This window comes from Alphaproteobacteria bacterium LSUCC0719 (genome assembly GCA_040839025.1).
In the GTDB taxonomy this organism is placed as follows: Bacteria; Pseudomonadota; Alphaproteobacteria; order Puniceispirillales; family Puniceispirillaceae; genus UBA8309.
Genome location: JBFPJN010000003.1, coordinates 56,719 through 113,272, shown reverse-complemented (window position 1 = coordinate 113,272; position 56,554 = coordinate 56,719). Strand labels below are relative to the sequence as shown.

Sequence of the window (56,554 nt, the reverse complement as noted above, 5' to 3'; positions counted from 1 at the left end):
GGCCGCCGCTGATCGATCTTGCCTGGCTCAATCTGGCGCATTGGCAGTCGGCAAGCGACCAGCGGCATATCCTGCATGTGGCGCGGGTGCCGGTATTGTTTGGCCGGGCGCTGCAGGTTGCCGATGGCGAGATCGAGATTGGACCAAACCGTCTGATCCTTGCCGATGATCCGGCTGCCGACCTGCGTTTTGTCGAGCATTCCGGCGCGGCCATCGCGGCTGGTCGTCAGGACCTGATCGACCTCGAGGACAGAATGGCGGTGCTGGGGCTGGACATGCTGCGGCATCGCCCCGGCGAGACAACCGCCACCGGCCGCGCCATCGATGCGGCGCAGACCCACGCCGCGCTGAATGGAATCGTACAGACTCTTGAGGACGGCCTTGGCCGCGCATTTCGGCTGGCGGCAAGGCTGCTGGGATATGACGCCGGCGCGGCTGGCCGGATCGTGATCAGCCGACAATTTCCCGTCCGCGACGACCAGGCTGCCGAGGCCGACCTGCTGCTGCGGGCGCGGCTGGCCGGTGAAATTTCAAGCCAGGCCTTCCTCGCCGAGATTGCCAGACGCGGCATTCTTGGCGGGGCCGGCACGCCCACAGCACAGACATCACCACCATCAGCCCAGCAGGAGGGAACTACATGACCACATCCGACATCACCGCCGATGCACCGGCGCCGGACCAGAATCCGGACAAGCAGCCTGCTGTCATCGGGCAGGACGATCACCCGCCAGAATCAGGGCCAAAATCAGAGCCTGCATCAGGGCCGGCATCAGATCCGGCACCGGATCCGGCCGGCGGCAGCATCGGCGCGTCGGGCACCGGGGCCGGCCAGTCCGATGCCCCGCGCATCGTCATCGGTGCCCAGGAATCAAGCGCCATCAACGCCAATCTTGCCGGTCTTGCTGCCGGCACGGTGCGGCTTGCGACATGACGCTGAACATGGCGCTGAACGGAAAGCTGTCGGGCGGCGTCACCCGTCCCCAGCACCCCCATCCCCAACACCCCCATCCCCACCATATTGTCTGAAAGGACCGACATGACATCTTCAAACACCATTACCGACCTGATGCCACGGATCGTTGCACGGGGCCTGCTGCGGTTCCGCGAGCAGGCGATTCTGCCGCGACTTGTCTCCAGCAGCCTGTCGGCAGAGGCGGCGCGACGCGGCGAGTCGATCCGCGTGCCGATCAGCCAGCCTGTGGCGGCGCGTGACGTGACCCCCGGCGTTGCTGCCAGCCAGGCCCCGGCAAGCGCCATGCAGTCGGTCAATGTCCCGCTGGACAACTGGAAAAGCGCCGGTTTCTTTCTGACCGATGCCGAAATGATGCAGATCGAGGCGGAGTCGAGCTTTATTCCGCTGCAGATGGCCGAGGCGATCACCGCGCTGGCCAATGCGGTGAACGAGTCCATTCTGGTCGAGGTTGAAAAGACCGGAACGGTGATCGGCACCGCCGGCGAGGTGCCATTCCAGACTGTCGAAAGCCCGTCGGAAATCTGGCATGGCGCGAATGCGGCAATTGCCGCCCGCAAGCTGTTGAATCTGGCGGCGGCACCAAAGGCCGGGCGATTTGCCGTCATCGACTATGAAATGGAAGCGAATGCCCTGGGTCTGCCGCAATTCCACGATGCCCAGCGGGCCGGCAGCGCCAGCGTGCCGATGGAAGGTGAAATCGGTCGCAAGTTCGGCATCGACTGGTTCAGCAATGACCTGTTGCCCCGCAACCGCGCCAGCATCGCGCGGACCCGGTTTGCCGCCAGGATCGAGGCCGATGCAAGCGGTGGTGACTTGCAGATTGCCGCCACCAAAGTGAAGATCGGCGATGTCATCATCGTCGGATCGGGCCGGACCTCAAGCACCCATCAGGTCACGACCAGCCGCCCGGCAAATTCCGGCAAACATGCCGCGATCACGGTCACCCCTGTCTTTTCACAGGCGATTGAGCCGATCACCCCACCACCCCACACCACCCCCGATAACCCACAGGAGACCCAGATGCCCGCACCCCTTGCCGGTCTTGCCGGTGGGCTGGCGCTTGTCGACCAGCTTGTCCGGCTTTTCACCCCGATCAACCGCCTTGTCGATGAATTCCATGATTCCGAAGAGGACCGCGCCAAACGCCGCGCCGAGGTAACGGCGCTGCAGAACGAGGCGCTGGCGCTGGCGCTGGCGCTGGAGCGCGAGAGGCTGGTCGCCCAGGCGGCGATTGTGTCCGCCGAGGCCGGCGGCGCGTCGTGGCTGCAACGCAACTGGCGGCCGATCACCATGCTCAGCTTCCTTGGTCTGGTCATTGCCGATGCCTTTGGCATGCTGGCCTTCCGGCTTGCCGACCAGGCATGGCTGCTGCTGCAGATCGGGCTTGGCGGCTATGTCGTCGGGCGCAGCGTCGAGAAGATCTCGCCGCAGATCGCCAATGGCGGCCCGCATGTGAGCCGGGATGCCGATGCTGCATCGCCCGCCAAATCGTCATCCAGGCCATCGGCGAAATCCGGACGCCGGGCCGGTGTTGGTGCCGGTGTTGGTGCCGGTGCCGGTTCCCCGAAATCAAGGGTTGCGCGCGATGCCGGGCCGCGATGATCTTGTCCGGCTGCTGACCCGGCACGAGGGGCGGCGCACGCACCCCTATCTCGATACGGCCGGCAAGCTGACCATCGGTGTTGGCCGCAATCTGACCGACCGCGGCCTGTCAGGCGGCGAGATCGACCTGCTGCTGGCGAATGACATTGTGATGGCGCGGGCGGCCTGTCGGCGGCTCTATGGTGATGCCTTTGACACCGCATCGCCGGCACGCCGCCGGGCGCTGGTCTCGATGGCGTTCAATCTGGGCCAGACGCGGCTTGCCGGGTTTGGCAAGCTTCGCGCGGCGGTGCGGCGCGGCGACTGGCAGCTGGCGGCGGCGGAAGCGCTGGACAGCCGCTGGGCCGACCAGACGGGCCACCGCGCCTCTGAGGTGGCGGCAATGCTGCGGGGGGACGGAGACGGCAATTGATCCATTAGGACAATTGAAATTATCACGAATTCACGAAAAATTTACCTGAGGGCGCTAGAATCAAGGAAGAGTGATTCGATATTTCTGATGGGGGAGATGAATGAATGCGGAAGTGAAAGACCAAGATCGGCTTCGAAAGGAAATTGACACCAATTTTGAGGTGTTCTTGGAGAATCTGGATCAGTATATGGCGCAGCATCGGGATAAATATGCGTTGATGCGTGATGGCGAGGTTACGTCCTTCTTCCTGACCTGGCAGGATGCCTATAATGCGGGCAACCTGATTTATGACGACGCCATCTTTTCGGTCCAAAAGGTCACCAGAACGCCTGTTGACCTCGGTTTTTTCTCGCGTGTCTAGCATTGTCGGAGCGTTCAACCCGATTATCGGGCCGGTATTGAAGGTCGGGATAATAAAATTGAACCCGGACGGAACTCCCATGAATGTGGTCGGCGGTGAGCAACACCTGAACCTGTTTGATGCGCTTCTGGATACTGGAGCCACATCCACCTGCATTTCAGAAAGAGTTGTCATGGATGTGGGATTGGTCCCGACTGGCAAAACGATGATGACAGGCGCTACGGGAGAATTGGAGGTCGATGAACATTTCTTTGGAATCGGCTTTATCACATCGCTTGAACCTCAAGCGACAGGAGAGGTCTCCAGCAGGTTGGAGATGCGTTCAGTCAGAGGATCGCTTTTTCAAGTTGGGTCTTTGCAGTTTGATGTACTCGTCGGCAGGGATATTCTTTGCGAAGGTGTGTTCACCATGTCCTTCGACGGACATTTCACCCTGAGCCGCTGAATCTTTTTGCCGTCATGAGTTCCGGGCGGCGGCGAAATGCGCCGCATCGGCAAGCGCGGTGGCCAGCGGCGCGGTGTCGCCGTCATCCATGAAGGGGGTCAGCGCGGCGGCGGCCTCGTCGGCGAAATTCCGGGCAATGGTGATGGCGCGGTCCACCGCGTCATGGCGTGCCAGACAGGCCTGCGCCGCTGCAAGATCGCCGTCACGGAAATCGGCCTCGCCAAGCGTGCGCTGCCAGAAGGCGCGTTCATCATCATCGCCGTCCTGCCAGGCCAGAATGGTCGGCAGGGTGATCTTCTGATCGGCGAAATCATCGCCGGCATTCTTGCCCATATCAGCGGCCGAGGCGGCATAGTCCAGCGCGTCATCCATGATCTGGAAGGCCATGCCAAGCTTCATCCCGTAATCGCGCATCGCCTCGACACGGTCTGGCGCGGCACCGGTGATCTCGATCCCGGCGGCGGCGGCGGCGGAAAACAGCACCGCCGTCTTTCCCTCGATCACATCATAATAATCGGCAAGCGCCGTATCCGGCTGGCCGGTAATGGCCATCTGCCTGATCTCGCCCTCGGTGATCCGTGCCGCGGCCGATGCCAGCCTGCCAAGCACGCCCAGATCACCGGCCTCGACCATCAATTCGAAGGCGCGCGCGAACAGAAAATCGCCAACCAGCACCGAGGCGTCGTTTCCCCACAGCGCATTGGCGGTATCGCGGCCGCGGCGAAGGTCGGATTCATCGATCACATCATCATGAAGAAGCGTTGCCGAATGGATGAATTCCACGGCTGTCGCCAGCTTGATCGCCGGTTCGCGGGTGGCGGCGTCACCGCTCCCCAGCATCGCCCCGGCAACGGTCATCATCGGACGCATGCGTTTGCCGCCTGCCGCGATCAGATGGCCCGCAAGCCGGGGGATCAGGGGGATGTTGCTGTCCATCCGCGCCATGATCGTGGCGTTGACCCGGTCCATTTCGTCCGCCAGCATCGTGACCAGCGGGTCCAGCGATGGCGGTGCGGTTGGCGCGTGGATGGCGTGGGGATGTGTCATGATCCGCCGGAATCCATAGGTTGTGATGCCTTCTAGTATCCACTCGACCCTGCCGGGGGCAAGCAAAATCAGCGGCTCTGCGCCGTGGCTGGCAATTCGCCGCAGGTGCGGCCGGATGGCGGTTTTTTTGCGACAGGTCTTGGCTAATGCCGGCTTTTGGCGCATATCTTTGGCATGGTGACGCTGGTTCGGACAACCAATGCTGTGCGGCTGTCCTTTCTGCAGGCGCTGCTGGCGGATGCCGGAATCCACACCGAGGTGTTCGATGGCAACATTTCGGCGCTGGAGGCCGGGATCGGGGCATTCCCCCGCCGTCTTGCCGTGTCACCGGCGCAAAAGCTGGCAGCCGAAACGATCCTGCGCGACGCAGAGGAATTCTACGATGACTAGGTTCGATCATGACTGACAAGGCCAAAAGCGGGTCCGCCGACGGCGATATACGGATGATTCAGGTCACGCATGATTATCTGCTGAACGAGGCGGTTAAGATCACGCAGCCCGCCGACGGGTATCGGGTCGGCACCGATGCGGTGTTGCTGGCGGCCTCGATCGCCACCGACAGCGGGCGGGTTCTTGATCTTGGGGCCGGTGTCGGCGGTGTCTGCCTGTGCATGGCGCACAGACTTCGCGAGATCCAGGTGACGGCGGTTGAAAAACAGGCCGACCTTGCCGCAATTGCCGAGGAAAACGCCGCCACCAACGGCTTTGCCAACCGGGTGCGGGTGCTGACCACCGATATCCGGGACTTGCCGCCGGTTCTTGCCGGCAGTTTCGACCATGTTGTCAGCAATCCTCCCTATCACAATTCGCACGGAACCAAACCGCAGAACGAATCCCGCGCGATGGCGCATATGGGCGACAATACACAGATGCAGGATTGGGTGAAGGCGGCTGTCTGGGCGGCCAAGCCGCGTGCCAAGATCACCTTTATCTGTCGGGCCGACAGGGTGCCCGAATTGATCAGCCTGTTCGATGCCAACGGTGCCGGCGAGGCGGTTCTGTTCCCGCTCTGGCCGCGCCATTCCAGCCCGGCAGGCCGGGTGATCGTTCAGGTGCGCCGTGATGTCGACGGGCCGGGGGCGATTCTGCCGGGACTGGTCCTGCACCGTGATGATGGCGGCTTTACCGACGCTGCCGAACAGGTGATGAACGGCAACCCGTTGCAGGTCATTCATCCGGCGCGCCCGCTGGCCGGCACGCGCCGGCGGGGTGGTTCCGACAATGGCGGGACCTAGCCGCGTGGTGTCGCGGCTGATGTTCTGGCGCCGGCGGCGCCCTGTGGTGCCGGTGGTGCGTCTTGCCGGTGTGATCGCCAGTTCCGGCGGGCTGCGCCGCGGGCTGTCGCTTGAAGCTGTCGAACCGCAGCTGAAAAAGGCCTTTTCCTTCAAAAACGCCAAGGCTGTGGCGCTGATCATCAATTCCCCCGGCGGCTCGCCGGTGCAGTCCTCGCTGATTGGCCAGCGCATCCGCCAGCTGTCGCGAAATGCCAATGTGCCGGTGCTGGCATTCTGCGAGGATGTGGCGGCCAGTGGCGGCTATTGGCTTGCCGCGGCGGCTGATGAAATCTATGCCAACCAGGCATCGATCATCGGCTCTATCGGTGTGGTGTCGGCGGGGTTCGGGTTCGACCGGGCGATCGAGCGGATCGGCATCGACCGGCGCGTCTACACCGCTGGCGAGAACAAGATGATCCTCGACCCGTTCAAGCCGGAATCGGAAAGCGATGTTGCCCGGCTGAAATCGCTGCAGCAGGACATCCACAGGCAATTCATCGACTATGTTGTCGACCGGCGCGGCGGCAAGCTGACCGGTGATCATGATGATCTGTTCAGCGGTGCCTTCTGGACCGGCCAGCAGGCGGTCGAACTTGGCCTGATCGACGGGATCGGTGAATGCCGCCAGCTGGTGACAGCCCGGTTTGGCGAGACAGTCGACCTGGTGTCGATCCATCCGAAAAAGCGGCTTCTTGGCGGGGTTGGCGGGCTTCCCGGCGCGTTTGGCCATGCCCTTGGCGGCGCGGTGGCAACGCATGTCGTCGATGAAGCCGTTGAACGCGCCGTCGAGCGCGCGCAGCTGTCGCGATTTGGTCTGTGATGCCATGACCAACCCCCTTTGTGCAGACCCCCTTTGTGCAGATCCAACCTGCTAAGTGGAGATACCCGACGATGATACCCTCGCTTCCCAAGCTTCTCGCCCTGGCCGCCGTTATCTGGGCTGTCTGGATGGGGTTCCGCCTGCTGGAGCGGCGCGGTGGCGACGCGCGTGGCACGCCGCCGGACAAGCCCGAGGATCGCACCGGCAACGGGGCGCTCGACCTCGAGGAGTGCGCGGTTTGTCGTGCCTGGGTGGCGGGTGAGCCATGCGAGCGTGAAAGCTGTCCCTACCGGTCCTGAAACTTCACCCGATGCGCGCATTCAGCATATTGCATTCCTGACCGGTTTGCGGCTAGTTTGCGGGCATCTATTCATCGGAAAATCGCCGGATGGCCAAAACTTTTACGACCCAGCCCGGGTTGGACTTTCAGTCTATCATTCTCAAGCTTCAGGCATACTGGGCCGAGCGGGGCGCGGTGATTCTGCAGCCCTATGATATGGAAGTCGGCGCCGGCACATTCCACCCGGCGACGACGTTGCGCTCGCTCGGGCCGGATTACCATTGGCGCGCCGCCTATGTGCAGCCCTCGCGCCGGCCGACCGACGGGCGTTTTGGCGAAAATCCGAACCGGCTGCAGCATTACTACCAGTTCCAGACCATTTTCAAGCCATCGCCGCCGGATTCGCAGGATTTGTATATCGGCAGTCTTGCCGCCATCGGGCTGGACCCGGCCACCCATGATATCCGTTTTGTCGAGGATGACTGGGAATCACCGACGCTTGGTGCCTGGGGGCTGGGCTGGGAAGTCTGGTGCGACGGCATGGAAGTCTCGCAATTCACCTATTTCCAGCAGGTTGGCGGTCTGGAATGCGACCCGGTTCCGCTGGAGCTGACCTATGGGCTGGAACGGCTGGCCATGTTCATCCAGGGGGTCGAGAATGTGTATGATCTCGATTGGGACGGGGTGCCGGCCGACCAGGGCGGAAAATGCTATGGCGATATCTTCCATCGGGCCGAGGTCGAGTTTTCCGACTGGAATTTCAACCATGCCGAGACAGACATGCTTCTGCAGCATTTCCGGGATGCAGAGGATGAATGCAACAGGCTGTTGACGGCGGCCCCGCCGCTTGCCCTGCCGGCCTATGACCAGTGCATGAAGGCAAGCCACCTGTTCAATCTTCTGGATGCGCGCGGGGTTATTTCGGTGACCGAACGCGCCGCCTATATCGGCCGTGTCCGCGCGCTTGCCCGCGGGTGCTGCGAGGCCTGGATCGGGCAATCCGGACAACAGGCCGGACAAGAGGCTGGACAAGAGGCCGGGGCAGGAGGCGGGAATGGCTGACCTTCTGATCGAGATTATCTGCGAGGAAATCCCGGCCCGCATGCAGCCACGCGCGATGGCCGATCTGCAAAAGCTGATCCTGGCGCGTCTTGATGATGCCGGGCTGACGCATGGCGAGGCGCACGGCTTTGTGGCGCCGCGCCATCTTGCGCTTTATGTCGATGATGTTGCCGACCGGCAGCCGGATATCAGCGAGGAACGCCGTGGCCCGCGCGCCGATGCGCCGGAAAAGGCCATCGAGGGGTTCATGAAATCGGCCGGTCTGACACGCGACCAGCTGGTTGAGGAAGACACGCCGAAGGGCAGGTTTCTGTTCGCCAGGATCGAAAAGGCGGGGGTTGACGCCGCCTCGCTGCTGCCATCAATGGTGACAGGCGTGCTGAACGAATTTCCCTGGCCGAAAAGCCAGCGGTGGGGCGGCACAAGGTTCCGGTGGGTGCGACCGCTTCACCGGGTCAATCTGCTGTTTGGCGGTGCGCCGATCGACGGTGAACTGGATCTTGGTGGCGCAGGGGGTGATGCAGGGGGCGGTGCAGGGCTTCCCTTTACCGCGGCAAGCCGTGGCCATTATTTCGAAAGCCCGCAGGATATCGATCTTGTCGGGCTGACCAGCGCCGATGACTATGTGGCGCGCCTGCGCGCCGGCCATGTCATGGTCGACCGGACTGAACGTCGGCAGGCCATTATCGACGGGGCTACCGGTCTGGCGGAAAAGGCCGGTACGATGCTGCGCCCGAACGAGGCGCTGATTGACGAGATTTGCGGTCTTGTCGAATGGCCGACAGCGTTGTTCGGGGTGATCGAGGAGCGGTTCATGGCGCTTCCGGGCGAAGTGCTGGAAGCGTCGATCCGCCTGCATCAGAAATACCTCACCACCGGCAGCGCCGACGGCAGCCTGCAGCCCGGCTTCGTGGTGATCAGCAACAGGCTTTCCGATCCACAGCGTGACGCGGTGATCCTGGCCGGCAATCAGCGGGTTCTGCGGGCGCGCCTCGCCGATGCCGAATTCTTCTGGCAGGAAGATGGCCGCACAGAGCTGGAATCGCAGCTTCCGCGGCTTGCCGATCTGGCCTTTTACGAAGGTCTTGGCAGCGTGGCCGACAAGGTGGCGCGTCTGGAACGCCTGGCCGGCGTCATCGCGCCGTCGGTTGCCGGATGCGATGCTGGCATGGCGGTGCGCGCGGCGCGCCTTGCCAAGGCCGATCTTGTCACCGGCATGGTTGGTGAATTCCCGGAATTGCAGGGGATCATGGGGGGCTATTATGCCCGCAACGCCGGCGAGGCAGCCGCGGTTGCCGATGCGGTGGCCGGCCATTACCGGCCCCAGGGTCCGTCCGACGATCTGCCCGGCACGCCCGAGGGGTGCGTGGTATCGCTGGCCGACAAAATCGACAGTCTTGTCGGATTTTTCGGTGTTGGTGCCAAGCCGACCGGATCGAAGGATCCGTTCGCGCTTCGACGGGCGGCGCTTGGCGTGATCCGGATCATTCTTGAAATGCGGATCAGGATGCCGATCCTGCCGGTACTGGCCAGCGCCGCCAGCGCACACGGATTTGCCGCGCCTGATCCTGATCTCGAACCCTTTATCCGCGAGAGATTGCGGGTCAGCCTTCGTGACGCCGGTCTTGCCCATGATATTGTCGCGGCGGCGTTTGGCGATGGCACCGGAACCGGCCAGGACGATATTCTGGGGCTTGCCGACCGGGCGGCCGCGCTGTCCACATTCCTTGGCGGCGATGACGGGGCGGGTCTGGTTGCCGGCTGGCGGCGCGCCTCGAGTATTCTTGATGCCGAGGAGGCCAAGGCCGGGCAGGGTTTCGACCCCGTTTCGGACCCGCAGCTGTTTGTCGAGGATGCCGAGGCCGGCCTCTATGCGGCGCTGACGGCGTTGCCGGAACCGGATACGCAGCTGCAGTCTCGCGGCGACATATTGGCGGTCATGCAGTCGCTTGGGGGCCTGCGGCAGCCAATCGACGCATTCTTTGACAGTGTTGTGGTGAATCATGATGATACATCGACAAGGCTGAACCGGCTTGGGCTTCTGGCGATGGTCAGACAGGCGATGCAGCGGGTGGCGGATTTCTCCAGACTAGAAGGATGACGGATCGATGAATGACAGCTCGATTCAGTGGGTCTACAGCTTTGGCGCAAAGGGCAGTGACGGTGACAGCAGCATGCGCAATCTGCTTGGTGGCAAGGGTGCCAATCTGGCGGAGATGAGCGGCATTGGTCTGCCGGTGCCGCCGGGCTTTACCATCTCAACCGAGGTGTGTACGCGCTATTATGACAATGACCGCACCTATCCTGAAACGCTTGGCGCGCAGGTGGCGGCGGCGGTGGCGCGGATCGAGGACGAGACAGGTGCCCATTTTGCCGACCCCGAGAACCCGCTGCTGGTCTCGGTGCGCTCGGGTGCCCGCGCCTCGATGCCCGGGATGATGGATACGGTGCTGAATCTCGGATTGAATGATGACACGGTCGAGGGGCTGGCGCGCCGGTCGAACGACAAACGGTTCGCCTATGACAGCTATCGTCGCTTCATCCAGATGTATGCCGATGTCGTGATGGAGGTTGATCACGGGCTGTTCGAGGACGAGCTGGAAGAATTGAAACTGCGCTGCGGTGTGTTTGATGACACCGGCCTGACAGGCGACAATCTGGAAACGCTTGTCGCCACCTACAAGTCGATTGTCGAGGATGAGGCCGGCCGGCCATTCCCGCAGGATCCCCATGACCAGCTGTGGGGCGCCATCGGTGCTGTTTTCAACAGCTGGATGAATGCACGCGCCACCACCTATCGCCGGCTGAACAACATTCCGGCAAGCTGGGGCACGGCGGTGAATGTCCAGGCTATGGTGTTTGGCAATATGGGCGATGACTGCGCGACCGGCGTTGCCTTTACCCGCGACCCCTCGACAGGTGAAAACACCTTCTATGGCGAATATCTGATCAATGCACAGGGCGAGGATGTCGTTGCCGGCATTCGCACGCCGCTGCCGCTGACGGTGGCGGCGCGTGCCATCGGCGGTGGAGATGAGCTGTCGATGGAAGAAGCGATGCCGGATGTGTTCGCCCAGCTCGACAAGGTGCGTGCCCAGCTTGAAACGCACTATACCGACATGCAGGATCTCGAATTCACCGTCCAGCAGGGCAAGCTGTATATGCTGCAGACCCGCAGTGGCAAACGCACCGCTGCGGCGGCGCTCCGCATGGCCGTGGAAATGGCCGAGGAAGGGCTGATCAGCCGTGACGAGGCGTTGCTGCGGATCGATCCGATCGCCCTTGACCAGCTGCTGCACCCGACGCTTGATCCCGATGCACCCAAAACGGTCATCACCCAGGGGCTTCCGGCCTCGCCGGGGGCCGCCGCCGGTGAAATCGTGCTGAGCGCGGACAAGGCCGAGGAAATGGCCGCAAACGGCCATCAGGTGATTCTGGTCAGGCTTGAGACAAGCCCGGAAGACATTCATGGCATGCACGCCGCCGCCGGTATCCTGACCGCACGGGGGGGCATGACAAGCCATGCCGCCGTGGTGGCGCGGGGCATGGGACGGGCCTGTGTGTCGGGGGCCGGTGAAGTCAGGTTCGACGAGGTGAACAGCAAGGTCTTTGTCCGTGACCATGAACTTGCCGAAGGTGACACCATCACCATCGACGGTGGCACCGGCGAGGTGTTTCTTGGCCGCGTCGATACCATCCAGCCGGAAATGTCGGGATCATTCGCAACCATCATGGAATGGGCCGATGACGCCCGCCGGATGGCCGTGCGTACGAATGCCGAAACACCGGCTGATGCGCGCACCGCTGTCGGCTTCGGTGCCGAGGGCATCGGCCTGTGCCGGACCGAACATATGTTTTTCGACGTCGATCGGATCATCGCGATGCGCGAGATGATCATGGCTGTCGACAGCGAGGGCCGCGAGGTCGCCCTTGCCAAGCTGCTGCCGATGCAGCGCCAGGATTTCGAGGAATTGTTCACCATCATGGCCGGGCTGCCGGTGACAATCCGTCTCCTCGACCCGCCACTCCACGAGTTTCTGCCACATTCCGCCGAAGAGCTGGCCGATGTGGCGGCGGCGGCGGGCATCTCGCCCGAAACGGCGCGCCAGCGGTCGCTGAAACTGTCGGAATCGAACCCGATGCTCGGGCATCGTGGCTGTCGTCTGGCGGTGACATATCCGGAAATCTGCCGGATGCAGGCGCGGGCGATTTTCGAGGCTGCCACCGCCATCGCCGGCCGTGGGGCCGAGGCGCCGGTACCGGAGGTGATGATCCCGCTCGCCGCGACCGCAAAGGAACTTGAACTGTGCAAGGCGGTGATTGATGCCGAGGCCGATGCGGTCATGGCCGAAACCGGGACCAGAATCGATTATCTGGTCGGCACGATGGTGGAATTGCCACGGGCCGCCGTCTGCGCCGCCGATCTGGCCACTCAGGCCGAATTCTTTTCGTTCGGCACCAATGACCTGACGCAGACCGCGCTGGGCATCAGCCGCGACGATGCCGGTGCCTTCATGCATGCCTATACGGATGCCGAAATCTACCGGACAGATCCCTTTGTCTCGATCGACCGCGAAGGTGTCGGCGAACTGGTGCGGATGGGCGCCGAACGTGGCCGGGCATCGCGCGACGGGCTGAAGCTTGGCGTCTGCGGCGAACATGGCGGTGATCCGGCGTCGATCAGTTTCTTTGAAGAGGTTGGGCTGGATTATGTGTCCTGTTCGCCCTACCGGGTGCCGGCGGCCCGGCTTGCCGCCGCCCAGGCGGCGATTCGCCAGCGGAACTGAACCGCGCAACTGAACCGCGCATCGGCAACTTGCAGCTGAAAAACCAAAAGGCCGGGACAACCCGGCCTTTTTCATATCGGTAATCTCGTAATCTATGCCGCTGAGGGGCCGGTTACTTGATGCCGAGATTCGAGAAACGCTTGTTGAAGCGTGCCACCTGGCCGCCCGAATCGACGATCCGGTGCTGGCCTGTCCAGGCAGGGTGTGTTTTCGGGTCGATGTCGAGCTTCAAGACATCGCCGGGCTTGCCCCAGGTCGAACGTGTCTTGCGCTCGCTGCCATCGGTCATCACGAGAGTGATTTCGTGATAATCGGGATGAATGTCCTTCTTCATAACATGCTCCTGCCGGTCGGGCCGTCCTGCTTGCGTGCGCCCCATGGCGGCGCTGGTCAATATTCGGATGCGGTGGTATATCGTCAACCACCTCGCAAGGCAAGCCCGAATTGGCTCCCGGCCATCCCTGCGGCGACAACATATCATTCGACGGACAGGCGGCACAGCGTGACTTCTTCCCCATCCCGGCAGGCGGCAGACAAGCCCTTTACGACGGCGGCGCTATGGCGTGTCTTCTGGCCCTATCTGCGTCCGCACCGCTCCCGGATCGTCGGCGCGGTCATTTCGCTGCTGATGGTTGCCGGTGCGCTGCTGACAATGGGGCGCGGGCTTGCCTATCTTGTCGATGAAGGGCTTGGCCGCAGTGACCCGGCGCTGCTTGACCGGGCGGTGGTCGGCACCGCTGTCATCGCGCTGTTTCTGGCGGTTGGCAGCTATCTTCGCACGACGCTGGTCAACCAGATAGGTGAACATGTTCTTGCCGATATCAGACAGGCGCTGTTTGGTCATCTGCTGACCTTGTCGCCGGCCTGGTACGAAACCGCCCGCACGGGCGATGTGCTGGCACGACTGACCACGGATACCGCGATCGTGCAGACGGTGATGACCTCGACCATTTCGATGGCCGCACGCAATGTCATCCTGCTTTTTGGCGGGCTGGTGATGGTGGTGCTGTCGAGCCCGAAAATGTCGCTTGTGGTGCTTGTCGTGGTGCCGATGGTCGTGGTGCCGCTGATCTTTCTGGGACGGCGGCTTCGCCGGGCCTCGCGCCTGTCACAGGACAGGCTTGCCGATGTCGCGGTTCAGGCCGAGGAAACAGTGACCGCCATTCGCACCGTCCAGGCCTTTGGCAGGCAGGAGCTGATGCGCCGGAGATTTGACGAGGCGGTGGCGTCAAGCCTTGATGCCGCGCTGGCGCGGGTCAGGCTGCGGGGCTGGATGAGCGGCATCATCATCTTTCTGGTCTTCAGCGGCATTTCGGCCATTCTCTGGATTGGTGGCCAGGACCTGCTTGCCGGACGGATCAGCGCCGGAGATCTGTCATCCTTTGTCTTCTATGCGTTTCTAGTCGCCGCCTCGACAGGGTTCCTGTCGGAACTGGCGGGTGAGCTTCAGCGCGCCGCCGGTGCCGCCGAGCGGATCGCACAGGCGTTGCAGGCAACAGCACATCTGCCGCTGCCGGCACAGCCGGTGGATCTGCCGCGTGACCACGAGATCGCCTGTGAATTCGAAGCTGTCGATTTTGCCTATCCCGCCGGTGCCAGCCGGCCAGCGGTCAGCGGTGTGGATCTTGTCGTCAGGCGGGGTGAACGGGTGGCGCTCGTCGGGCCGAGCGGGGCCGGCAAGTCGACCCTGTTCCACCTGTTGTTGCGGTTCTATGATCCGGGCGCCGGGCGCATACGTCTCGGTGGGCAGGATCTTCGCGATCTGGATCTTGCGGCAATCCGGCATTTCATCGGGCTGGTGCCCCAGGACCCGGCGCTGTTCTCGACAAGCGTGCGGGACAATATCGCGTTCGGGCGGCCGGATGCCAGTGATGCGGACATTACCGCCGCCGCCAGACAGGCCGAGGCGCACGACTTCATCGCGGCGCTTGAACATGGCTATGACACGCCGGTTGGCGAAAAGGGTGTGCGGTTGTCCGGCGGCCAGCGGCAGCGCATAGCCATTGCGCGGGCAATCCTTCGCGACCCGGGTCTGCTGCTGCTGGACGAGGCCACAAGCGCGCTTGACGCACGCTCGGAAGCATCGGTGCAGGCGGCGCTGGAAACGCTGATGAAGGACCGGACCTCGATTGTCATCGCGCACCGTCTTGCCACGGTGATCCGCGCCGACCGGATCTTTCTTCTGGATGGGGGACAGATTGTCGCCACGGGAACGCATGAACAGCTGATCACTGAATCGGCGCTCTATCGTCATCTGGCCGACCTTCAATTTTCAACACCGCAGTCACGATCACAGCCAGCACCACTGAACTGACCGGCAAAGGCACCCAGATCGTGCCCTGTGTCCACCGGCATGCCGACAAAGATGCCGGTGACGGCCCGGCGCTGGCCATGCCAGGCGACAAGCCGGGTCGCCAGCTCCGTCGAAACAGAGCCGACCACAAGACGCATCACGGCCTCGTCGTCGGTGAAGACGGCCTTGTCGGATGTCTGGACAATGAACAGCATCTCGCCATGGGCTGACGGTCCGCCGGGTGCATGCAGGGTGATACCGGTGATGCTGCCGGACCCCCACGGCGCGGTCCGGATATGCAGCCTGCCGGTGCCGACAAGATGTGCGATGCCACCCGCCGGCCCGCACGCGCCGCAGCTGACCTGCATCTGCACCTGTTGTGAAAGGGAGTGCAGTGGCCAGGCCTCGCCGACCGGCAGCGATACAAGTGTCTCCATCACCAACAGGTCATGGCCGCCCGCCTCGGGTGTCAGCATCAGGTCGGACAGCAAGGCCGGTGTCAGCGCCAGCATGTCGTGATGCGCCTCCGGCGACAGGTCGATGGATGGCAGATGCTCGACAAACAGCTCTGCAAAGCCGCCCTCGCGAAAGGTGCCGCCAGCAAGCGTCTGCCCGATCTGCAACTGCTGAACAGGGGTGACACTGGTCAAGGGCACAGACGGATCAGGGTGAATGGCCGGTTCAGGCATCGCCGGCGGCGGGATGACGATGGCCCCGCCAGCCGGTGGCAAGGGGGATGGGGTGTCCGCCGGAAACAGCACTGGCGGATGGGTGGTGCCGCGGCTTGGCGTGCCAAGGCTGGTGGTGATCAGCGACAGGAAGAACCCGTCAATGGCATCGCTCCCGCAGGAATCCTGCTGACTGCAGGCCGGTGCCGGCCCTGTCATGCAGACTTCCAGCCACATGCCAAGACCAAAGGTGATGCAAGGACGCAGCCCGCCGCGCCACAGATGAGAACCGGACCGGATCATCCTTTCAGATAATCCAGACCTTGGTTAAGGGTTTCTGGCCGGCCCGTCACATTACGGTGAGGCTGCCGGTCACGCCGGACCACAGGCCGGGTGGTATGGGTCAGTTTGCGGAAATGCGCTGGGTCAGCTTCATCTCAATCCGTCTGTTGCGACGGCGCGCATCATCCGTACTGGCGCTGTCCAGCGGCTGATATTCGCCATATCCGGCAGCGGCCAGCCGGTTTGGCGGCAGCCCCTGCGAGGCAAGGAAGCGAACCACCGACAGCGCCCGCTCGGTCGACAGATCCCAATTGTCGGCGAAACGGCCTGCCCGCACCGGAATGTCGTCGGTATGGCCTTCAACCTGCAGCACCCAGTCGATATCCTCGGGGATGTCGGCGGCAATCTGGGTCAGCGCCACCGCCAGCTTGGCAAGCTGCTGTTCGCCTTCGGCGGCGATATCGGCCTGTCCCTGGCCAAACAGAACTTCCGACTGGAAAACAAACCTGTCACCGACAATCCTGACATCATCGCGGCCGCGCAGAATGTCGCGAAGCCGGCCAAAGAATTCCGAGCGGAACCGCCGCAATTCCTGCACCCGCGATGCCAGCGCGTTGTTCAGCGACTTGCCAAGGCTGGCAATGGCGATCTTGTCGCGGGCCGCCTCGGCTTCCCTTTCGGCAAGCAGCGTGGTCAGTTCCTCGATGCGAAGCCGCAGCGCGGTCAGCGCATTGGTCATCCGGGCCACCTCCGCCTTCGAGGCGGCATTTTCGTCCTCAAGATCGGCGATTCTGGCAAGTGACAGCCTGTTGCGGCCGGCGGCGTCGGCAAGGTCGGTCTCGGCCTGTTGACGGTCTGCCTCGCTGGCTTCCAGCGCCGCGACCCGTTCCTCAAGCGTCATTTCCAGCGAGGCGATCCGCGCGCGTGTATCAGCAAGGGCGGCCTCGGCGGTTTCCAGTGCGGCGATCCGCTCGGCAAGCGAGGCCTGTGCCGTCGCCAGCGCCGACTGGGTGTCTGTCTGCAGCGCGGTCAGCCTGGCAATCTCGGCCTCCCGCTGGTCAAGGGTTGTGCTGGTGTCCGCAAGCTGGGCCTCCAATGCGTCGCGCTCGCGCGTGGCATCGGCAAGATTGCTGGAAATGCGGGCAAGCTCTGCCGCCAGATCGTCATTCGCCTTGCGTTCGAGATTCAGCAATTCACCAAGGCTGACGATCTGCGCGCGCATGTCATTCATCGTCGCGTCCTGTCCGGCGACACGGTAGGCAAGATTGACCTGGATCAGGACAAACACCAGCAGCACGAACATGATGACCATGAGCAATGTCGCCAGCGCGTCGACAAAGCCGGGCCAGGTATAGCTGTCGGGGCGGCGGGCACCGCCTAGCCGCGCCAGCGCCATCGTCAGGACTCCCTGGTCTGGCGGCTGCGTCCGGTCGTGCCGGTCAGCTTGTTGATGGCGCTCGACAGCGACCGCAGTTCGGCGCTGACGGCGCTGGTCGAGCGTGTCCTGTCATCGCGCAGATCGGCCGCCAGATTGGCGATCCCGGCATTCAGCTGCGCCAGCTGTTCACGAAGGCGTCGGTCGTCTGCCATGGCTTCGTTGAGAGCGGCAAGCGTCATGCTGATACCGGACAGCTGGTCGAGAACGCGCTGTCTGTTGTCTTCGCCGGCGGCTATGGAATTGCCAAGATGGATCAGCGCCCGTGCCGCTTCCTCGCTCATCCCGCTGGCCAGCGGGGTGGCCCCTTCGGCACCAACCGGCCCTGAATCATTGAAGCGGGCAAAGGCGGACAGCCAGTCCTCAAGCTCGTTGAAGAAGCGGCCCATCGCCTGGCCAAGCTGCAGGTCCAGAAAGCCGAGAATGAGCGATCCGGCCAATCCGAACAGCGACGAGGAAAAGGCTGTCGCCATGCCCGAAAGCGGTGCATCCAGCCCGCCTTTCAGCTGTGCCATCATGGCTTCGAAATCACTGCCGGCGGTATCGAGCGAGCCGACAACAAGCCCGACGGCGCCGATGGTCTGCAACAGCCCCCAGAAGGTGCCGAGAAGGCCCAGAAATACCAGCAGCCCGATCATATAGCGCGAAATCTCGCGGCCTTCATCAAGCCGCGCCGCGACACCGTCAAGCACCGAGCGGAGTGACAGTGCGGACAGATGCGCCTCCTGGCGCTGGTCGGCCAGCATGGCGTTGACAGTCGCCAGCAGCACCGGTTTCGCCTGCCGATTGTCAAGCTTGCCGGTCTTCTGGATCCCGGTCAGCCACCGCCGCTCGGGCACCAGCCGCAGGATCTGCCTGAATGTATAGGCGATGCCAAGGCCAAGCGCGCCGACAATCACCCCGTTCAGCACAGGATTGCCCATGAACGCGCGCCAAAGCGGCGCGTGAAGCAGGGCCGCAATGGCCGCCACTGTCACCAGAAAGACAAGCATGCGGACGAGATAACGTCGCGGGTCGGTCATCATGGCCTGGTCTCCCATAACAGCTTGGTTGGGCAGATGAAATGACATCTGCAACCTGCTGTCAAAGAATGGCAGGAATGAGGCCGTGTGCAATCAGCATCGAAGGAGGCGCAGCAGATCACCGTGGATTGATGAATTGGCGGCGACGACATCGCCGCTGTCCAGCACCTTGTCGCGCGAGGCGAAATCCGAGATGAACCCGCCGGCCTCGCGAACCAGAATCACGCCGGCTGCGATATCCCACAGGCTGAGACCACGTTCCCAGAAACCGTCAAAACGGCCGGCCGCCACCCAGGCAAGGTCGAGCGCGGCAGCGCCATTGCGGCGCACGCCGGAACTTGCCGCCATGACGTTGCCAAGCTCTTTCAGAAAGGCCGTATGGTCGTCGGCATCACCGCGGCTAAGAAAGGGAATGCCGGTGGCAAACAGCGAATCCGCCATCGCCCGCCGCCCTGATACCCGAAGCCGTCTTTCATTCAGGAACGCGCCCTTGCCCCTTTCGGCATAGAAGAATTCGTTCTTTACCGGGTCAAAGATGCTGCCGGCGGTGATGGTGCGACGGCCTTGCGAATCCGTTTCCATGACCGCGATCGAAATCCCGAAATGCGGAATGCCGTGCAGAAAATTGGTTGTCCCGTCCAGCGGGTCGACAACCCAGACAGGGGCGTCAGGGTCGGCCCCTTCGACAACGCCGCCTTCTTCCAGGTAAAATCCCCAGTCCGGACGCGCCTTTGCCAGTTCACGCCGGATGGTCTTTTCGGCGTTGATGTCGGCGCGGCTGACGAAATCGCCGGGCCCCTTGCGGCTGACCTGCAAATTCTCGACTTCGCCGAAATCGCGAAGCAGCCCCTTGCTGGCATAGATGGAGGCTTTCTGCATCACGTTGATCAGCGCCGATTGGCTGGCCATATCGTTCGGTTCCTTTCTGGGCCCGGAGGAGGGCGGTGTCAGTCCTTGGCGCGTTCGACGTAGGTTGCGTCTTCGGGCCGGACGACGATACGTGTGCCGGCCTCGATATGCGGTGGCACAAGCACCCGCACGCCATTCTCGAGAATTGCCGGCTTGTAGCTTGACGAGGCTGTCTGGCCCTTGACGACGGCGTCGGCCTCGACAACCTCCATCACAACCTTGTCGGGAAGCTGGACCGAAATGGCCTCGCCCTCATGGCTGTTGACGGTCACGGTCATGCCATCCTGAAGGAAGGCCGCGCTGTCGCCGACCATGTCGCGGCTGATCGCCATCTGCTCGTAGGTCTCGGCGTGCATGAAGACAAGATTGTCACCGTCATCAAACAGGAAGGTGCATTCGATTTCCTCGAGGATCACGCGCTCGACCGTTTCCGAAGACCGGAAGCGTTCATTCAGCTTGGTTCCGTCACGAATGTCACGAAGCTCGATCTGGGCAAAGGCGCCGCCCTTGCCGGGCTTCACATGTTCGACCTTGACCGCGCTCCACAGCCGACCATTATGTTCGATGACGTTGCCGGGTTTGATGGCGTTGCCGTTCAGTTTCATCTTGAACCTCGTCGCAGGCATGCCGCATGGCGCGGCGTCACAGGGAAGTCAGGGGCAGGATCCTGTAATCACGGGATCGTGTATTCAATGGCTAGAGTGTTTTGCCGATTTCGGCGGCGTTGTCCAGCATCCGGCACGAAAAACCCCATTCATTGTCATACCAGGCCAGAACCCGGACCAGGCGTCCATTCATCACATGGGTCTGTGTCAGATCGGCAATCGAGCTGTGCGGATCATGGTTGAAATCAATCGATACAAGCGGTCTTTCATTGATTCCCAGAACACCTTTCATCGGTCCCTCGGACGCCGCCTTCAGCAGCGCATTGATCTCCTGCGTGCTGGTATCCTGATTCGAGGTGAAGCCGAAATCGACGACCGAGACATTGGCCGTCGGCACACGGATCGCCGAGCCGTTCATCCGGCCGCGCAGATCGGGCAGCACCTCGCCGACCGAGCGCGCGGCACCTGTCGAGGTCGGGATCATCGACATCGCCGCGGCGCGCGCACGGCGCAGATCCTTGTGGCTTGTATCAAGCGTCGGCTGGTCACCGGTATAGGCATGGATGGTGGTCATATAGCCGGCCTCGATGCCAACCGAATCCGCCATCACCTTGGCAACAGGTGCCAGACAGTTGGTGGTGCAGGATGCGTTGGAGATGACAAGCTGGCCAGGTTTGATTTCATGGTGATTGACACCATAGACAATCGTGGCATCGGCATTCTTGCAGGGTGCCGACACCAGAACGCGGGCCGCGCCGCCGGCAAGATGCGCGGCGCTCTTTTCGCGCTCGTTGAACCTGCCGGAACATTCAAGAACAATATCGACGCCATGTGCGGCATGCGGGATCTTCGACGGGTCGCGTTCATGTGTCATCGCGATCCGCCCGGTGCCGACATCCATCCAGCCGTCGCCGTGGCTGACAGTGCCGCGGGCGCGGCCATGAACGGAATCGAATTCATAGAGATGGGCCGATGTCTCGACCGGGCCGGGGGTGTTGATCAGAACAATTTCGACATCCTTGCGGCCGGTCTCGACAAGGGCGCGCAGAACCATCCTTCCGATCCGGCCAAAGCCGCTGATTGCTAGGCGAACTGTCACTGTCGTCCCCTGTTCTGTCGAGCCGTCATTATCGCTGCTTTAACCTGCTATCGCACGTGCCTGCGCGGCGACGGCGTCGGCGGTGATGCCGAAATGCGCATAGAGATCGCCGGCCGGGCCGGAGGCACCGAACCCGTCCATGCCGATGAAACTGTCCCCGTCGCGAAGCATCCAGTCCCAGGATTGACGGATCGCGGCCTCGACGGCGATACGCGGTGCCGATCCCAGAATGGCGTTGCGTGTGTCCGCATCCTGCTCGCGCAGCAGTTCCATGCAGGGGACCGATACGACTGTCGCGGCAATGCCATCATTGGCAAGCTGGTCGCGGGCGGCAAGGGCGATGCCGACCTCCGAGCCGGTGGCCAGAATTGTCAGCTGCCTGTCCCGGGCGTCGCCGGCAACGACATAGGCACCCTCGGCGGTGCGATTTGCCGTCAGGTCGCCATGCCGGAACTGGGCCAACCCCTGACGGCTGAGCGCCAGAACAGAGGGGCGGTCATGCGCGGCCAGCGCACATTGCCAGGCTTCGGCCGTCTCGACGACATCGCCGGGCCGGAACACCAGCAGGTTCGGGATCGCCCGCAGGGCCGCGACATGTTCAACAGGCTGGTGGGTCGGGCCATCCTCGCCAAGGCCGATGGAATCATGCGTCATCACATAGATCACGCGCTGCTTCATCAACGCCGACAGACGAATCGAGGGGCGGCAGTAATCGGTGAAGACAAGAAAGGTGCCGCCATAGGGAATGGCCCCGCCATGAAGCGCGATGCCATTCATCGCCGCCGCCATGCCATGTTCGCGGACCCCGTAATGGACATAGGTGCCAGCCGGATTGTCGCGGCTGAAGATGTCCTGTCCACCGGCCCTTGTATTGTTCGACCCGGTAAGGTCTGCCGACCCGCCGATCAAGGAAGGGCAGGCGGGGATGATGGCGTCGAGGGCCTTCTGGCTGGCGACGCGGGTGGCGATCTTTTGCGGCTCGGCGGCAAGCGACGCTTTCCATTGCTGCACAGCGTCATTGATGGCGGCGTCGAAATCACCGGCCATTGCGGCGTCGAACGCCGTGCTGTCGGCGGCATCATGCCGGGCCTGCCAGGCATCGCGGGCCACACGTCCACGCGCGCCGACAGCGCGCCAGCTGTCGAGGGTGGCCTGTGGCACCTCGAACGGTCCGTGGCTCCAGCCAAGTGCCGATCGCGTGCCGGCAATTTCATCACCGCCAAGCGGCGCGCCATGCACACCGGATGTGCCGGCCTTGGTCGGCGCCCCATAGCCGATGACCGTCCGGCAGCGAATCAGGGTCGGTCTGTCGTCTTCGGCGCGGGCGTCGCCAATGGCCTCGGACACCGCTTTCATGTCGTGCCCGTCAACGGCCAGCACCTGCCAGCCATAGCTGGCAAAACGTGCCGTTGTGTCATCCGAAACAGTCAGGTCGGTGCTGCCGTCAATCGAGATGCCGTTATCGTCGAACAGCACGATCAGCCTGCCAAGGCCCATATGGCCGGCCATTGACGCGGCTTCATGGCTGATGCCTTCCATCAGGCACCCGTCGCCGGCGATGACATAGGTGTAGTGGTCCACAAGGTCGCGACCATAGCGCGCCGCCATGTGGGTTTCGGCCATCGCCATGCCGACCGCGTTGGCAAATCCCTGGCCAAGCGGGCCGGTGGTGGTTTCGATACCCCCGGCATGGCCAGCTTCGGGGTGGCCGGCGGTGATCGCGCCGAGCTGGCGGAAATTGCGAAGCTGCGCCATCGTCATGTCTTCATAGCCGGTCAGGTGAAGAAGCGCATAGATCAGCATCGACCCGTGCCCGGCTGACAGAACAAACCTGTCACGGTCAGGCCAGTCCGGCGCGCTGGCGTCGAATTTCAGATGGTCCGCGAACAACGCCGTGGCGGCGTCGGCCATCCCCATCGGCATGCCGGGATGGCCCGAATTCGCCGCTTCGACGGCATCCATTGCAAGGGCCCGAATGGCGTTTGCCATATCCTGGCGCTCGGGGGAATTGACCATGAAAATCTCCTTAGGAAGCCACGGGCGAAACTGGACCGCCGGACGCTGCGGGTGACGGTTGGCAATCTGCCTGTCCAGAGGCATCTCGTCAATTGGTGAGTCGGCCCTGTCGGCGATCAGGGCCGGCCAGAGGCCGTGGATCACCGCCGGCTAATCCGATGAAAGCCAAGGAAAAGCGTAAGATACAAAATCAGACTTTATTTGCGTCGTTGCTTGGGGCAGTCTTTCACCGTGATGCCGTCACCCTTGCAAGCCGGGCGCGCCGGTTGCGTCGGCTGAGATATCAGCATCGCGATTCGCCGTATCGACACCCGTCATACGCATCATCATGAACTTGTTTCGGGGAGTTTGACAATGTCGCGACTTGCTGATGCCGAAGCCAAGCTGGAAGCCGCTTTGCAGCAGCTTGAAACGGCACTTGCCAGCCGGTCCGCTGCTGTCAACTCGCACGCTCCAACGTCTGGTCTTGCAGGGTCCGATCTTGCGGCGTCGGATGATGGTCTGGACCGCGCGGCGATCATTGCCGAAATCAGCCGGATCGATGAACAGCTGTCATCCGCCATGCAGATGATCGGCCGCGCCAGACTTGCCGCTGCCGGTGAAGGTGGCAAGGCATGAGCCAGTCGATTGTCACCATCCGCCTGAATGGCACGCCCTACCAGATCGGCTGTGGCGAGGGTGAAGAAGCGCATATCGAATCACTGGCCGGCGAGATCGATGCCATCTTGCAATCGCTTGTCGCCTCGGTAGGCCAGATCGGCGAGGCGCGCCTGCTGGCGATGGCGGCGCTGATTCTGGCTGACCAGGCCCATGAGGGGGGATCCGACATTGCGACCACCCCGTCAGTGGCCGGTCAGGACAGCGAGACGGCGGCAGTGGCATTGGAAACAGCCGCCGCCCGGATCGTGGCGCTTGCATCACGGCTGTCTTCCCACTAGAAACACGGTGTGCGGCAACTGGGCTTTGCGCTTGGATTTTCGATCCCTGGGGCCATAAATCATCTCTTGGGAGCTGCCTCTGATCGGATCGTGGTCCGGTTATCCGCGGCGCCCACCTGCACTGCAGGTCACAGAGGATGAAGCTACCGGCGGTTGCGCTGGTTGCCGCCGCCTTGTCTCGCCCTCCCGATCCGCCGCGTGGTTGCAGCCTGTCCGATGCATGACATGTCCACCGATCCCGCAGCCGCAAAGGCCGAACTTCGCACCCGGGCGTCGGCGCGGCGCAAACAGCTGATGACATCCGATCCCGACGCGCCGGCGCGGCTGGCAGCCCAGGCCGATATCATCTGCACGCTTGCCCGGCGCCGGGATCCGGCCTGTATCGTGGCGGCCTATATGCCGATCCGCTCGGAACTGTCGCCGCTTCGACTTGTCGCCGCACTTGTCGCGCAGGGCATTGTGACCGCGATGCCCGAAACCCCGTCGCCGGGCAACCCGCTTGTGTTCCGGCGCTGGGGTCCGGGGGATGATCTCGTCGACGGTCCCTATGGCACATCCCAGCCGCCAGCCGCCGCGCCTGTTGTCGTGCCGGGGGTGATAATGGCACCGATGCTGGCTTTTGATACGGGCTGTCGGCGACTTGGCTATGGCGGCGGCTTTTACGACCGGACCCTGGCCGGGCTGCGCGATGGCGGGCAGACAGTCACGGCCATCGGCATTGCCTTTGACGGGCAACTGGTCGATAAGGTGCCGGTCGGGCCGCATGATATCGCGCTTGACGCGGTGCTGACACCGTCCGGGCTTCGCCGGGCGGACAACCAACAGCCTGGTGAGGCATGATGCGGGTTCTGTTTCTGGGAGATATTGTCGGCCGGGGTGCGCGCAAGGCGGTCATCGAGCAGGTGCCGGCGCTGCGCGAAGAGCTGGCGCTGGATTTCCTGGTTGTGAACTGCGAGAACGCGGCCGGCGGGTTTGGCGTGACGCCGGCGATCTGCGATGATCTGTTCGCCGCCGGCATCGATGTGCTGACAACCGGCAACCATGTCTGGGACAAGCGCGAGATCATCCCCTATATCGAGTCGACGCCGCGTCTGCTGCGGCCAATCAACATGGCCGAGGGAACGCCGGGTGCCGGTTCGGTCTGCGTTACCGATGATGCCGGACAGAGGCTTGTTGTGATCAACGCCATCACCAACCTGTTCATGTCGGATTACGACCCGGTCTTTCCGGCGGTGAATGGGGCGCTGGTTCGCAACCAGCTTGGCCGGGATGCCGATTTTATCATGATCGATGTTCATGGCGAGGCCACGTCGGAAAAGATCGCCATCGGCCATCACGCCGATTCCCGTGCCACGATGGTGGTTGGAACCCACACCCATGTGCCGACGGCCGATCACCAGATTCTGGCCGGTGGTACGGCATTCCAGACCGACAGCGGCATGTGCGGTGACTATGACAGTGTGATCGGCATGGACAAGCTGGCGGCAACCGCCAGATTTACCGGCACCAACGGGCCGCGCCTGTCGGTGGCGCTCGGCGAGGCGACCCTGTGCGGGCTGCTTGTTGAAAGTGACGAAAACGGCCTTGCCAGGGCGGTGGCGCCGCTGCGCCGGGGCGGACGTCTTGCGGCGGTGACACCGGCAATCTGAAGACGAGGCGCAGTGACATCATGTCGGCGACATCATGTCGGCGACATCCTGTCGGCGCATCGCCACTGGCGCAACCGGTGCCGAATTTGCTATAGCAACGGGGCGGGTGGCCGATTGACCGCCACCGCGCAGCGTTTTGACAGCTAGACCGACCGTAGAACAAAGATTGCACGATCATGGCAGGCCACAGTAAATTCAAGAATATCCAGCATCGCAAGGGCGCCCAGGACAAGAAGCGCGCGAAGATTTTCGGGCGTTTGATCAAGGAACTGACCGTCGCCGCGCGCAGTGGCACGGATGCCACGGCAAATCCGCGACTGCGAACCGCGCTTGCCGCGGCGCGCGCCGCCAACATGCCGAAGGACAATATCGAACGTGTCCTGAAAAAGGCGGAAGGCGGCGAGGGCGAGATCTATGATGAGATCCGCTATGAGGGCTATGGCCCCGGCGGCACCGCGCTGATTGTCGAGGCGATGACCGAGAACAAGAACCGCACCGCATCCGAAGTGCGCGCCGCCTTCAACAAGTTCGGCGGCTCGCTTGGCGAGACCGGGTCGGTCAGCTTCATGTTCGACCGTGTTGGCCAGATCATCTATGCCAGCGATGCAACCGACGCCGATACCATGTTCGAGGCGGCGCTCGAGGCCGGCGCGGACAATGTCGAATCCGATGATGATGGTCACGAGATCACCTGCGCAACCGAGGATTACAACAGCGTTGCCGAGGCCCTTGAAGAGCGTTTCGGCGCGCCGTCCGAAGCGGGTCTTGTCTGGAAGCCGCAGAACACCATCGACGTCAGCGAGGATCAGGCGACAACCCTGATCAAGCTGCTCGACACGCTGGATGACAATGATGACGTCCAGAATGTTTCGTCGAATTTCGACATTTCCGACGAGATCCTGGCCAAGCTGGCCTGACGGGATGGGGGCGGATGCAGATCCTCGGCATTGATCCAGGCATTCGCAACACCGGATGGGGCGTAATCACGCTGGTTGATGGCAGGCTGACGCATGTCGCCAACGGGGTGATCAAACCCGACCCGAAATCTTCCGACAGTGTGCGTCTGCATGTCATCGCCACCGAACTCGCCGCGGTCATCGATCTGCATCACCCTGATTGCGCCGCCATTGAAGAGATTTTCGTGGCCCGGTCCGCGGCGTCGGCGTTGAAGCTGGGGATGGCGCGCGGCGTTGCCATGATGCAATGCGCGGCAGCAGGGCTGCCATTGCGGGAACTTGCGGCGCGCCGGGTCAAGAAATCCGTTGTCGGCACCGGCACCGCCGAAAAGGCGCAGGTGTCGGCCATGGTGACACGGCTTCTGGCTATCCAGGCGGTCAATGCCGATGCCGCCGATGCGCTGGCGATTGCCATTGCGGCGGGGCATGATGGCAGCGCCCCGGCAGGTGATGTGGCACCCGCAGGTGCCGGCTCGGGGCTGGACAGGGCAATTGAAGCGGCATTGGCGCGGGATGCGGGCCGGGCCGCCGGCCGGACGGGAGGCGAATGATGATTGCACAGCTTCGGGGTGCCATTGTCCAGATCGATGACAGGCTGGTGATCATCGATGTCGGGGGGGTCGGCTATGCCGTCACGGTTTCCGGCAAGACCCAGGCTTTATTGTCGCTTGACGGCGGCGTGGTGACGCTGCTGACCGAGATGGTGGTGCGCGAGGACAGCATGACCCTGTTCGGGTTTGGCGATGCGGCGGAACGCGAGGCCTTCCGGCTGTTGGTAACGGTCCAGGGTGTGGGCGCGAAGGCGGCGATGGCCATCCTGTCGGTGCTGACGCCGGATGATCTTGCGGGTGCCATTATGGCCGGCGACAAGGCGATGGTGGCGCGTGCCGACGGCGTTGGGCCAAAGCTGGCGCTGCGGGTGGTGAACGAACTTGCCGCAAAGATCGGGGCCTTGCCGGTATCGGGTGGCGGGGTGGCGATGGCCGGTGCCGGCACGGCTGTGGCCGGTGTGGCGGGGTCGATTGGCGCGGATGCCATGTCGGCGCTGGTCAATCTTGGTTATGGGCGCGCCGAGGCGCATGCGGCGCTGCAACGTGCCCGCATGGCCGGTGCGGCCGAGGATGATCTGTCGGCATTGATCGCGGCGGCGCTTCAGGAAATGGGCCAGTAGGAAATGTGGCAGCAGGAAATGAGGCACTAGATGGCGCAGGATGACGAACGGCTGGTAAGTGGCGAGGCGCCCGAGCGTGCCGATCATGCCCTGCGCCCCGAACGGCTGGCCGACTTTATCGGCCAGGGCGGGGGACGCGCCAATCTGGAAACCTTTATCGCGGCGGCGCGGGACCGCAGCGAGGCGATGGACCACAGCCTGCTTCACGGTCCGCCCGGCCTTGGCAAGACAACGCTTGCACAGATTATCGCGGCCGAGCTTGGTGTCGGGTTCCGGGCCACCTCCGGTCCGGTCATTGCCCGGGCCGGCGATCTGGCGGCGGTGCTGACAAATCTGCGGCCACGCGATGTCCTGTTCATTGACGAGATCCATCGTCTGAACCCGGCGGTCGAGGAAGTTCTCTATCCGGCGATGGAGGATTTCCAGCTTGACCTGATCATCGGAGAAGGGCCGTCGGCACGTTCGGTGCGGATTGATCTGCCGCCCTTTACACTTGTTGGGGCGACAACGCGCGCCGGCCTTCTGACAACGCCGCTCCGGGACAGGTTCGGCATCCAGATGCGGCTGCAATTCTATGGCCGTGAGGAACTGGCGGTGATCCTTGCCAACCAGGCAAGGCGCCTTGACATGGCACTGGCCCCCGACGGCGCGCTGGAAATTGCCGGCCGGGCCCGCGGCACGCCACGCATTGCCGGCAGGCTGCTGCGCCGTGTTCGCGACATCGCCACGGTGGAAGGCTGTGATGAAGTTACGGCTGCGGTGGCAGATGCGGCCTTGCAGCGCCTTGAGGTGGACGCCGCCGGTCTTGATGCGATGGACCGGCGATATCTGGGGTGTCTGGCGGACAATTACGCAGGTGGTCCGGTGGGTGTCGAGACGCTTGCCGCGGTGCTTGCCGAGCAGCGGGACATGCTGGAAGAGGTGATCGAACCCTATCTGTTGCAGACGGGGCTGCTGATGCGCACGCCGCGCGGGCGGTGCCTGTCGAATGCCGGATGGGCCTATCTTGGCCTGACGCCGCCGCCGAGCGCGACAAGGCAGCTGGATATGCTGACCGATATTGGTGATGATGCGTGATCGTGACGCCGATACCGGCACGCCCGACGATATGACGGCGCGGCTTGACGGCTGGGTTGCCGATGGCTGTCACCACTATCCGCTGCGGGTGCAGTTCGAGGATACAGACGCCGGAGGCATCGTCTATCACGCCAATTATCTGGCCTTTGCGGAACGGGCGCGGTCGTCCTATCTGCGTCTGATCGGGATCAATCAGGAAACAGCACTTGCCGGCGATGCCGGACCGCCGCTTGAGGGGGCGATACTGGTCGTGCGGCGGCTGAATATCGACTATCTGATGCCGGCCGGGCTTGGGGCCGCGCTGCGGGTCGAAACGCGGATGAACATGTTGCGCGGTGCCTCGATGCAGCTTGATCAGTCGATCATGAATTTTGAGGATGGCCACATTCTTGCCCGACTTCTCGTCGACATAGTGTGCGTTGCCACCAGCAAGGATGGTGGCAGACGGCCCCGGCGGATTCCCAGCGTCGTTGCCGACAGATTGCGGGCCAGCATGCCCCCCGACACCGCCGCCGGCCCATAGCGCCGCCTGGTGCATGTCTGGCGGTATGTGTCACCCGCACGGGTGCTGGGTGGCATGAGGTTCACAGATGGAATCTGTTGACAGTTTTGTAGCGCATTCGAGTTCTGATCTTACCATTTGGGGGCTGTTTCTGGCGGCCGACCCGCTGGTCAAGTCGGTGATGCTCCTGCTTGTTCTGGCGTCGATCTGGTGCTGGGCAATCATCTTCGAGAAAGTCACCGCAGTCCGGAATGAAAGACGTCATTCCACCCAGTTCGAGGATGCTTTCTGGTCGGGTGGTTCGGCTGACGCGCTGTATGACGAGATTGGCGGCGACCCGCGCGATGCCATGACAAGGGTGTTTGTTGCCGGGATGCGCGAATGGCGCCGGGCCAAGGCAAGCGGTCTTGCCACCGCGGCGCGGTCGGATCTGCGGGCGTCGCTGCTTGGCCGCGTCGAGCGGTCGATGACCTTTACCATCACCCGCGAGATGGAGCGCCTCGAGCGGGGAATGAATTTTCTGGCCTCGATCGGGTCTGTATCCCCCTTTGTCGGGCTGTTCGGCACCGTCTGGGGAATCATGAATTCCTTCCAGTCGATCGCCGAGTCGAAAAATACCAGCCTGGCTGTCGTTGCGCCCGGCATTGCCGAGGCGTTGTTCGCAACGGCGCTTGGTCTGGCGGCGGCGATCCCCGCCGTCATCGCCTACAACAAATTTGCCGGAGACCTGGATCGTGTCGGCGGCAGGCTGGAAACCTTTGCCCAGGAATTCTCGACCCTTCTGGCGCGCCAGCTTGACGAAGGTGGTCGCTGATGGGGATGTCGGTCAACAGGTCGCGCACCGGCCGTCGTCATCGTCCGATGGGCGAGATCAACGTGACACCCTTTGTCGATGTCATGCTGGTTCTGCTGATTGTGTTCATGGTCACAGCGCCGCTGCTGACCGTCGGTGTCGAGGTTGATCTGCCAAAGACAAAGGCCGGTCAGATCAACGCGGATGCCGCGCCGCTGGTGGTATCGATCAAATCGGACGGCACACTGTATCTTCAGGAAACCGAGGTCGAGAGCGACAAGCTGGTGCCGCGTCTTCGGGCCATTTCCGAGGCCAATCCGCAGGTGCGGATCTTTGTGCGCGGGGATGAAGCTGTGGCCTATGGCGAGGTGCTTGGTGTGATGGGTCGTATCCAGGCCGCCGGGTTCGAGCGTGTGGCCCTGGTCGCCAGATTGCCAGAGCCACAATGACCAGAGCCTTGATGACCAGAGCGTTGATAACCAGAGCCTTGATGAGCGGAGCCGCACCCCGATCATGATCCCGCGTCCCTTCATCATTTCGGTAGGTGTGCATGTGGTGTTCACCCTGCTTCTGGTGTTCGGCATTCCGATGCTTGGCCGCGACCTGCCCGAGGAAATGCCGCTGGTGCGCCTCGAGGTCGTCCGCACCGTGCCGGAAACCAATCTGATCGAAGGCGACAAGCCAAGCACCGCAAAGCAGGAGCAGACGGCGACCGTGGCCAAGAAGCCGCCTCCACCGCCGCCGCCCCCGCCGCCGCCACGACCGGCGGCCCCGGCACCTGCGGCCCCGGCACCCAAGCCGGAACCGGCACCTGAGGCCCCGGCGGAGGATCCGTCGGCCGAAGTGCTGCCTGACAAGCCGACACCAAAGCCGAAGCTTGCCAGGATCGACATTCCCAAGCCGAAGCCAAAGCCCGCAGCCAAGGTGGAGCCGAAGGCCAAGCCGAAACCGGTGATGAAGCCTGTGGCCAAGCCGCAGCGGCCGGACCGGCCTGCGCCGCCGACGCCAAAGCCGGCACCCAAGCCGGTGCAGACGGCAAAACCCGCGCCACCGCAAAAGGCCGAGGCGAATGACGCGCTGGCAAGCCAGATCAACAAGATGGTGAAGGATACGAAGAAGCGCGCCGATGCCGCGTCCGGTGTATTGCAGAACCTGGCTGAAGCGAAGATTGCCGCCGATGATGCCGAGCAGGCGCGCAAGACCCAGGAACGCAAGGTTGCCGCCGATACGGTGACCAAAACGCTGTCAGCCGTGGCCGGCAACGCGGTGAAGGCCCCGCCAGAGAAGAGCATTGCGCCGGTCGGCATCGACGATGTCGCCCGCATTCAGCAGCATGTCTCGAAATGCTGGCAGCCGCCGCTTGGCGCGGCTGGAAACGACACCCTTATTGTTGACATATTTGTGTCGGTGAATAGGGACGGAGAAGTTCTGAAAGCAGTGATCGAGGACACGTTGCGTTTCAATCTCGATTCCTATTTCAAGGCGTCGGCAATTGCCGCGCAGCGGGCGATTGTGGATTGTTCGCCACTTCCCATACCGCCGCAGAAATATGATCAGCTCAAGGAATTCACCTTCGAGTTCAACCCGAAATTCATTTCAAGGTAGGGCTTATTCAGATGATGCCGGTTTGCTTCACAGTCCCTGGTCACGGTCGGTTTGCGCCTTTCACCCTTGTCAGGCGTCTTGCCGCGTTGCTTGTCGCCATGCTGATGCTGGCCGAAAGCGCGGTGGCACAGCTTCGTATCGAGATTACCGAGGGCATGGTTGCCCCGACACCAATCGCGATTGCCGATTTCACCGGCGCTGACGGGCGCGTCACCGATGAGGGGCGCGAGATTGCCACCATCATCTCCAACGACCTGCTGAGTTCGGGCCTTTTCGAGCCGATCGACAGCGCGGCCTTTATTGCGCCGCCGGGATCACCGGCGATGAAGCCGAATTTTGCCAACTGGGCACCGCTTGGCGCAAAGGGCCTTCTCGTCGGATCGGCGATTGTCGATGAGAATGGCAAGCTGCAGGTCGATTTCGTGCTGTGGGACGTGGTGACAGAACGCGACCTCAGTTCAGGCACCGGCAGCGCCGACCCGAACGCCCTGCGACAGCTTTCGCACAAGATCGCGGACCTTGTTTACGAGGAATTCACAGGCGACTCAGGCTATTTCGACACCCAGATCGTCTATGTCGCCGAGTCCGGCCCACAGGCCAGCCGCATCAAGCGTCTGGCAATCATGGACCAGGATGGGCACAACCACAAATATCTGACCAGTGGTCTCGATCTGGTGCTGACGCCGCGGTTCTCGCCGACCACACAGGAAATCGCCTATCTGAACTATTTCAATGAAGAGCCGAATGTCTATATCCAGGACATCCGCACCGGCCGCAGCGAACGGCTTGGATCCTTTCCCGGCATGACCTTTGCGCCGCGTTTCGGGCCGAAGGGTGACAAGCTGATCATGAGCTGGGCGCAGAACGGCCTGACCGACATCTACGAGATGGACCTTCGGACCCAGGATATCAGGCAGTTGACCAAATCTGGCTCGATCGACACCGCGCCCTCCTATTCGCCCGATGGCCGCCGTGTGGTCTTTGAATCCGACCGGGCCGGCCGCCAACAGCTCTATGTGATGAACAGCGATGGCACCGGCACCAAACGGATCAGCTTTGGCGAGGGCCGCTATGCAACACCGGTATGGTCACCGCGAGGCGACATCATTGCGTTCACGAAGATGCACAAGGGCACCTTCTATATCGGCATCATGAATATTGACGGCACCGGTGAACGACTGCTTGCCGAAGGGTTTCTGGTCGAAGGGCCGACCTGGGCACCGAACGGGCGCGTTCTGATGTATTACAAGCAGGAACGCTTCAAGGCTGATGGCAGCGGCGGCAAGACCGCGCTGTATCGGGTCGATATCACAGGCTACAACGAGCGGCGCATCATCACCCCGTCGGATGCCTCCGATCCGGCATGGTCACCACTGCGTCGGTAGCATGTTCGGCTGGAATTGAGGTTTTATGCCCTGTTGAACCGGAGTTTTTGTTTCCATTGCAAGGTTTTTTGGGTTAGTAAATGACAAGGATTTGAGGCTCCGGCGAAACCGGAACCGAAAAGGTTGGCTAAATATCTGTTTTTTTGGGGGGTCCTGCAGGGACAAACTCGGCAGTGTGGCTAGTAAAGTCAGCCAATATACAGAAACATTCGGTAAGCCGGGTCGAGAGTGAGCCGGAACTGATACCCGGACTTAATACGGCCGGACCTAATACAGGGAGCATTAACATGTTGCACCGCCTGATTGCACTTGTGGCAGTCGCCTTTTTCGTTGCCGCTTGCGAAACCGCATCACAGACGACAGCTGACAGCAGCGGCGACTCGACGTCGTCCAGCGCGGCATCGTCTGCTTCGACCACTGCCAGCTCCGGGTCTTCCGGCAGCGCCAGCTCTTCCGGCAGCGCCAGCTCTTCCGGCAGCGCCAGTTCTTCCGGCAGTTCGGGTTCATCTGCCAGCTCTGGTGGTGCTTCCGACAAGGCAACCGCCGCCGAGGCTCTCGCCGCGATCGGCAACACGGTCTATTTCGGCTATGACAGCGCGGCGCTGACAGCCGACACCGAAGGCACACTGATGCGTCAGGCGGCATTCCTGAATGCCAATCCGGCGCTGACCGTTACCATTGAAGGTCACTGCGATGAGCGTGGCACGCGTGAATACAACCTTGCCCTTGGCGAGCGTCGCGCCACCGCTGCCCGTGACTTCCTGCTTGCACAGGGTGTCGACTCGGCCCGGATCCGGACCATTTCCTACGGCAAGGAACGTCCTGCCATGGCCGGTTCCACCGAATCTGCCTGGTCGAAGAACCGTCGTGCAGCCACGGTGATCAACTAGCGCATCGGGTATTTCCGGCGGTGGCACAGGTCACTGCCGGACAGAACCAGATCGGAAGAGGAGCCCCCGCGCTCCTCTTTTTTTGCCAAAATTGTGCCTCAAAGCCGCGTTACACCCTAATCAGACCTGTATGTCCCGTTGACGAAAGGATCGTCACATGCACGCGCGTTTGTTGTTGAAATCTGGGTTGAAATCCGGGTTGAAATCCGGCTCCAGCCCCAAGGTGATCACTGGTGTACTCCTTGATCTGGTCACCCGTCTGGTTCCGCGTTCCGGTTCCAGGATAACATCGGCGATCGCGGGCGGTCTGGTTGTTGCCGCGCTTGCCGCGCTCCCGGCCTCGGCCCAGGAAACGCGCGACAATAGCGCAGGACTTTCGACAACGTCCGGTGATACCGGGTCTGCGAATACATCGGTATTGCTGACCCGCCAGAACCAGCGTCTGGAAATGCTGGAAACCGATCTTCGGGACATGCGCGGACAGATGGAAATCGATATCCGGAACCTGAAGATGCAGGTCACCCAGCTTGGCAACAATGCGTCGAGTGGTGAAACCGCGACAACTGCCGAGCTTCGCGACCTTCGGGACCAGGTTGAACGTCTTGCCGACGCGGTCTCGATGGCGAGCCGGCGTATGGAACGGACGCTGGAAATCACTTCGGACATGGAATTCCGTCTTCTGCGGATGGAAAAGCGGCTGCAGACCCTGATGAATCTCGGCGGTGACGAGCTGGCCCGTGCGGCGGTACAGGACGACACCATCGCGGCCGGTGATACGCCGGAGGTGTCAATGCAGCGTGACACCAGCACCGGTGAGATTACATGGCAGATGAGCGCATCGAAGCTGAACGAACAGCTTGCCTCCGGTGCCCAGCAGCCACAGCCGGCAGACACCGGCAATGACGGCACGCTTGCTGCCGGCACCAACGCGGCCACCGGTGCAACCGCTGGTGCAACCGCCGGCGGCGCGCCATCTGACGGAACGCCGGGCGGTGCTTTGGCGTCGGCGGCGCCCGCCATGTCGCAGCCGGCCGCGCCGACCCAGCAACCTGCAGTACCCGTCGTGGCACAGCCCCCAAAGCCCGAAATCCTGCCAGACGCCTCACCCGAGGAGCAGTATAATTTTGCGCTTCAGCGGGCGATGCAGAACGATCTTGAAACGGCGGAGCTTGCCTTTGCCGAATTCCGCCAGTTCAATGTCGGCCATCCGCGTGAGGCAGATTCGCTGTTCTGGCTTGGCCGGATCCAGTTCCTGCGCGGTCAGTTCGAACAGGCGGCGCTGACCTTTTCCGAATTCAGCCGTGCCTATCCCGAGGATGCCCGCCTGAACGACACCACGATCTGGGTGGCTGAATCGGTGTCGCGCTTTGCGCCGCCGGAACAGGCCTGTGATATCTACCGTCAACTGCCAAGCGTTGTGCCGGAGCCGTCGCAGCGGCTGACCGAACGGCTTGCCGCGTTGAGCGAGGCCGCCAACTGCGGTGGCTGATGCCGCCCCTGCAGGTCGGTCCGGGGCCGCGCTTGCGGCAGAATTTGCCAGTGCCATGCGGCGCTGCCTCGATCTGTGTCGGGGCCATGATGAATCCACCACACATCTGTTCACCGCGCTGTCCGGCGGTCCCGACAGCACGGCGCTGGCCTGTCTGACCCGGGATTATGCCGCACAGCACGGATTGCGACATACCGCGCTGATTGTCGATCATCGGATTCGAGACGACAGCACGGTCGAGGCCCGGCGTGTTGCCGACAGGATGCGTGATATCGGGCTCGACGCTGAAATTCTGACCGTTCAGGATGGCGCACCTGCGACCGGCCTTCAGGCCTGGGCACGCGGCCAGCGTTACGCCCTGATGCTGGCACGGGCGCGCCGCGACCGGGGTTGTCTGCTGCTTGGTCATCATGCCGGCGATCAGGCTGAAACCGTGATGATGCGACTTTCCAGGGGGTCCGGCCTTGCCGGTCTTGCCGGGATGGCGCGGGTGTCGCTTCGTGACGGGGTGATGGTGCTTCGCCCGTTTCTCGACATGCCGGCGGCGGCGCTTGTCGATTTCTGTGCGGTGCGCGGGCTGGTGTTTGAACAGGATCCAAGCAATCTGGACAGGCGGTTTGAACGGGTGCGGATTCGCCAGGGTCTGGCGCTGATGGCCGGCCGGGGCAGTGCGATGTCGGATCAATTGGCCCGTCTTGCGCGTGCTGCCCGCGATATAGACAACGCCTTGCTTCGGGGGCTTGCAGGGGCCGACTGTCTGCCGGTCATCCAGCCGGCGGGCTTTGCGCGCCTGCCGGGTTCCATCGACCGGCTGCCCCCGGCCATCGGGGCGCGTCTCCTGGCCCATGTGATCGGGCAGGTGGCACGCCCGTCACCGCCACCGTCACGGCAGTCGCTGGACCGGCTTGTGGCGCGGCTGGCGGTCAAAAGGGCGGCAACGCTGGGCGGGGCGCGTGTCTCGCCTGATGGCGGCGACTGGCTGGTCACGGCCGAGCCCGGGCGGCGTCCGCAGCGTCTGCATGTGCGGGCCGGGCAGCGGGTGGTCTTTGCCGGCATATGGGATATTGCCAGCCCCGTGGACGGCGTCGTCCGGCATCTTGGCCGTGCTGGCAGCGGCGCGGCGCGTGACTGGATGCAGACGCCCGGCTGGTGTGCGCTTCCGTCGCTGGCAAGACGTGCAATGCCGGTGCTTGAAACCCTTGACGGGGCTTTGATTTACCCCCACTTACAAACTAGGGATATGGGAGACAACAGCATTACCAACGCAACGGCACGTTTCTTGCCATTGCCGACATATCGAAATTGATTTCCGGTCATGCCAGCGATCATCGGCTGGCACATGACGAAACACTTGTTTGAAGGAAAGTTGAAACCATGAACAACATGGGTCGAAACATCATTATCTGGCTGATCTTCGGCGCCGCGCTTCTGGCGCTGTTCAACCTGTTCCAGAGCCCGTCATCAAGCACGCCCGGCAGCCAGCTGGCCTATTCCGACTTCATCGCCGAGGTGGAAAGCCAGCAGGTGGTCGAGGTTGTGATCGACGGACGCAATCTCAAGGGCACCGCGAAGAACGGACGTGTGATCACCTCGGTCATGCCGGAAGGCACCGACGTGGTCGCGGTTCTTGACGCCAATGATGTCCGCATCATCGCAAGCCCGGAAGACAGCGGCATGCCGAGCTTCCTGTCGATCCTGCTGTCATGGTTCCCGATGCTGCTGTTCATCGGCATCTGGGTGTTCTTCATGCGCCAGATGCAGGGCGGCTCGCGCGGCGCGATGGGCTTTGGCAAGTCGCGCGCCAAGCTGCTGACCGAACATCAGGGACGTGTCACCTTCGAGGATGTCGCCGGTATCGACGAAGCCAAGACCGAGCTTGAGGAAGTTGTCGAATTCCTGAAGGATCCCGGCAAGTTCCAGCGCCTTGGTGGCAAGATCCCGAAGGGTGTCCTTCTTGTCGGGCCGCCGGGTACCGGTAAAACGCTTCTTGCCAAGGCCATCGCCGGCGAGGCCAATGTGCCGTTCTTCACCATTTCCGGCTCGGACTTTGTCGAAATGTTTGTCGGTGTCGGTGCCAGCCGGGTCCGCGACATGTTCGAACAGGGCAAGAAGAACGCGCCATGTATCATCTTCATCGATGAAATCGACGCTGTGGGACGGCATCGCGGTGCCGGCCTTGGCGGCGGCAATGATGAACGCGAACAGACCCTGAACCAGATGCTGGTCGAGATGGACGGTTTCGAGGCGAATGAGGGTGTGATCCTGATCGCCGCGACCAACCGTCCGGACGTCCTTGACCCGGCGCTGCTTCGTCCGGGCCGTTTCGACCGCCAGGTGGTGGTGCCGAACCCGGATGTGGTGGGGCGTGAGAAAATCCTAAAGGTCCATATGCGCAAGACGCCGCTTGCCGAAGGTGTGGATGCCCGCATCATCGCCCGCGGCACGCCCGGATTTTCCGGCGCCGATCTTGCCAACCTTGTGAACGAGGCGGCGCTTCTTGCCGCGCGCAAGGGACGCCGTACCGTGTCGATGCAGGAATTCGAGGAGGCCAAGGACAAGGTCATGCTGGGGTCGGAGCGCCGGTCGATGGTGATGACCGACGATGAAAAGCGCCTGACCGCCTATCACGAGGCGGGGCACGCCGTTGTGGCGCTTCACTGTCCGGCCTCCGATCCGATCCACAAGGCAACCATCATCCCGCGCGGCCGCGCGCTTGGTATGGTTATGCGCCTTCCCGAAGGCGACCGGATTTCACTGGCGCGCCAGCAGATCTATGCCGATCTGCGTGTTGCCTGTGGTGGCCGTATTGCCGAGGAGTTGATCTTTGGCGAAGAGCGCGTGACGACAGGCGCCTCGTCGGATATTCGGATGGCCACCGATATGGCCCGCCGGATGGTTACCGAATGGGGCATGTCGGACAAGCTGGGCTTTCTTGCCTATAACGCCGACGAGCAGGAAGTCTTTCTTGGCCGGTCGGTGTCACAACAGAAAAACGTGTCCGATGCCACCGCGTCGATCATTGATTCCGAAACGCGGCGGATCGTCGACGAAGCCTATGGCGACGCCATGAAGATCCTGAAAAAACATCATGACGAGCTGGAACGGCTGGCCCAGGGGCTTCTTGAATATGAAACGCTGAATGGCGACGAGATCAAGATCATTGTCGAGGGGGGGACGCTGTCCCGCGAAGACCCTGCCGATGATGTCGAGACACCGCGGGCCAAGCGCAAGCGTGCCTCGATACCGGGCACAGGCCGGCCAAAGACGCCCGGCAACGAGCCTGCGTCCCCGCAATAACCGGCTGGGTCATTGGCTGACGTGACAGATACCACCGAGCTGATACGACTGGCGGCGCCAAAAGCGCCGCCTTTCGCCGTTCCGACATGGCTGCGGCCTGTCCCGGTACCGGCAGGCACGCATCGGCTTGCCGGTGGCTGGGCGTCATTCGATGTTGTCGACATCCTGCAGCGTGATGCGGCAGGCTACAGCGTGTCGCGGCACCCCCTTGATGCGGTCATGGCAATCGCCGGTGACCGGAACCTGGCGTCGTCAATGATCGACCGGCTGACAGACAGGCGGCCCGACTGGGCGGGGCTGGCGCTGGACCAGCCGACGATCATGGGCATTCTCAATGTCACGCCTGACAGCTTTTCCGATGGGGGGCAGCATAATCTGCCGGCGCGGGCCGTTGCCGCCGGCCGGGCGATGATCGAGGCCGGTGCCGCTATTGTCGATATTGGGGGGGAATCCACGCGCCCCGGTGCCGATCCCGTGACCCGCAACCAGGAACTGGCGCGGGTATTGCCACCGATCGCCGGGTTGAAGACTGCCGGCACGGTGCTGTCGATCGATACACGACACGCCGAGGTGATGACGCGCGCTACGGCTGCCGGTGCCGGTATCATCAATGATGTGAACGGGTTGCGCGGTGAAGGCGCGCTGGATGCCGCGGCGGCCAGTGGCTGTGCCGTGGCCATCATGCATATGCAGGGTACACCCGAGACGATGCAGCAGGATCCCCGATACGGGTTCGCGCCTGCTGAAATCTATGAATTCCTTGAACAGCGGATCGCCGACGCCGTGCGTGCCGGGATCCCGCGCGAGCGGATTGCCATCGATCCGGGGTTCGGTTTTGGCAAGTCACCGGCCCATAATCTGTCTTTGATTGGCTGGACCGCGATGTTCCACGGCCTTGGTGTGCCGATCCTTGTCGGGGTCAGCCGCAAATCATCCATTGCCAGCCTGTCGGCAGGCGAGGCGGCGGATCAGCGGCTTGCCGGCTCGCTGGGTCTGGCGATGGCGGCGGTGGCGCAGGGATGCCAGCTTGTCCGCGTTCATGACGTGCCCGAAACAAGACAGGCGCTGGCCATTCAGATGGCACTGACGGCAAGCATATAGCGGCTTGAGAAAGCTTGGTCCTGATCCTATTGTGGCGGGAACCGTGATTTTACGGAGAAGGAAGCCGATGGCGGGGATGTTTGGAACAGACGGCGTCCGGGCGCGGGTCAATACCGGTGCCATGACCGCCGAGGCCATTGTCAGGCTGGCGCTGGCTTCAGGCCGCTGGTTCATCGACAACAATCCCGAAGGCCGGACCGGCAGGCCGCTGGTCGTGATTGGCAAGGATACGCGGGTGTCCGGCTATATGGTCGAGGCCGCGCTGGTTGCCGGCTTTACCTCGATCGGCATGGACTGCCGTCTTCTGGGGCCGATGCCGACGCCCGGGGTCGCCTATCTCACAATGTCCCTGCGGGCGCATCTCGGGGTGATGATTTCGGCCAGCCACAATCCGTTCGAGGATAATGGCATCAAGCTGTTTGGCCCGGATGGCTACAAGCTTGCCGATGACATCGAGACGGGGATCTCCGACCTTGCCGCCGGATCGATAGAATTGTCGGCACCTGCCGATCTTGGCCGCGCCGCCAGAATGCTGGATTCGGTGGGCCGGTATGTCGAATTCGCGAAATCAACGCTGCCAAGCGATGTCAGGTTCGACGGGCTGAAGGTTGTTGTCGACTGTGCCAATGGCGCGGCCTACCGGACCGCCCCCGACACGCTTCGCGACCTTGGTGCCGAGGTTGTCGTGATTGCCAATGAACCCGACGGGTTCAACATCAACCAGAACTGCGGCGCTGTTCATCCAGAACAGCTGGCGGACAAGGTCAGGGACACAGGTGCCGATATCGGCATTGCCCTTGATGGTGATGCCGACAGGTTGATTCTGGTTGATGAAGGCGGGGCTGTCATTGACGGTGATCAGGTGCTGGCCTGTCTGGCCCGCGAGATGCAGGCGGCGGGAAGGCTGACCGGCGGCGGCATTGTCGGCACGATGATGACGAATGGCGGTATTGAACCGTTTCTCGACGGGTTGGGGCTGGCCCTGCACCGCACAAGGGTTGGCGACCGCTATGTTCTGGAGGCCATGCGAAGCCACGGGATCAATCTCGGCGGGGAATCCTCGGGCCATATCCTGATGACCTCGCTCAGCACCTCCGGTGACGGGCTGATCGCGGCCCTGCAGATGCTGCGGCTGCTGGCCAATGACGACCGGCCGGCAAGCAAGCTGTTCCACGCCTTTACCCCGAAATGCCAGAAGCTGGAGAATCTGCGCGGGGTGGACCGGTCGGTTCTTGAACGCCCGGCGGTGGTTTCCGGGCTGGCGGCAATTGAATCCGGCCTTGCCGGCAAGGGGCGGCTGCTGGTGCGCGCCTCCGGTACCGAGCAGCTGCTGCGGATCATGGTCGAGGCGGATGACGAGCCGCTTGTCGACAGCACGATTGCTGAAATAATTTTGCTCATCGAATCCAAAGCTTCTGAAGCTCAATAAAAACAATCTGTTAAACAAAAGCAAAATCTTTCACGCCGAATCCGGATCGGCGGTTGACCTGCCGCGCCCTCTGGCCCATCTTCTGCGTGGGCCGTCACCCCCCAACGGGTGGCAACATTATTGACGAGGGCGTTATGACCACCGTACCCAAGCCGGCCACCAGACCGGATTCGCCGCTGTTTTCGACGGGACCAACCCGCAAACGGCCAGGATGGACCCCGGACGCGCTCGATACCGCCTCGCTTGGCCGCTCGCACCGCGCCGCCCATCCCAAATCCCGCATCCAGACATGTCTGTCGATGATCCATGCCAGCCTGGGGCTGCCCGACGACTATCTTGTCGGCATTGTTCCCGGTTCGGACACGGGCGCTGTCGAGATGGCGATGTGGTCGCTTCTTGGCGCGCGCGGTGTCGACGTTCTTGGCTGGGAGGCGTTCGGCAAGGCGTGGATCAAGGATGCCACGGGCGAGCTGACGCTGGACCCGCTGGTCTGCCACGAGGCGGAGTATGGCGATCTTCCCGACCTGTCGAAGGTCAATTTCGACCATGACGTTGTGTTTACCTGGAATGGTACGGCATCGGGCGTTCGCGTTCCGGGTGGCGACTGGATCCCGGATGATCGCGGCGGTCTGACCATCTGCGACGCGACATCGGCTGTCTTTGCGATGGAGATGCCGTGGGACAAGCTGGATGTGGTGACATTCAGCTTTCAGAAGGCCCTTGGCGGCGAAGGCGGGCACGGTGTCATCATCCTGTCGCCGCGCGCCGTCGACCGGGTGAACAGCCATCAGCCATCCTGGCCGGTGCCAAAGGTGCTGAAGCTGCACAAAAAGGGCGGGCTTGATACCGCGCTGTTCGAAGGGGCGACCATCAACACCCCGTCAATGCTGGTAATCGAGGATGCCATTGACACGCTGCGCTGGGCCGAAACGCTTGGCGGGGCAAGGGGCCTGATCGCGCGCGTCGAGGAAAGCTTTGCCCATTACCGGAGCTGGCTTGCCGACACCGCCTATTTTGCGCCGCTGGCGCGTGAGGCGGCCACGATGTCGCCGACAGCGCTGTGTCTGGTGATCAATGATGCCTGGTTCACCGCTCAGGATGCAGCGACACAGAAGGCGGTTGTCAAATCGATGCTGACACGGCTCGAGGAAGAGGGTGTCGCGGTTGACATCAATGCCTATCGCGACGCGCCGACGGGTCTGCGGATCTGGGGCGGTCCCACCGTGGATCCAGAGGATATCAGGCGGCTTCTACCCTGGGTCGACTGGGCCTATGAAACCGCCCGCGCGCACCACCGGCAGGCCGCGGCCTGAGCGAACAGACATGCCCGGCAGACGGCACGCGGCCGTGCCGGGCACCCCTACCGGAAATTGCAGATGACGCTGTGCGTCAGGAAGGACGATACCGTGCCAAAGGTACTTATCAGCGACAAGCTCAGCCCCCGGGCTGTCGATATTTTTGAAGCTCGCGGCGTCGAGGTTGATGTGAAAACCGGCCTTGACCCGGCAGAGCTTGCCGCCATCATCGGCGCGTATGACGGGCTGGCGATCCGGTCCGCCACCAAGGTGACGGCCGAGATTCTGGCCGCCGCCGACAATCTGAAGGTTGTCGGCCGTGCCGGGATCGGGGTCGACAATGTCGATATTCCGGCGGCGACGGCGCGCGGTGTGGTGGTGATGAATACCCCGCATGGCAATGCGGTGACGACAGCGGAACATGCCATTTCGATGATCCTGGCGCTGGCGCGCCAGATACCGGCTGCCAACGAATCCACCCAGGCCGGCAAATGGGAAAAATCCCGGTTCATGGGCACCGAGATCACCGGCAAGACGCTTGGCCTTGTCGGCTGTGGCAATATCGGGTCGATTGTCGCCGACCGGGCGCAGGGGCTGAAGATGAAGGTCGTTGCCTATGATCCGTTCCTGACCCCTGAAACAGCACGCCGCATCGGCGTCGAAAAGGTCGAGCTTGACGAGCTGCTTGCACTGGCCGATTTCATCACCCTCCATACCCCGCTGACCGAGCAGACCCGCAACATCCTGTCGGCGGATGCGCTGAACAAGACCAGGGCCGGGGTACGGATCGTCAATTGCGCGCGTGGCGGGCTGGTCGACGAGCTGGCGCTGGCGGCGGCGCTGGCGAATGGTCATGTCGCCGGGGCCGCGCTGGATGTGTTTGAAACCGAACCGGCGCGCGAGAACCCGCTGTTCGGCATGGACAATGTCATCGCCACGCCGCATCTGGGGGCCAGCACGACCGAGGCCCAGGAAAAGGTCGCCCTTCAGGTGGCCGAACAGATGGCGGATTTTCTGGTGAATGGCGCTGTGACCAACGCCTTGAACATGGCTTCGGTATCTGCCGAGGAAGCGCCGATCCTGAAACCCTATATGGAGCTTGGCCGCAAGCTGGGGGCGTTCCTCGGCCAGGTTGAAAGCCCGGAACTGACCTCGGTCAGCATCGAATTCGACGGCAAGGCGGCGGGGCTGAACCCGGAACCGGTCGTGGCCTCGACGGTGGCCGGTCTTCTGGGTCCGGTGATGGATTCGGTCAATATGGTGAACGCCGCCGCGCTGGCGGCCTCGAACGGCATCGCGCTGTCGACGGTACGGCATGAACGGCGCTGCGACTATGAAACGCTGCTTCGCGTGACCGTGACCTATGCCAACGGCACCCGGACCATCGCCGGCACGCTGGTCGGTGGTGACAAGGCCCGGATCGTCGAGGTGCAGTCGATCCCTGTCGAGGCCGATTTCCCGGACACGCTTCTCTATCTGCGCAATTACGACAAGCCGGGGTTCATCGGCGATCTCGGCAGCCTGTGTGGACGTCACGGCATCAATATCGCGACCTTCCATCTTGGCCGGCGCGAGGCCGGTGGCGAGGCGATCGCGCTTGTCGAGATTGATCAGAAAATCGACAATGATGTGATGGCCGAACTTCGCAAACTGCCCCAGGTGGTGCGTGCCGACATGCTGCATTTCGCCTGACCGGGCCAGCGGCATGATTCGGCGTGGCATCGCGCATCCGCCCTGCCGGTGATGCGGGGCGGCTTGCCGGGGCGGCGATTTTTGGCTATCACTGTCGCCGTTTGTGCGTCGCTGCGGCGCCATGCCCATGACATTCCCACAGGACAGGTATCAGCATGACAAACGTGGCCGTAATCGGCGCCCAGTGGGGCGATGAGGGCAAGGGCAAGATCGTTGACTGGCTTTCCAGTCGCGCCGACGTGGTGGTCCGGTTTCAGGGCGGCCACAATGCCGGCCACACGCTGGTCATTGGGGGGGTTGAATATAAATTGTCGCTGCTGCCATCCGGCATCGTGCGGCCCGGCAAATTGTCGGTCATCGGCAATGGCGTTGTCATCGACCCGCATCATCTGATTGCCGAGATTGCCCAGCTTCGCGGCCAGGGCGCGGCCATTTCGCCGGACAGTCTTGTCGTATCCGATACGGCGGCGCTGATCCTGCCGCTGCATCAGGCGGTCGACCATGCCCGCGAGGCGATGCGCGGCAGTGGCAAGATCGGCACCACCGGGCGCGGCATCGGCCCGGCCTATGAGGACAAGGTGGCGCGGCGTGCCGTACGGCTGGGTGATCTGGCAAGCGAGGACACGCTGCGGGCCAAGCTGGCGGCGCTGGCGGCGCATCATAATGTCTGGCTGAAGGCCGCCGGCGAGGCCGAGGTCGACCCCGAGGAAATGCTGGCCGGGCTGCTGGCCATCCGCGATCAGATCCTGCCCTTTGCCGGGCAGAGCTGGCGGGTGCTTGAAGCGGCCCGTGCCGACGGCAAGCGGGTGCTGTTCGAGGGCGCGCAGGGCGTGATGCTGGATATCGACCACGGCACCTATCCCTTTGTCACCTCGTCGAACACGGTGGCCGGTCAGGCGGCGACGGGCGCCGGCACCGGCCCGACCAATATCGGGTTCGTTCTGGGGATCACCAAGGCCTATACAACGCGGGTCGGCAGCGGCCCGTTCCCGACCGAGGATTTCGGTGCCGATGGCGACCGGATGGGCGAGCGTGGCCGCGAATTCGGCACCGTTACCGGGCGCAAGCGCCGCTGCGGCTGGTTCGATGCGGTGATGGTACGCCAGGCCAACGCGGTGGCCGGCATCACCGGCATGGCGCTGACCAAGCTGGATGTTCTCGACGGGTTCGAGACGTTGAAGATCTGCACCGGATACGATGTGGACGGCCAGATGCTGGACCATTTCCCGTCCGATGCGGCGGCGCAGGCCGCCTGCACACCGGTCTATGAGGAAATGCCCGGCTGGTCGGAAAGCACCTATGGGGCGCGCAGCTGGGCCGAACTGCCGGCCAATGCGGTGAAATATATCCGCCGGGTCGAGGAATTGACCCGCACGCCGGTGACGCTGCTCTCGACAAGCCCGGAACGCGACGACACGATCCTCGTCACCGACCCGTTCGGCGGGTGAGGGGGATTACGCCGCCAGCAGGTGATCGGTCGCCACCACTGTCTGCAAGGGCTGGTTAAGCGCCTCGCTCATTGCGATGGCCGCCATTCTGTAATCATCACCAACAAGGTCATGCTTGCCAAGCATGCCTAGATAGTGGCTTCGCAGCAGCATGTCTGCGGTCGGTGCCAGCGGTTTGCGGCGTTCGGTGCGTTTTTCCGCCGCCGCGACGCGTTGCTTGTCGCTGTAGCCGAGCAGACGTCCAAGGTCGGTCTGTGAAAAGGCCATTTCACCGCGCAGGAACCGGATTTCGCGCGGGCCGAGTGGCCGCCGCAACCTGCAAAGATGCAAGCCGATGGCTGCATGGATATTGTCCAGCGCAAGCAGGCGCAGATCACCATCCTCGCTGATCTCAAACAGGCCCGGTGCCAGCCAGTAATTGTCCAGTCCGCTCAGGCTGTAATGATAGAATTGGTCCCTGTCGGCATCCGGCGAGAGATTGCGGACTTTGATTCTGTTCATTGTGCGTCTCCCCTTCACGTCTGCCCTGTGGCGGTGGTGACCGGTCTTTCTTTGATATTAAAATAATACCAATTTGCCATTCTTCCAAGAATAAAGTATAAAAAATATACCTTTATTGTCTTTCGAGATGGTCTGTCGGAACGGGTGATTGATGGAATGGCTGGGGGCCAGCCATGTCATCTGTGGCAAGTGAAATGTTGTCCCCGTTAAAGTATCGCTAACGCCGGTGAGCCGTACCCGGCGCGGATTCAGGCTGTAATGCGCCGCGCGCTGCCGCAACCGCTACACATTTGTGTGAGTGGGGGTGGTATGGCGGTGAGGGTTGTTGGAAAGAAACAGAAGTCGACGGCGGTGTTGCCTTCGTCTGCTGTGTTGTAAAATATTTGACAGTATTTATTTTTTGCTTCTATGGTTCGCGTGGAGGTTCGGCTTCTGGGAAGGCCATTTGGAGAAATCCTTATCGCAGTCTGCAGAAGGCATTACCTCCTTCTTTATTTATGGCTTCCTGATTTATGACTCAATTTATTGTGCGGGACGAATAGGGGTCCGGCACATAGATTATTCCATACAGGTTGTAGGTTTTTCCTTCGGTTCCGTCATATGACTGTCCTTGATACTGGAGCGCCCCACAACGCCCCCCAAATTGTTGGTGTATATCATCTCGTGATGCCCCGGCGAATCCCCACTCGGGACGGCGAAATCCCCAGTTTATGCAATATATGCAGATGTCAGCCGCCTGCACTCCGGCAGACAGTTCGGAGTCAATGAATAGCGGTGTCGGGACAATCCACTGTGCCCGTCTACGGCCGTTCTGCGATTTCTCGAAATAGTCTCCTATGCGTTTCAAAAACCGGCGGTCCTCGGTCTTGTCCGATTGGTCCATGACCAGCAGTCCATGCTCACCTTGTTTCTCAAGAAACCAAAAATATCGTTCAAGCAGGAAATTCTGGTCCTTTCTCAGGAAATCACTGAACTGATAGTCTCGTGGCGGTTTAATTCCTCTTGGTATGGCGGCGGCGAAGAGTTGGGCCTCATGCTCTTTCAGGAGATCGAAAATTTTTTCCACCATCATCAAGGATGCCTGACCGTATGCGGTGAATTCATCCTTCCTGGGTGCTGTCTTTTTTCGTTTGCTGTCCAGGAATCGACGGACAAGCTGTTGCCTCTCCTGGTCCCTGAACAGAGGTGACCGTCTTGCCCAGGTGAACCTCTGGTGCTCCAGCAGTTTTGATCCTTTAAGTTCAATTCTGAATTCCGCCAAACTGACGCCGAAGATATCTCTTTCAGCTTTTCTCACGGCATTGGTGAACTCCCAGATGTGTTTGGCATGGAGCGCTACTCCGCCTCTGACTTCAAGCGGCGTGTTTTTGTGGTCATGGCCACTTTCATCCATGAATAAAAGCCAGGACATGCTCATGCCTCGTTAGCTGTGAGGTGTCAGTTGCAGGGATAGCTCTTCATCTGGTTGAGTCCGTTAGCTATCCATCCACACCACCCTAACCCGCATCCCGCTAAATTTTCGTTAACGCCTGCTTCGGCTTTGAGTACAATGGTACTCCGTTAAGACCGTGCGGTGTGGTGTGTTGCAGTGAAGTGTCTGGAATCATTATGATTTCTGAAATTTCCGCCCCCGATTTGCAAAGGTCGGGGGTGCTGGGTATCGTGTCGATACCACTACGTCAAAGTAGGTCTAGGCGACCCCTGTCGGGTCGCCTGCCGAATAGAACACCCTCGCGGGGAATAGGCAGGAACTTCGCCTAGGCCTAGTTACGTAGTGGTCGGCCTGACGCCAGGCCGGCCTGTGACAGCGTGCCGTTACCTTTGACATATGCAACCGCAGCCTTTGAGAGGGGAAGGGGCCATGCCCCGCCGTGACACATCACACCATGCCCGTTGTGCCATTATGGATCTGGCAAGTATGGGTCTTGCCGAAATAAATTTGGGCCGTAGGGGTTTTGGCGGTCTGCTGCTGGCAGGTCTACTGCTGGTTGGCGGCTGCGCCGGGCAGGCACCTGTGGCCGGGACGATGGGGCAGGATGAGATCGACCGGATGTTTGACGGGCTGATAGAAAGTCTCGTCACTGACCGGGCCCCCGATATGGCAACTGATATGGCCCCCGATATGTTCGCTGACCGGATGGACCATCATCCGGGGGCGGGCATGTCCATCGAGATGTTGCTGGAATTGTACAATAAATCCACCGCCGCGCAGGACTGGCAGCGATTGCCCGACATGCTGTCGCCGGTCACACCATCGGCCTTCTAGGCCACCTTCTAGGCCACCTTCTGGGCCGCCTTCTAGGGCGCTTCCATGATCTTCAGGATTGTCGGTTGCCCGGCCCCCTGGCTCTGGCGCCGGATGGTGATCTGGCTGTCGGTTCGGGGCGTGGCTGTTGCGGGCGTGGCTGTTGCCGACGCTGGCAACTGGGACGCTGGCAACTGGATGGGCGTTTCCTGATGGTCATCCGCCTCGATCACCAGCGGCGCGGTGTGGCTGGTGGTGTTGGCAGGTGCCTGGCGTCCCGACGCAAGCGCCTGCTGCAACAGATGCTTGGCTGTCGGCGTGGTGGTGATGCTGTTGGTGCGGGAAATCAGCCGCGCCGGCTTGCCGCCTTCGGGGGCGGCCATAAACAGGATTGTGCCGGTCTGGTCCCCTGATGGCTGCTCGGCTGACGGGCCGGTGGCCTCGATGCCCCCGGAATCGGCCACCATATCGATATCTGCCGTATTGCCGGGGCCGGTATTGCCGGGCCCGTCGAGATGAACAGTCTTCTGGGTGCCGGACCCGCACCCGCCAAGCGCCAGCATCATGACCGCGACGACAGGAACGATACCGGTCCTGATGGCTCTGGTCCTGATGACCCCGGCCCCAAATCGGCACAGGGGTTTCCAATGACCGCAGCGCCGATCATCGGCCTGGTATCCGGCAGATTGATGTTCGGCAGATAGATTTTGTAGATTTCGGGCAAAGGGTACCATGTACCCGATGATGCCGGGTATATGTTAAGCAGAGGTTAGCACCGCTTCACAAACCGGCGAGACGGCACGCCATTTTCGGCCTAGGCCCCCAGAAGGGCAGCCTCGCCGCTGTCTGCCGGCAGCAGCTTCAATTCCTCGGCCTTGTCGCGGACGGCCTTTTGCAGCTTTTCAAAGGCCCGCACCTCGATCTGCCGGATCCGTTCGCGGCTGACCCCGAATTCGGCGGCAAGATCCTCCAGCGTCAGCGGTGGTTCGGCAAGGCGGCGCGCCTGCAGGATCCGCTGTTCGCGTTCGTTCAGATCGCCGATGGCGTCCATCATCAAACGCTGGCGGGCGGAAAATTCCTCGGCTTCGGCAAAGGTTGTCTCCTGATCCTCGCTGTCATCCTCCAGCCAGTCCTGCCATTCGCCGCTGCCCTCGCCGTCGCGTGACAGCGGGACATTCAGCGAACGGTCATTGCCGGCCATACGCTGGTTCATCGACATGACCTCGGCCTCGGTCACGTCGAGGCGGGTGGCGATTTCGGTTACCTGTTCGGGCTTCAGATCACCATCATCGATGGCCTGGATCTGGCCCTTGATACGGCGCAGATTGAAGAACAGCTTTTTCTGGCCGGCGGTGGTGCCGATCTTGACCAGCGACCATGAGCGCAGGATATATTCCTGGATCGCCGCCTTGATCCACCACATGGCGTAGGTGGCAAGCCGGAATCCCTTTTCCGGCTCGAATTTCTTCACCGCATGCATCATGCCCAGATTGCCCTCGGAAATCAGGTCGGCAACAGGAAGACCATAGCCGCGATATCCCATCGCGATCTTGGCGACAAGCCGCAGATGGCTTGTCACAAGCCGGTGCGCGGCGTCGACATCGCCGCGTTCCTTCCATGCCTTGGCCAGCATGTATTCTTCCTTCGGCTCAAGCATCGGGAACGAGCGGATCTGCTCAAGATAGCGCGACAGATTCCCGTCCGGGCTGATCGCGGGGAGGTTCGTCTTCGACACTGCCATCTGTTTCTCTCCATCGTTCATTCATGGAGGCGGTCATTCATGGAGGCCGGGATGCACGGATTAGCGGCCTTTGTCATGACTATTGCCATTAACCTGACTAAACCACGCATTCAGGGCGGGATTAAGGCGATATTCGGCAAAAGTCTTTTTATGGGTGAAGGTCTGCCTACGGGGTCTATATAGGGGTTTGTGGGCCGAATTCAATGGCTGAATATTGTCTTTCTCTTTGAAATAAAGCGATATTCTTTGCGATCTCTGGAAAGTCTAGCGCCGGGGGCGGGCCGTGGCGCGGCGCGCGATTCCCTGTTCGATAATGCCGACCAGCGCGCTCATGTCGGCTGGCAGCGGGGTTTCGAATTCCAGCATCTCGCCGGTCACCGGATGGGCCAGCCCCAGGCGCGTCGCATGCAGCGCCTGGCGGCCAAACCGGCGGATTTCGGTCAGACAGTCACGCGCCGGCGCATCCGGCATCTGGCCGCTTCGCATTGGTCGGCCATAGACGGAATCGCCGATCACCCCATGCCCAAGATGCGCCATATGAACACGAATCTGGTGCGTGCGCCCGGTTTCCAGCCGACATTCAACAAGGCTGGCAAAGGGGGGAAGGCGGCGGATCACACGCCAGTTCGTGGCGGCAAACCGGCCATTCGCGACAACGGCCTGCTTTTTCCGGTCGCGGTTCGAACGGCCGAGCGGCGCTTCGATCCTTCCGTCATTCTCGCCCGGCATGCCCCACAGGATGGCGGTGTAGCATCTGTCCAGATCGTGGGCGGCGAACATGTCGGTCAGGCGGGTATGGGCGCGCTGGCTCTTTGCCGCCAGCATCACGCCGGATGTGTCCTTGTCCAGCCGGTGGACAATGCCGGGCCGCATTTCGCCGCCAATGCCCGTCAGGCCGTTGCCACAATGGTTGATCAGCGCGTTGACAAGCGTGCCATCGGGCTGTCCCGGACCGGGGTGGACAACCATGCCAGCCGGTTTGTTGATCACAATCAGGTCCGCATCCTCGAACATGATGTCGAGGGGAATATCCTGCGCCACCGGTCTGGCGTCGCGCACCGGCGGCAGGCTCAACACATAGGTGGCACCGTCACGGACCGCCTGTGACGGGTCGGTTATCACCGTGCCGTCCTCGGTCACGGCACCTTCGAGGATCAGCGCCTTGACGCGGGTGCGCGACAACGGCTCGTCGCCTGTCACGGCGGCGGCAAGAAACCGGTCGAGACGGTCGCCGCCGGCGGTGTCATCGGCGGTAACTGTCAGATGCTGTGTGGCGTTGCTGGTCATTGGCGGGCAGACTAGCCTATATTGACCGGCGAAGACACTCTTCAATGGGGCGGCGGCGTCCCGGAAAGGCATTGTGATGCAATCTGGTGACCCAAAGGCGGCGGATCATGAGGCACAGCCATCCGCCATCGTGCGGAATCTGGGCATGATCAAGGCCGCGGCCATCATCATGGGGGTTCTGATCATCGTGCTGACAGCGGTGGTGATCGGCACCATCGCCTCGCGGCTGGCAAAGATGAGCGCACCGCCGGCCGAAATGTCGATCTCGCTTCCCAAGGGGGTGACGCTTCGCTCGGCAAGCGCCGATGGTGACGGGTTCGTCATTGTTGTCGATACACCGCAGGGGCCGCAGATCTGGCGGCTGTCGCCGGATGGCGCGCCGGTGCAGACAATCGGGGTCGTGTCCGAATAGGCGTGATCTAGAGGCCGATTTCCGCGCGCACCGACAGCAGCAGCCCTTCAAGCGGCATCGCGCCAAACCCCGGCACGTCATAACCGATGACAAGCGGCAGGATATAATAGCGAATGATGAACAGAAGGAACGCCAGATAGAGCGGCGCTGTGCGGTCGATCACCCAGCGCGGTGCCAGCATCATCACGACGCGGGTCGGTGGCATGACAAGCGTGTTCAGGGCGCGCATCAGGCCGAGCCGGCTGTCTTCCTTGATGAACATCGACATCAGGAACCGCAAAGCGGCAGCCCACATCAGAATGCCGAGCGGCAGATCGATCACGATCCCAAGGGCTGGCAAGCTGTCCGCCATGATATGTCCCCGTCGATGTCCCCACGCGCCCAACCCAGCTTAGACAGCGGTGATGATGAATCAAGATTTATCGTCATGCCGGCATTTATCGTCATTCCGGCAAGGTTGGTCAGCAGGCTGGCTGTGACAGGCCCGCAAAGGCGGTGATTGTCCGCCCTGAAGGCCTGCAAAGATCATCTGTTGGCGGCCCATTGCGGCCCATTGCCAGATTGCTTGTTGAGATTGGGGGGCGCGCACGCTAGAACCTGCCAGGGCCACTGCCTGTCAGGCTGGCCACAAAGACAATGCGCCGACCGTTGGCACTGCCGGTTTGTTCAGTCAGGAGACACATAATGTCCAGCCATCAATATGTTTACGTCATGCATCGCCTGTCCAAGACTTGGCCCGGCGGCAAGGAAGTGCTGAAGAATATCAGCCTGTCCTTTCTTCCCGGCGCGAAGATCGGCGTTCTCGGCCTGAATGGCGCCGGCAAGTCGACATTGCTGAAGATCATGGCCGGGCTGGATACAGACTTCAATGGCGAGGCATGGGCCGCCGACGGGATCAAGGTCGGCTATCTGGCGCAGGAGCCCGAGCTGGACGAAAGCATGGATGTGACAGGCAATGTTCTGGCCGGCATGGGCGAGGCCAAGGAGCTGATGGACCGTTTCAACGAGGTCAGCGCCCGTTTTGCCGAGGAACTGAGCGATGACGAGATGAATGCGGTGATCGCCGAACAGGCCGAGCTGCAGGAAAAAATCGACGCCATTGACGGCTGGGATCTTGAGCGCAAGGCGGAAATCGCGATGGATGCGCTTCGCGTGCCGCCCGGTGATTCAGATGTGAAAAAGCTGTCGGGCGGTGAAAAGCGCCGGGTTGCGCTGTGCAAGCTTCTTCTCAGCGCGCCGGACATGCTTCTCCTCGATGAACCGACAAACCACCTCGATGCCGAATCCGTGGCCTGGCTGCAGCGCTTCCTGCATGATTTCCCCGGTACCGTGGTGACGATCACCCACGACCGCTATTTCCTCGACGAGGTGGCAGGCTGGATCCTTGAACTGGATCGGGGCGCCGGCATCCCTTATGAAGGCAATTATTCGGGCTGGCTGGAACAGAAGCAGAAGCGTCTGGAGCAGGAAGGCAAGGCCGAGGATGCGCGTGTGAAGTCGCTGTCGCGCGAGCTGGACTGGGTGCGGGCCGCGCCAAAGGCACGTCAGGCCAAGTCAAAGGCCCGGATCAGCGCCTATGAAAAGATGCTTGCCGATGAAGGCCAGCGCCAGATCGATACCGCCAAAATCCATATTCCCGCCGGGCCGCGTCTGGGTGACGTGGTGATCAATGCCGAAGGGCTTGGCAAGGGGTTTGGTGACAAGCTGTTGATTGACGGATTGTCATTCCGGCTGCCGCCTGGCGGCATCGTTGGCGTTATCGGGCCGAACGGCGCCGGCAAGACCACCCTGTTCCGGATGATTACCGGCGGCGAGACACCCGATACCGGCAGTTTCACCGTCGGCGAGACGGTAAAGCTTGGCTATGTCGACCAGTCACGCGATGACCTTGATGATTCAAAGACCGTCTGGGAGGTGATTTCAGACGGTCTTGATGAGGTGGAACTCGGCAAGCGCACGATGCCGTCGCGTGCCTATGTCGGGCAATTCAATTTCAAGGGTGGCGACCAGCAGAAACGGGTCGGCCAGCTGTCGGGAGGCGAGCGCAACCGGGTGCATCTGGCGCGGATGCTGAAAAGCGGGGCCAATCTGCTGCTGCTTGACGAACCGACGAATGATCTTGATGTCGATACGCTGCGGGCGCTGGAAGAGGCGCTTGAGGAATTTGCCGGCTGCGCCGTGGTGGTCAGCCACGACCGCTGGTTCCTCGACCGGATTGCCACGCATATTCTGGCCTTCGAGGGCAACAGCCATGTCGAATGGTTCGAAGGGAATTACGAGGCCTATGAGGCTGACCGCAAACGCCGGCTTGGTGCCGAAGCGGACCGCCCGACCCGGATCAAATACAAACCTATCAGCCGCTAGGCCGATCAGCCGCTACGCCAATGAGCCGCTACGCCGGTCAGCCGCCAGGCTGTCCGGCACCGCGCCTTCGGTGACCCGGCGCGCCGTCTGTCAGTTGGAATGGGCGGGTGCGTCGAGTCGCGCCCGCATGGCGTCGATCAGGGCCGTGAACTGACCTCTGCCCTTGCGAATCACGGCCACATTTTCCTGTTTCTGGGTGACCAGAAGCGACAGGTTCTCTATTTCGATATCGAACACACGCGGTGGTGCGTCTGCGGGGGTCAGCACCCGCCAGCTGACATTCACCGGTGGCCGCGCGCCCTTTGTGTCGGTAAAGGTGCCGCTGACAATGACGAATTTGTCGCCTTTCACGCTGCTGGCACCGGCGGTGTAGTCAAGCCCGTCAAGCTGGTCGAAATTGCGCACAATGGTGCCACACAGCACGTCCCGGAACAGCACGGTGTATTCGGTGCGCTGTGCGGTGTCGGCGGCCCGCCAATATGGCCCGGCTGAAAAGCGGGTAATCGATTCCATGTCGAAATAGGTTCCCAGCACCCGGTCGATTTCAGCGGTGCGCGCCGCCACATCACCTGTATCGGTGGCAAGAAAGCCCTTCAAATCGGCAATCATCCTGTCGATCAGGGCGCTGGCGGCGTCCAGGCGGTCATCGGCGCTGACAACACCCGCCGGCAGCAGGGTAATGCCAAGCGATGCCAGCCCAAGGCCAAGAACATCACGGCGAAACATCAGTTGGATCCCTCGAACAGCGACTCGAACTCATCCTCCGACACCGCGCTGCCGGCGCTGGCGGCCACCCTGTCCTCAAGCAGGCTGATCCGCGTCTGGTAATAGACCGAACGGGTTCGCGCATAGGGATCAAGGGCGTTGTATTTCACATCATTGAACGCATCGAAATTGGCGGCCCGGAAATTGACCGCCCCGACGGGCGCCTGTGCCGTGCGCAGGGTGTCTGCCGCATTGCTGGTGCCAAAGATCTGCAGCGGGTTCATCACGAAATCGACCACATCTCCGGTCAGCGAGCGGGCGGTGCGGGGGCCCAGCACAGGCACCATCATGTAGGATCCTTCGGGAACGTCATAGGCGGCAAGGGTCTGTCCAAAATCTTCGGAATGGACCTCCTGGTCATCCTCCGACAAATCGGCAAACCCAAGCGTCAAGCCGTTTACAAGGAAATTCAGTGTTGCCAGCGCGGCATTTTCATATTTGCCCTGAAGGGTGGAATTGATGGCTGTCGACGGCATCGACGCCCACCGCAGATGGTTGTCGATTGCCGCCCGGCCACCCTCCGGCACCGTGTTGCGATATCCGGATGCCACCGGCTCCAGCACATGGGTGTCGACACCCATATTGAAAGCAAAGACCTTGCGGTTCGCAGCCTCGTAACGATCGCGCGAATCACTGCGCTCGGCAGGCGGGGTCGATGAACAGCCGGCAAGCACCAGAATCACCGTGGCGACAGCCAGGCTTCCCGGCCCGCGCCGCTGACTGCGCCGCTGACTGCATTGCTGTCTGCACTCTGGAACACGACTTACCTTCATCAACAGACCTCTGCCATTTGTCACGCCAGAAGATATCGCATGCAAGACAAAATGCAAAGCTGCGGTCTTGATGGTGCCGAAGCCCGGCAAAAGTCCGACAAGAATCCGGCCAAAAAAACGGGCATTGATGCCGCATGACGGCATGCGACATTGACCCGTGGGCGGTGATTTGCGAGGTTGGGCGACATGCAGATTTCCCCGCAATCAGAGCATCCCTGGCGCGACGGCCTGAACGAGGCACAGAGTGAAGCCGTACGCAGTCTTTCCGGACCGGTTCTGGTGCTGTCGGGGGCTGGCACCGGCAAGACCAGGGTGTTGACTTCGCGCCTTGCCGAGCTTGTTGCCACCGGCACCGCA

The 56,554-nt window shown here is 62.1% G+C and carries 57 protein-coding genes (2 of these 57 running past the window's edge); 40 read left to right on the top strand and 17 right to left on the bottom strand.

Annotated features, from left to right (window positions below):
• From AB3X55_07790 to AB3X55_07765, 6 genes are all read left to right on the top strand, one after another.
• A protein-coding gene (locus AB3X55_07790; GenBank protein MEX0503483.1) for a DUF4055 domain-containing protein crosses the window boundary here: on the top strand, positions 1–641 show its end. 673 nt of this gene lie to the left of the window's left edge; the window shows 641 of its 1,314 coding nt (coding positions 674–1,314); the start codon falls outside the window, past its left edge; the stop codon is at positions 639–641.
• Positions 638–931, top strand: coding sequence for a hypothetical protein (locus AB3X55_07785; protein ID MEX0503482.1), 294 nt, complete (start codon positions 638–640; stop codon positions 929–931). The genes AB3X55_07790 and AB3X55_07785 overlap by 4 nt, the downstream gene beginning before the upstream one ends.
• A gap of 105 nt (positions 932–1,036) precedes the next feature.
• Positions 1,037–2,575: a 3TM-type holin gene (locus tag AB3X55_07780; protein MEX0503481.1), complete on the top strand. Its 1,539-nt coding sequence runs from the start codon at positions 1,037–1,039 to the stop codon at positions 2,573–2,575.
• Entirely contained in the window at positions 2,559–2,987 is a 429-nt protein-coding gene (locus AB3X55_07775; GenBank protein MEX0503480.1) for a glycoside hydrolase family protein, read from the top strand. The genes AB3X55_07780 and AB3X55_07775 overlap by 17 nt, the downstream gene beginning before the upstream one ends.
• A gap of 112 nt (positions 2,988–3,099) precedes the next feature.
• Complete coding sequence (locus AB3X55_07770; GenBank protein MEX0503479.1) at positions 3,100–3,348, top strand: hypothetical protein; 249 nt, start codon at positions 3,100–3,102, stop codon at positions 3,346–3,348.
• 79 nt (positions 3,349–3,427) lie between these two features.
• Positions 3,428–3,793: an aspartyl protease family protein gene (locus AB3X55_07765; protein MEX0503478.1), complete on the top strand. Its 366-nt coding sequence runs from the start codon at positions 3,428–3,430 to the stop codon at positions 3,791–3,793.
• Between the two features lie 12 nt (positions 3,794–3,805).
• Here AB3X55_07765 and AB3X55_07760 read toward each other — a convergent pair whose 3' ends face one another.
• Complete coding sequence (locus AB3X55_07760) at positions 3,806–4,840, bottom strand: polyprenyl synthetase family protein (GenBank protein MEX0503477.1); 1,035 nt, start codon at positions 4,838–4,840, stop codon at positions 3,806–3,808.
• Positions 4,841–5,014: 174 nt separating this feature from the next.
• Here AB3X55_07760 and AB3X55_07755 point away from each other — a divergent pair, with 174 nt between their 5' ends.
• From AB3X55_07755 to ppdK, 7 genes are all read left to right on the top strand, one after another.
• On the top strand, positions 5,015–5,230 hold the full coding sequence (locus AB3X55_07755) for a DUF2007 domain-containing protein (GenBank protein MEX0503476.1): 216 nt from the start codon (positions 5,015–5,017) through the stop codon (positions 5,228–5,230).
• A gap of 8 nt (positions 5,231–5,238) precedes the next feature.
• Positions 5,239–6,075 carry a tRNA1(Val) (adenine(37)-N6)-methyltransferase gene (locus AB3X55_07750; protein MEX0503475.1) on the top strand — a complete coding sequence of 279 codons (837 nt, stop codon included), beginning with the start codon at positions 5,239–5,241 and terminating at the stop codon, positions 6,073–6,075.
• On the top strand, positions 6,062–6,934 hold the full coding sequence (locus tag AB3X55_07745) for a S49 family peptidase (GenBank protein ID MEX0503474.1): 873 nt from the start codon (positions 6,062–6,064) through the stop codon (positions 6,932–6,934). The genes AB3X55_07750 and AB3X55_07745 overlap by 14 nt, the downstream gene beginning before the upstream one ends.
• Positions 6,935–7,005: 71 nt before the next feature.
• Positions 7,006–7,233, top strand: a complete 228-nt coding sequence (locus AB3X55_07740) for a hypothetical protein (protein MEX0503473.1) — start codon at positions 7,006–7,008, stop codon at positions 7,231–7,233.
• An 89-nt stretch (positions 7,234–7,322) separates the two neighbouring features.
• Positions 7,323–8,276, top strand: coding sequence for a glycine--tRNA ligase subunit alpha (locus tag AB3X55_07735; protein ID MEX0503472.1), 954 nt, complete (start codon positions 7,323–7,325; stop codon positions 8,274–8,276).
• Positions 8,269–10,377: a glycine--tRNA ligase subunit beta gene (gene glyS, locus AB3X55_07730; GenBank protein MEX0503471.1), complete on the top strand. Its 2,109-nt coding sequence runs from the start codon at positions 8,269–8,271 to the stop codon at positions 10,375–10,377. The genes AB3X55_07735 and glyS overlap by 8 nt, the downstream gene beginning before the upstream one ends.
• Positions 10,378–10,384: 7 nt before the next feature.
• On the top strand, positions 10,385–13,063 hold the full coding sequence (gene ppdK, locus AB3X55_07725) for a pyruvate, phosphate dikinase (GenBank protein ID MEX0503470.1): 2,679 nt from the start codon (positions 10,385–10,387) through the stop codon (positions 13,061–13,063).
• Between the two features lie 112 nt (positions 13,064–13,175).
• On the opposite strand, the gene rpmE is transcribed toward ppdK, so the two are convergent.
• A complete protein-coding gene (gene rpmE / locus AB3X55_07720) occupies positions 13,176–13,397 on the bottom strand; it encodes a 50S ribosomal protein L31 (GenBank protein ID MEX0503469.1) in 222 nt (73 codons plus the stop codon).
• A 168-nt stretch (positions 13,398–13,565) separates the two neighbouring features.
• On the opposite strand from rpmE, the gene AB3X55_07715 reads away from it, so the two are divergent.
• Positions 13,566–15,377, top strand: coding sequence for an ABC transporter transmembrane domain-containing protein (locus AB3X55_07715; GenBank protein ID MEX0503468.1), 1,812 nt, complete (start codon positions 13,566–13,568; stop codon positions 15,375–15,377).
• Here the strand turns inward: AB3X55_07715 and AB3X55_07710 are convergent.
• From AB3X55_07710 to tkt, 7 genes are all read right to left on the bottom strand, one after another.
• Positions 15,329–16,327, bottom strand: a complete 999-nt coding sequence (locus AB3X55_07710) for a hypothetical protein (protein MEX0503467.1) — start codon at positions 16,325–16,327, stop codon at positions 15,329–15,331. The two genes, AB3X55_07715 and AB3X55_07710, sit on opposite strands and share 49 nt — an antisense overlap.
• A gap of 100 nt (positions 16,328–16,427) precedes the next feature.
• Entirely contained in the window at positions 16,428–17,702 is a 1,275-nt protein-coding gene (locus AB3X55_07705; GenBank protein MEX0503466.1) for a peptidoglycan-binding protein, read from the bottom strand.
• A gap of 2 nt (positions 17,703–17,704) precedes the next feature.
• Entirely contained in the window at positions 17,705–18,766 is a 1,062-nt protein-coding gene (locus AB3X55_07700) for a MotA/TolQ/ExbB proton channel family protein (GenBank protein ID MEX0503465.1), read from the bottom strand.
• 90 nt (positions 18,767–18,856) lie between these two features.
• Complete coding sequence (locus AB3X55_07695; protein MEX0503464.1) at positions 18,857–19,672, bottom strand: inositol monophosphatase; 816 nt, start codon at positions 19,670–19,672, stop codon at positions 18,857–18,859.
• 38 nt (positions 19,673–19,710) lie between these two features.
• Positions 19,711–20,277: an elongation factor P gene (gene efp / locus AB3X55_07690; GenBank protein MEX0503463.1), complete on the bottom strand. Its 567-nt coding sequence runs from the start codon at positions 20,275–20,277 to the stop codon at positions 19,711–19,713.
• A gap of 91 nt (positions 20,278–20,368) precedes the next feature.
• The gene (gene gap, locus AB3X55_07685) at positions 20,369–21,376 is read right to left on the bottom strand and encodes a type I glyceraldehyde-3-phosphate dehydrogenase (GenBank protein ID MEX0503462.1); all 1,008 of its coding nucleotides are present in this window, start codon (positions 21,374–21,376) and stop codon (positions 20,369–20,371) included.
• A 39-nt stretch (positions 21,377–21,415) separates the two neighbouring features.
• Positions 21,416–23,392, bottom strand: a complete 1,977-nt coding sequence (tkt, locus tag AB3X55_07680; GenBank protein ID MEX0503461.1) for a transketolase — start codon at positions 23,390–23,392, stop codon at positions 21,416–21,418.
• A gap of 354 nt (positions 23,393–23,746) precedes the next feature.
• Between tkt and AB3X55_07675 the strand changes: the two genes are divergently transcribed.
• The 22 genes from AB3X55_07675 (at position 23,747) to AB3X55_07570 (ending at position 46,109) form a co-directional block, all read left to right on the top strand.
• Positions 23,747–24,010 carry a hypothetical protein gene (locus AB3X55_07675; protein ID MEX0503460.1) on the top strand — a complete coding sequence of 88 codons (264 nt, stop codon included), beginning with the start codon at positions 23,747–23,749 and terminating at the stop codon, positions 24,008–24,010.
• Positions 24,007–24,330: a cell division protein ZapA gene (locus AB3X55_07670; GenBank protein MEX0503459.1), complete on the top strand. Its 324-nt coding sequence runs from the start codon at positions 24,007–24,009 to the stop codon at positions 24,328–24,330. The genes AB3X55_07675 and AB3X55_07670 overlap by 4 nt, the downstream gene beginning before the upstream one ends.
• 216 nt (positions 24,331–24,546) lie before the next feature.
• A complete protein-coding gene (locus AB3X55_07665) occupies positions 24,547–25,170 on the top strand; it encodes a 5-formyltetrahydrofolate cyclo-ligase (protein MEX0503458.1) in 624 nt (207 codons plus the stop codon).
• Complete coding sequence (locus tag AB3X55_07660; protein ID MEX0503457.1) at positions 25,170–25,979, top strand: YmdB family metallophosphoesterase; 810 nt, start codon at positions 25,170–25,172, stop codon at positions 25,977–25,979. The genes AB3X55_07665 and AB3X55_07660 overlap by 1 nt, the downstream gene beginning before the upstream one ends.
• A gap of 176 nt (positions 25,980–26,155) precedes the next feature.
• Complete coding sequence (locus tag AB3X55_07655) at positions 26,156–26,896, top strand: YebC/PmpR family DNA-binding transcriptional regulator (GenBank protein MEX0503456.1); 741 nt, start codon at positions 26,156–26,158, stop codon at positions 26,894–26,896.
• 14 nt (positions 26,897–26,910) lie between these two features.
• Positions 26,911–27,486, top strand: coding sequence for a crossover junction endodeoxyribonuclease RuvC (ruvC, locus tag AB3X55_07650; protein MEX0503455.1), 576 nt, complete (start codon positions 26,911–26,913; stop codon positions 27,484–27,486).
• On the top strand, positions 27,483–28,106 hold the full coding sequence (gene ruvA, locus AB3X55_07645; protein ID MEX0503454.1) for a Holliday junction branch migration protein RuvA: 624 nt from the start codon (positions 27,483–27,485) through the stop codon (positions 28,104–28,106). Before ruvC ends, ruvA begins: the two co-directional genes overlap by 4 nt.
• A gap of 30 nt (positions 28,107–28,136) precedes the next feature.
• A complete protein-coding gene (ruvB, locus tag AB3X55_07640; GenBank protein ID MEX0503453.1) occupies positions 28,137–29,183 on the top strand; it encodes a Holliday junction branch migration DNA helicase RuvB in 1,047 nt (348 codons plus the stop codon).
• Positions 29,173–29,706, top strand: a complete 534-nt coding sequence (locus AB3X55_07635; GenBank protein ID MEX0503452.1) for a YbgC/FadM family acyl-CoA thioesterase — start codon at positions 29,173–29,175, stop codon at positions 29,704–29,706. Before ruvB ends, AB3X55_07635 begins: the two co-directional genes overlap by 11 nt.
• A gap of 67 nt (positions 29,707–29,773) precedes the next feature.
• The gene (tolQ, locus tag AB3X55_07630; protein ID MEX0503451.1) at positions 29,774–30,499 is read left to right on the top strand and encodes a protein TolQ; all 726 of its coding nucleotides are present in this window, start codon (positions 29,774–29,776) and stop codon (positions 30,497–30,499) included.
• On the top strand, positions 30,499–30,927 hold the full coding sequence (tolR, locus tag AB3X55_07625; GenBank protein ID MEX0503450.1) for a protein TolR: 429 nt from the start codon (positions 30,499–30,501) through the stop codon (positions 30,925–30,927). Before tolQ ends, tolR begins: the two co-directional genes overlap by 1 nt.
• 64 nt (positions 30,928–30,991) lie before the next feature.
• On the top strand, positions 30,992–32,083 hold the full coding sequence (locus AB3X55_07620) for a hypothetical protein (protein ID MEX0503449.1): 1,092 nt from the start codon (positions 30,992–30,994) through the stop codon (positions 32,081–32,083).
• An 11-nt stretch (positions 32,084–32,094) separates the two neighbouring features.
• Positions 32,095–33,468 carry a Tol-Pal system beta propeller repeat protein TolB gene (gene tolB, locus AB3X55_07615; protein ID MEX0503448.1) on the top strand — a complete coding sequence of 458 codons (1,374 nt, stop codon included), beginning with the start codon at positions 32,095–32,097 and terminating at the stop codon, positions 33,466–33,468.
• A 287-nt stretch (positions 33,469–33,755) separates the two neighbouring features.
• On the top strand, positions 33,756–34,358 hold the full coding sequence (gene pal / locus AB3X55_07610) for a peptidoglycan-associated lipoprotein Pal (protein ID MEX0503447.1): 603 nt from the start codon (positions 33,756–33,758) through the stop codon (positions 34,356–34,358).
• 157 nt (positions 34,359–34,515) lie between these two features.
• Positions 34,516–35,847 carry a hypothetical protein gene (locus tag AB3X55_07605; GenBank protein MEX0503446.1) on the top strand — a complete coding sequence of 444 codons (1,332 nt, stop codon included), beginning with the start codon at positions 34,516–34,518 and terminating at the stop codon, positions 35,845–35,847.
• Positions 35,840–37,153, top strand: a complete 1,314-nt coding sequence (gene tilS, locus AB3X55_07600) for a tRNA lysidine(34) synthetase TilS (protein MEX0503445.1) — start codon at positions 35,840–35,842, stop codon at positions 37,151–37,153. Before AB3X55_07605 ends, tilS begins: the two co-directional genes overlap by 8 nt.
• Before the next feature lie 68 nt (positions 37,154–37,221).
• Entirely contained in the window at positions 37,222–39,144 is a 1,923-nt protein-coding gene (gene ftsH, locus AB3X55_07595) for an ATP-dependent zinc metalloprotease FtsH (GenBank protein ID MEX0503444.1), read from the top strand.
• Positions 39,145–39,165: 21 nt separating this feature from the next.
• Positions 39,166–40,245, top strand: a complete 1,080-nt coding sequence (folP, locus tag AB3X55_07590) for a dihydropteroate synthase (protein ID MEX0503443.1) — start codon at positions 39,166–39,168, stop codon at positions 40,243–40,245.
• Positions 40,246–40,312: 67 nt separating this feature from the next.
• On the top strand, positions 40,313–41,674 hold the full coding sequence (gene glmM, locus AB3X55_07585) for a phosphoglucosamine mutase (GenBank protein ID MEX0503442.1): 1,362 nt from the start codon (positions 40,313–40,315) through the stop codon (positions 41,672–41,674).
• Between the two features lie 134 nt (positions 41,675–41,808).
• On the top strand, positions 41,809–42,987 hold the full coding sequence (locus tag AB3X55_07580; GenBank protein ID MEX0503441.1) for a phosphoserine transaminase: 1,179 nt from the start codon (positions 41,809–41,811) through the stop codon (positions 42,985–42,987).
• A 93-nt stretch (positions 42,988–43,080) separates the two neighbouring features.
• Positions 43,081–44,661 carry a phosphoglycerate dehydrogenase gene (serA, locus tag AB3X55_07575; protein MEX0503440.1) on the top strand — a complete coding sequence of 527 codons (1,581 nt, stop codon included), beginning with the start codon at positions 43,081–43,083 and terminating at the stop codon, positions 44,659–44,661.
• Positions 44,662–44,816: 155 nt separating this feature from the next.
• Positions 44,817–46,109 (top strand): adenylosuccinate synthase, encoded by a 1,293-nt coding sequence (locus AB3X55_07570; protein ID MEX0503439.1) that lies wholly within the window; start codon positions 44,817–44,819, stop codon positions 46,107–46,109.
• A 6-nt stretch (positions 46,110–46,115) separates the two neighbouring features.
• Here AB3X55_07570 and AB3X55_07565 read toward each other — a convergent pair whose 3' ends face one another.
• Entirely contained in the window at positions 46,116–46,610 is a 495-nt protein-coding gene (locus AB3X55_07565) for a hypothetical protein (GenBank protein MEX0503438.1), read from the bottom strand.
• A gap of 517 nt (positions 46,611–47,127) precedes the next feature.
• Positions 47,128–48,021: a DUF3800 domain-containing protein gene (locus AB3X55_07560; GenBank protein ID MEX0503437.1), complete on the bottom strand. Its 894-nt coding sequence runs from the start codon at positions 48,019–48,021 to the stop codon at positions 47,128–47,130.
• Positions 48,022–48,471: 450 nt separating this feature from the next.
• Here AB3X55_07560 and AB3X55_07555 point away from each other — a divergent pair, with 450 nt between their 5' ends.
• Positions 48,472–48,876, top strand: a complete 405-nt coding sequence (locus tag AB3X55_07555) for a hypothetical protein (protein MEX0503436.1) — start codon at positions 48,472–48,474, stop codon at positions 48,874–48,876.
• Between the two features lie 32 nt (positions 48,877–48,908).
• On the opposite strand, the gene AB3X55_07550 is transcribed toward AB3X55_07555, so the two are convergent.
• The 3 genes from AB3X55_07550 to AB3X55_07540 form a co-directional block, all read right to left on the bottom strand.
• Positions 48,909–49,421 (bottom strand): hypothetical protein, encoded by a 513-nt coding sequence (locus AB3X55_07550; protein ID MEX0503435.1) that lies wholly within the window; start codon positions 49,419–49,421, stop codon positions 48,909–48,911.
• 248 nt (positions 49,422–49,669) lie between these two features.
• The gene (gene rpoH, locus AB3X55_07545; protein ID MEX0503434.1) at positions 49,670–50,596 is read right to left on the bottom strand and encodes an RNA polymerase sigma factor RpoH; all 927 of its coding nucleotides are present in this window, start codon (positions 50,594–50,596) and stop codon (positions 49,670–49,672) included.
• Between the two features lie 264 nt (positions 50,597–50,860).
• Positions 50,861–51,883, bottom strand: coding sequence for an RluA family pseudouridine synthase (locus AB3X55_07540; protein MEX0503433.1), 1,023 nt, complete (start codon positions 51,881–51,883; stop codon positions 50,861–50,863).
• A gap of 76 nt (positions 51,884–51,959) precedes the next feature.
• Between AB3X55_07540 and AB3X55_07535 the strand changes: the two genes are divergently transcribed.
• Positions 51,960–52,295 (top strand): hypothetical protein, encoded by a 336-nt coding sequence (locus tag AB3X55_07535; protein ID MEX0503432.1) that lies wholly within the window; start codon positions 51,960–51,962, stop codon positions 52,293–52,295.
• Positions 52,296–52,302: 7 nt separating this feature from the next.
• Here the strand turns inward: AB3X55_07535 and AB3X55_07530 are convergent, their stop codons facing one another.
• Complete coding sequence (locus tag AB3X55_07530; protein MEX0503431.1) at positions 52,303–52,647, bottom strand: hypothetical protein; 345 nt, start codon at positions 52,645–52,647, stop codon at positions 52,303–52,305.
• 332 nt (positions 52,648–52,979) lie between these two features.
• Between AB3X55_07530 and ettA the strand changes: the two genes are divergently transcribed.
• Complete coding sequence (gene ettA, locus AB3X55_07525; GenBank protein ID MEX0503430.1) at positions 52,980–54,659, top strand: energy-dependent translational throttle protein EttA; 1,680 nt, start codon at positions 52,980–52,982, stop codon at positions 54,657–54,659.
• Positions 54,660–54,749: 90 nt separating this feature from the next.
• On the opposite strand, the gene AB3X55_07520 is transcribed toward ettA, so the two are convergent.
• A complete protein-coding gene (locus tag AB3X55_07520) occupies positions 54,750–55,385 on the bottom strand; it encodes a phospholipid-binding protein MlaC (protein MEX0503429.1) in 636 nt (211 codons plus the stop codon).
• Positions 55,385–56,197 (bottom strand): VacJ family lipoprotein, encoded by an 813-nt coding sequence (locus tag AB3X55_07515; protein MEX0503428.1) that lies wholly within the window; start codon positions 56,195–56,197, stop codon positions 55,385–55,387. Before AB3X55_07515 ends, AB3X55_07520 begins: the two co-directional genes overlap by 1 nt.
• A gap of 186 nt (positions 56,198–56,383) precedes the next feature.
• Between AB3X55_07515 and AB3X55_07510 the strand changes: the two genes are divergently transcribed.
• Positions 56,384–56,554, top strand: partial view of an ATP-dependent helicase gene (locus AB3X55_07510; protein MEX0503427.1) — the 5' end (the start) only. Its footprint extends 2,073 nt past the window's final position; the window shows 171 of its 2,244 coding nt (coding positions 1–171); it begins with the start codon at positions 56,384–56,386; its stop codon lies beyond the right edge, outside the window.

Coding starts and splice junctions, on each gene's coding strand:
- AB3X55_07785 (MEX0503482.1), top strand. CDS start 638: ATGACCACATCCGACATCACCGCCGATGCACCGGCGCCGGACCAGAAT.
- AB3X55_07780 (MEX0503481.1), top strand. CDS start 1,037: ATGACATCTTCAAACACCATTACCGACCTGATGCCACGGATCGTTGCA.
- AB3X55_07775 (MEX0503480.1), top strand. CDS start 2,559: ATGCCGGGCCGCGATGATCTTGTCCGGCTGCTGACCCGGCACGAGGGG.
- AB3X55_07765 (MEX0503478.1), top strand. CDS start 3,428: ATGAATGTGGTCGGCGGTGAGCAACACCTGAACCTGTTTGATGCGCTT.
- AB3X55_07760 (MEX0503477.1), bottom strand. CDS start 4,840: ATGACACATCCCCACGCCATCCACGCGCCAACCGCACCGCCATCGCTG.
- AB3X55_07755 (MEX0503476.1), top strand. CDS start 5,015: ATGGTGACGCTGGTTCGGACAACCAATGCTGTGCGGCTGTCCTTTCTG.
- AB3X55_07750 (MEX0503475.1), top strand. CDS start 5,239: ATGACTGACAAGGCCAAAAGCGGGTCCGCCGACGGCGATATACGGATG.
- AB3X55_07745 (MEX0503474.1), top strand. CDS start 6,062: ATGGCGGGACCTAGCCGCGTGGTGTCGCGGCTGATGTTCTGGCGCCGG.
- AB3X55_07740 (MEX0503473.1), top strand. CDS start 7,006: ATGATACCCTCGCTTCCCAAGCTTCTCGCCCTGGCCGCCGTTATCTGG.
- AB3X55_07735 (MEX0503472.1), top strand. CDS start 7,323: ATGGCCAAAACTTTTACGACCCAGCCCGGGTTGGACTTTCAGTCTATC.
- glyS (MEX0503471.1), top strand. CDS start 8,269: ATGGCTGACCTTCTGATCGAGATTATCTGCGAGGAAATCCCGGCCCGC.
- ppdK (MEX0503470.1), top strand. CDS start 10,385: ATGAATGACAGCTCGATTCAGTGGGTCTACAGCTTTGGCGCAAAGGGC.
- rpmE (MEX0503469.1), bottom strand. CDS start 13,397: ATGAAGAAGGACATTCATCCCGATTATCACGAAATCACTCTCGTGATG.
- AB3X55_07710 (MEX0503467.1), bottom strand. CDS start 16,327: ATGATCCGGTCCGGTTCTCATCTGTGGCGCGGCGGGCTGCGTCCTTGC.
- AB3X55_07705 (MEX0503466.1), bottom strand. CDS start 17,702: ATGGCGCTGGCGCGGCTAGGCGGTGCCCGCCGCCCCGACAGCTATACC.
- AB3X55_07700 (MEX0503465.1), bottom strand. CDS start 18,766: ATGATGACCGACCCGCGACGTTATCTCGTCCGCATGCTTGTCTTTCTG.
- AB3X55_07695 (MEX0503464.1), bottom strand. CDS start 19,672: ATGGCCAGCCAATCGGCGCTGATCAACGTGATGCAGAAAGCCTCCATC.
- efp (MEX0503463.1), bottom strand. CDS start 20,277: ATGAAACTGAACGGCAACGCCATCAAACCCGGCAACGTCATCGAACAT.
- tkt (MEX0503461.1), bottom strand. CDS start 23,392: ATGGTCAATTCCCCCGAGCGCCAGGATATGGCAAACGCCATTCGGGCC.
- AB3X55_07675 (MEX0503460.1), top strand. CDS start 23,747: ATGTCGCGACTTGCTGATGCCGAAGCCAAGCTGGAAGCCGCTTTGCAG.
- AB3X55_07670 (MEX0503459.1), top strand. CDS start 24,007: ATGAGCCAGTCGATTGTCACCATCCGCCTGAATGGCACGCCCTACCAG.
- AB3X55_07665 (MEX0503458.1), top strand. CDS start 24,547: ATGCATGACATGTCCACCGATCCCGCAGCCGCAAAGGCCGAACTTCGC.
- AB3X55_07660 (MEX0503457.1), top strand. CDS start 25,170: ATGCGGGTTCTGTTTCTGGGAGATATTGTCGGCCGGGGTGCGCGCAAG.
- AB3X55_07655 (MEX0503456.1), top strand. CDS start 26,156: ATGGCAGGCCACAGTAAATTCAAGAATATCCAGCATCGCAAGGGCGCC.
- ruvC (MEX0503455.1), top strand. CDS start 26,911: ATGCAGATCCTCGGCATTGATCCAGGCATTCGCAACACCGGATGGGGC.
- ruvA (MEX0503454.1), top strand. CDS start 27,483: ATGATGATTGCACAGCTTCGGGGTGCCATTGTCCAGATCGATGACAGG.
- ruvB (MEX0503453.1), top strand. CDS start 28,137: ATGGCGCAGGATGACGAACGGCTGGTAAGTGGCGAGGCGCCCGAGCGT.
- AB3X55_07635 (MEX0503452.1), top strand. CDS start 29,173: ATGATGCGTGATCGTGACGCCGATACCGGCACGCCCGACGATATGACG.
- tolQ (MEX0503451.1), top strand. CDS start 29,774: ATGGAATCTGTTGACAGTTTTGTAGCGCATTCGAGTTCTGATCTTACC.
- tolR (MEX0503450.1), top strand. CDS start 30,499: ATGGGGATGTCGGTCAACAGGTCGCGCACCGGCCGTCGTCATCGTCCG.
- AB3X55_07620 (MEX0503449.1), top strand. CDS start 30,992: ATGATCCCGCGTCCCTTCATCATTTCGGTAGGTGTGCATGTGGTGTTC.
- tolB (MEX0503448.1), top strand. CDS start 32,095: ATGATGCCGGTTTGCTTCACAGTCCCTGGTCACGGTCGGTTTGCGCCT.
- pal (MEX0503447.1), top strand. CDS start 33,756: ATGTTGCACCGCCTGATTGCACTTGTGGCAGTCGCCTTTTTCGTTGCC.
- AB3X55_07605 (MEX0503446.1), top strand. CDS start 34,516: ATGCACGCGCGTTTGTTGTTGAAATCTGGGTTGAAATCCGGGTTGAAA.
- ftsH (MEX0503444.1), top strand. CDS start 37,222: ATGAACAACATGGGTCGAAACATCATTATCTGGCTGATCTTCGGCGCC.
- glmM (MEX0503442.1), top strand. CDS start 40,313: ATGGCGGGGATGTTTGGAACAGACGGCGTCCGGGCGCGGGTCAATACC.
- AB3X55_07580 (MEX0503441.1), top strand. CDS start 41,809: ATGACCACCGTACCCAAGCCGGCCACCAGACCGGATTCGCCGCTGTTT.
- AB3X55_07570 (MEX0503439.1), top strand. CDS start 44,817: ATGACAAACGTGGCCGTAATCGGCGCCCAGTGGGGCGATGAGGGCAAG.
- AB3X55_07565 (MEX0503438.1), bottom strand. CDS start 46,610: ATGAACAGAATCAAAGTCCGCAATCTCTCGCCGGATGCCGACAGGGAC.
- AB3X55_07560 (MEX0503437.1), bottom strand. CDS start 48,021: ATGTCCTGGCTTTTATTCATGGATGAAAGTGGCCATGACCACAAAAAC.
- AB3X55_07555 (MEX0503436.1), top strand. CDS start 48,472: ATGCCCCGCCGTGACACATCACACCATGCCCGTTGTGCCATTATGGAT.
- AB3X55_07550 (MEX0503435.1), bottom strand. CDS start 49,421: ATGATGCTGGCGCTTGGCGGGTGCGGGTCCGGCACCCAGAAGACTGTT.
- rpoH (MEX0503434.1), bottom strand. CDS start 50,596: ATGGCAGTGTCGAAGACGAACCTCCCCGCGATCAGCCCGGACGGGAAT.
- AB3X55_07540 (MEX0503433.1), bottom strand. CDS start 51,883: ATGACCAGCAACGCCACACAGCATCTGACAGTTACCGCCGATGACACC.
- AB3X55_07535 (MEX0503432.1), top strand. CDS start 51,960: ATGCAATCTGGTGACCCAAAGGCGGCGGATCATGAGGCACAGCCATCC.
- AB3X55_07530 (MEX0503431.1), bottom strand. CDS start 52,647: ATGGCGGACAGCTTGCCAGCCCTTGGGATCGTGATCGATCTGCCGCTC.
- ettA (MEX0503430.1), top strand. CDS start 52,980: ATGTCCAGCCATCAATATGTTTACGTCATGCATCGCCTGTCCAAGACT.
- AB3X55_07520 (MEX0503429.1), bottom strand. CDS start 55,385: ATGTTTCGCCGTGATGTTCTTGGCCTTGGGCTGGCATCGCTTGGCATT.
- AB3X55_07515 (MEX0503428.1), bottom strand. CDS start 56,197: ATGAAGGTAAGTCGTGTTCCAGAGTGCAGACAGCAATGCAGTCAGCGG.